60 protein-coding genes (2 of these 60 only partly in view) are annotated in these 53772 nt (G+C 63.7%); 25 read left to right on the top strand and 35 right to left on the bottom strand.

The genetic code is table 11. The annotated features are described in order from the left end of the window. Positions 1–533, top strand: the 3' end of a protein-coding gene (locus tag L6637_RS09740; protein ID WP_237863474.1) for an ABC transporter substrate-binding protein. It extends 676 nt beyond the left edge of the window; only the last 533 of its 1209 coding nucleotides appear in the window; its start codon lies beyond the left edge, outside the window; it ends in the stop codon at positions 531–533. An 86-nt stretch (positions 534–619) separates the two neighbouring features. On the opposite strand, the gene L6637_RS09735 is transcribed toward L6637_RS09740, so the two are convergent. Continuing rightward, a complete protein-coding gene (locus L6637_RS09735) occupies positions 620–1825 on the bottom strand; it encodes a hypothetical protein (RefSeq protein WP_237870322.1) in 1206 nt (401 codons plus the stop codon). Positions 1826–2019: 194 nt separating this feature from the next. On the opposite strand from L6637_RS09735, the gene L6637_RS09730 reads away from it, so the two are divergent. Then, positions 2020–2877 carry a DUF1499 domain-containing protein gene (locus tag L6637_RS09730; protein WP_237863472.1) on the top strand — a complete coding sequence of 286 codons (858 nt, stop codon included), beginning with the start codon at positions 2020–2022 and terminating at the stop codon, positions 2875–2877. 7 nt (positions 2878–2884) lie between these two features. Here the strand turns inward: L6637_RS09730 and L6637_RS09725 are convergent, their stop codons facing one another. The 4 genes from L6637_RS09725 to L6637_RS09710 all read right to left on the bottom strand — a co-directional run bounded on the left by L6637_RS09725 (position 2885) and on the right by L6637_RS09710 (position 8304). Continuing rightward, positions 2885–3808, bottom strand: coding sequence for an MBL fold metallo-hydrolase (locus L6637_RS09725; RefSeq protein ID WP_237870320.1), 924 nt, complete (start codon positions 3806–3808; stop codon positions 2885–2887). 109 nt (positions 3809–3917) lie between these two features. Continuing rightward, on the bottom strand, positions 3918–5132 hold the full coding sequence (locus L6637_RS09720) for an acyl-CoA dehydrogenase (protein WP_237863470.1): 1215 nt from the start codon (positions 5130–5132) through the stop codon (positions 3918–3920). A 160-nt stretch (positions 5133–5292) separates the two neighbouring features. Further along, positions 5293–6369, bottom strand: coding sequence for a 3,4-dihydroxy-2-butanone-4-phosphate synthase (gene ribB, locus L6637_RS09715; protein ID WP_092298266.1), 1077 nt, complete (start codon positions 6367–6369; stop codon positions 5293–5295). A 204-nt stretch (positions 6370–6573) separates the two neighbouring features. After that, positions 6574–8304: a cation:proton antiporter gene (locus L6637_RS09710; RefSeq protein ID WP_237870318.1), complete on the bottom strand. Its 1731-nt coding sequence runs from the start codon at positions 8302–8304 to the stop codon at positions 6574–6576. A gap of 67 nt (positions 8305–8371) precedes the next feature. Here L6637_RS09710 and L6637_RS09705 point away from each other — a divergent pair, with 67 nt between their 5' ends. Both L6637_RS09705 and L6637_RS09700 read left to right on the top strand, forming a co-directional pair. Further along, positions 8372–8899, top strand: a complete 528-nt coding sequence (locus L6637_RS09705; protein WP_338076844.1) for a DUF3124 domain-containing protein — start codon at positions 8372–8374, stop codon at positions 8897–8899. A 256-nt stretch (positions 8900–9155) separates the two neighbouring features. Further along, on the top strand, positions 9156–10388 hold the full coding sequence (locus tag L6637_RS09700; RefSeq protein WP_237870317.1) for an aminotransferase-like domain-containing protein: 1233 nt from the start codon (positions 9156–9158) through the stop codon (positions 10386–10388). Between the two features lie 10 nt (positions 10389–10398). On the opposite strand, the gene hpaD is transcribed toward L6637_RS09700, so the two are convergent. Both hpaD and L6637_RS09690 read right to left on the bottom strand, forming a co-directional pair. After that, positions 10399–11253 carry a 3,4-dihydroxyphenylacetate 2,3-dioxygenase gene (gene hpaD / locus L6637_RS09695; RefSeq protein WP_237870316.1) on the bottom strand — a complete coding sequence of 285 codons (855 nt, stop codon included), beginning with the start codon at positions 11251–11253 and terminating at the stop codon, positions 10399–10401. 18 nt (positions 11254–11271) lie between these two features. After that, a complete protein-coding gene (locus L6637_RS09690; RefSeq protein WP_237863465.1) occupies positions 11272–11544 on the bottom strand; it encodes a helix-turn-helix domain-containing protein in 273 nt (90 codons plus the stop codon). 158 nt (positions 11545–11702) lie between these two features. On the opposite strand from L6637_RS09690, the gene L6637_RS09685 reads away from it, so the two are divergent. From L6637_RS09685 to arsA, 3 genes are all read left to right on the top strand, one after another. Further along, entirely contained in the window at positions 11703–12167 is a 465-nt protein-coding gene (locus L6637_RS09685) for a hypothetical protein (protein WP_237870315.1), read from the top strand. A 93-nt stretch (positions 12168–12260) separates the two neighbouring features. Continuing rightward, positions 12261–12476, top strand: a complete 216-nt coding sequence (locus L6637_RS09680; protein WP_237863463.1) for a hypothetical protein — start codon at positions 12261–12263, stop codon at positions 12474–12476. Positions 12477–12890: 414 nt separating this feature from the next. Beyond that, entirely contained in the window at positions 12891–14648 is a 1758-nt protein-coding gene (gene arsA, locus L6637_RS09675) for an arsenical pump-driving ATPase (RefSeq protein ID WP_237870314.1), read from the top strand. Positions 14649–14763: 115 nt separating this feature from the next. Here the strand turns inward: arsA and L6637_RS09670 are convergent, their stop codons facing one another. The 5 genes from L6637_RS09670 to L6637_RS09650 form a co-directional block, all read right to left on the bottom strand. Then, complete coding sequence (locus L6637_RS09670; RefSeq protein WP_237870313.1) at positions 14764–15582, bottom strand: aldo/keto reductase; 819 nt, start codon at positions 15580–15582, stop codon at positions 14764–14766. A 148-nt stretch (positions 15583–15730) separates the two neighbouring features. Continuing rightward, positions 15731–17296, bottom strand: a complete 1566-nt coding sequence (locus L6637_RS09665) for an alkaline phosphatase D family protein (protein ID WP_237870312.1) — start codon at positions 17294–17296, stop codon at positions 15731–15733. A 294-nt stretch (positions 17297–17590) separates the two neighbouring features. After that, on the bottom strand, positions 17591–18010 hold the full coding sequence (locus tag L6637_RS09660; RefSeq protein ID WP_237870310.1) for a hypothetical protein: 420 nt from the start codon (positions 18008–18010) through the stop codon (positions 17591–17593). 106 nt (positions 18011–18116) lie between these two features. Continuing rightward, a complete protein-coding gene (locus tag L6637_RS09655) occupies positions 18117–19118 on the bottom strand; it encodes an NAD(P)H-dependent flavin oxidoreductase (RefSeq protein WP_237870308.1) in 1002 nt (333 codons plus the stop codon). Positions 19119–19182: 64 nt separating this feature from the next. After that, positions 19183–19920: an SDR family oxidoreductase gene (locus L6637_RS09650; RefSeq protein WP_237870306.1), complete on the bottom strand. Its 738-nt coding sequence runs from the start codon at positions 19918–19920 to the stop codon at positions 19183–19185. 160 nt (positions 19921–20080) lie between these two features. Between L6637_RS09650 and L6637_RS09645 the strand changes: the two genes are divergently transcribed. After that, positions 20081–20548, top strand: coding sequence for a winged helix-turn-helix transcriptional regulator (locus L6637_RS09645; RefSeq protein ID WP_237870304.1), 468 nt, complete (start codon positions 20081–20083; stop codon positions 20546–20548). Here the strand turns inward: L6637_RS09645 and L6637_RS09640 are convergent. From L6637_RS09640 to L6637_RS09625, 4 genes are all read right to left on the bottom strand, one after another. Then, positions 20545–22164 (bottom strand): DHA2 family efflux MFS transporter permease subunit, encoded by a 1620-nt coding sequence (locus tag L6637_RS09640; protein WP_237870302.1) that lies wholly within the window; start codon positions 22162–22164, stop codon positions 20545–20547. The two genes, L6637_RS09645 and L6637_RS09640, sit on opposite strands and share 4 nt — an antisense overlap. Continuing rightward, on the bottom strand, positions 22161–23318 hold the full coding sequence (locus L6637_RS09635) for an HlyD family secretion protein (protein WP_237870300.1): 1158 nt from the start codon (positions 23316–23318) through the stop codon (positions 22161–22163). The genes L6637_RS09640 and L6637_RS09635 overlap by 4 nt, the downstream gene beginning before the upstream one ends. A gap of 178 nt (positions 23319–23496) precedes the next feature. After that, on the bottom strand, positions 23497–23655 hold the full coding sequence (locus tag L6637_RS09630) for a hypothetical protein (protein WP_237863453.1): 159 nt from the start codon (positions 23653–23655) through the stop codon (positions 23497–23499). A 25-nt stretch (positions 23656–23680) separates the two neighbouring features. Then, positions 23681–24055, bottom strand: coding sequence for a PRC-barrel domain-containing protein (locus L6637_RS09625; protein ID WP_237863452.1), 375 nt, complete (start codon positions 24053–24055; stop codon positions 23681–23683). Positions 24056–24197: 142 nt separating this feature from the next. On the opposite strand from L6637_RS09625, the gene L6637_RS09620 reads away from it, so the two are divergent. The 7 genes from L6637_RS09620 (at position 24198) to L6637_RS09590 (ending at position 29416) form a co-directional block, all read left to right on the top strand. Next, on the top strand, positions 24198–25997 hold the full coding sequence (locus tag L6637_RS09620; RefSeq protein WP_237863451.1) for a thiamine pyrophosphate-requiring protein: 1800 nt from the start codon (positions 24198–24200) through the stop codon (positions 25995–25997). 8 nt (positions 25998–26005) lie between these two features. Next, the gene (locus L6637_RS09615; protein ID WP_128953211.1) at positions 26006–26233 is read left to right on the top strand and encodes a hypothetical protein; all 228 of its coding nucleotides are present in this window, start codon (positions 26006–26008) and stop codon (positions 26231–26233) included. Positions 26234–26314: 81 nt separating this feature from the next. Next, positions 26315–26866 carry a DUF4142 domain-containing protein gene (locus tag L6637_RS09610; protein ID WP_237870298.1) on the top strand — a complete coding sequence of 184 codons (552 nt, stop codon included), beginning with the start codon at positions 26315–26317 and terminating at the stop codon, positions 26864–26866. A 201-nt stretch (positions 26867–27067) separates the two neighbouring features. Next, on the top strand, positions 27068–27958 hold the full coding sequence (locus tag L6637_RS09605) for an SDR family oxidoreductase (protein ID WP_237870297.1): 891 nt from the start codon (positions 27068–27070) through the stop codon (positions 27956–27958). Between the two features lie 81 nt (positions 27959–28039). Continuing rightward, positions 28040–28627, top strand: a complete 588-nt coding sequence (locus tag L6637_RS09600; protein ID WP_237870295.1) for a phosphatase PAP2 family protein — start codon at positions 28040–28042, stop codon at positions 28625–28627. After that, complete coding sequence (locus tag L6637_RS09595) at positions 28620–28967, top strand: DUF3147 family protein (RefSeq protein ID WP_237863448.1); 348 nt, start codon at positions 28620–28622, stop codon at positions 28965–28967. The genes L6637_RS09600 and L6637_RS09595 overlap by 8 nt, the downstream gene beginning before the upstream one ends. Then, on the top strand, positions 28967–29416 hold the full coding sequence (locus L6637_RS09590) for a DUF3147 family protein (RefSeq protein WP_237870698.1): 450 nt from the start codon (positions 28967–28969) through the stop codon (positions 29414–29416). The genes L6637_RS09595 and L6637_RS09590 overlap by 1 nt, the downstream gene beginning before the upstream one ends. 184 nt (positions 29417–29600) lie before the next feature. On the opposite strand, the gene L6637_RS09585 is transcribed toward L6637_RS09590, so the two are convergent. Continuing rightward, the gene (locus L6637_RS09585; RefSeq protein WP_237863446.1) at positions 29601–29759 is read right to left on the bottom strand and encodes a hypothetical protein; all 159 of its coding nucleotides are present in this window, start codon (positions 29757–29759) and stop codon (positions 29601–29603) included. A gap of 173 nt (positions 29760–29932) precedes the next feature. On the opposite strand from L6637_RS09585, the gene L6637_RS09580 reads away from it, so the two are divergent. Beyond that, complete coding sequence (locus L6637_RS09580; RefSeq protein WP_237863445.1) at positions 29933–30193, top strand: hypothetical protein; 261 nt, start codon at positions 29933–29935, stop codon at positions 30191–30193. A 140-nt stretch (positions 30194–30333) separates the two neighbouring features. Here L6637_RS09580 and L6637_RS09575 read toward each other — a convergent pair whose 3' ends face one another. The 3 genes from L6637_RS09575 to L6637_RS09570 form a co-directional block, all read right to left on the bottom strand. Next, positions 30334–30549 carry a hypothetical protein gene (locus L6637_RS09575; RefSeq protein WP_237870293.1) on the bottom strand — a complete coding sequence of 72 codons (216 nt, stop codon included), beginning with the start codon at positions 30547–30549 and terminating at the stop codon, positions 30334–30336. Between the two features lie 85 nt (positions 30550–30634). Beyond that, a complete protein-coding gene (locus L6637_RS42390; protein ID WP_271606962.1) occupies positions 30635–30766 on the bottom strand; it encodes a hypothetical protein in 132 nt (43 codons plus the stop codon). A gap of 119 nt (positions 30767–30885) precedes the next feature. After that, on the bottom strand, positions 30886–31080 hold the full coding sequence (locus L6637_RS09570; protein WP_237863443.1) for a hypothetical protein: 195 nt from the start codon (positions 31078–31080) through the stop codon (positions 30886–30888). 96 nt (positions 31081–31176) lie between these two features. On the opposite strand from L6637_RS09570, the gene L6637_RS09565 reads away from it, so the two are divergent. Next, the gene (locus L6637_RS09565) at positions 31177–31689 is read left to right on the top strand and encodes a DUF4142 domain-containing protein (protein WP_237870291.1); all 513 of its coding nucleotides are present in this window, start codon (positions 31177–31179) and stop codon (positions 31687–31689) included. Positions 31690–31694: 5 nt separating this feature from the next. Here the strand turns inward: L6637_RS09565 and L6637_RS09560 are convergent, their stop codons facing one another. After that, positions 31695–31991, bottom strand: coding sequence for a hypothetical protein (locus L6637_RS09560; protein ID WP_237870289.1), 297 nt, complete (start codon positions 31989–31991; stop codon positions 31695–31697). Positions 31992–32285: 294 nt separating this feature from the next. Here L6637_RS09560 and L6637_RS09555 point away from each other — a divergent pair, with 294 nt between their 5' ends. Next, entirely contained in the window at positions 32286–38579 is a 6294-nt protein-coding gene (locus L6637_RS09555; protein ID WP_237870287.1) for a HAMP domain-containing protein, read from the top strand. Positions 38580–38593: 14 nt separating this feature from the next. Continuing rightward, entirely contained in the window at positions 38594–40087 is a 1494-nt protein-coding gene (locus L6637_RS09550) for an HWE histidine kinase domain-containing protein (protein WP_237870285.1), read from the top strand. Here the strand turns inward: L6637_RS09550 and L6637_RS09545 are convergent. Further along, entirely contained in the window at positions 40084–40335 is a 252-nt protein-coding gene (locus L6637_RS09545) for a hypothetical protein (protein WP_237870283.1), read from the bottom strand. The genes L6637_RS09550 and L6637_RS09545 overlap by 4 nt on opposite strands. A gap of 190 nt (positions 40336–40525) precedes the next feature. On the opposite strand from L6637_RS09545, the gene L6637_RS09540 reads away from it, so the two are divergent. Further along, positions 40526–40729, top strand: a complete 204-nt coding sequence (locus L6637_RS09540; RefSeq protein ID WP_237870281.1) for a hypothetical protein — start codon at positions 40526–40528, stop codon at positions 40727–40729. 95 nt (positions 40730–40824) lie between these two features. Continuing rightward, positions 40825–41055, top strand: coding sequence for a hypothetical protein (locus tag L6637_RS09535; protein WP_237863436.1), 231 nt, complete (start codon positions 40825–40827; stop codon positions 41053–41055). 71 nt (positions 41056–41126) lie between these two features. On the opposite strand, the gene L6637_RS09530 is transcribed toward L6637_RS09535, so the two are convergent. The 3 genes from L6637_RS09530 to L6637_RS09520 are packed head-to-tail and all read right to left on the bottom strand — an operon-like array spanning position 41127 to position 41807. After that, complete coding sequence (locus L6637_RS09530) at positions 41127–41327, bottom strand: hypothetical protein (RefSeq protein WP_237870279.1); 201 nt, start codon at positions 41325–41327, stop codon at positions 41127–41129. A gap of 60 nt (positions 41328–41387) precedes the next feature. Beyond that, on the bottom strand, positions 41388–41573 hold the full coding sequence (locus L6637_RS09525; protein ID WP_237870277.1) for a hypothetical protein: 186 nt from the start codon (positions 41571–41573) through the stop codon (positions 41388–41390). A 24-nt stretch (positions 41574–41597) separates the two neighbouring features. Continuing rightward, a complete protein-coding gene (locus L6637_RS09520; RefSeq protein WP_237863874.1) occupies positions 41598–41807 on the bottom strand; it encodes a hypothetical protein in 210 nt (69 codons plus the stop codon). A 115-nt stretch (positions 41808–41922) separates the two neighbouring features. Here L6637_RS09520 and L6637_RS09515 point away from each other — a divergent pair, with 115 nt between their 5' ends. Together L6637_RS09515 and L6637_RS09510 are read left to right on the top strand one after the other, a co-directional pair. Beyond that, a complete protein-coding gene (locus tag L6637_RS09515; protein ID WP_237870275.1) occupies positions 41923–42153 on the top strand; it encodes a DUF3072 domain-containing protein in 231 nt (76 codons plus the stop codon). Between the two features lie 76 nt (positions 42154–42229). Further along, entirely contained in the window at positions 42230–42496 is a 267-nt protein-coding gene (locus L6637_RS09510; protein ID WP_220000580.1) for a DUF6496 domain-containing protein, read from the top strand. Between the two features lie 12 nt (positions 42497–42508). Here the strand turns inward: L6637_RS09510 and L6637_RS09505 are convergent, their stop codons facing one another. Then, on the bottom strand, positions 42509–42871 hold the full coding sequence (locus L6637_RS09505; protein ID WP_237863432.1) for a hypothetical protein: 363 nt from the start codon (positions 42869–42871) through the stop codon (positions 42509–42511). Here L6637_RS09505 and L6637_RS09500 point away from each other — a divergent pair. Next, positions 42870–43109 (top strand): hypothetical protein, encoded by a 240-nt coding sequence (locus L6637_RS09500; protein ID WP_237863431.1) that lies wholly within the window; start codon positions 42870–42872, stop codon positions 43107–43109. The two genes, L6637_RS09505 and L6637_RS09500, sit on opposite strands and share 2 nt — an antisense overlap. 20 nt (positions 43110–43129) lie before the next feature. Here the strand turns inward: L6637_RS09500 and L6637_RS09495 are convergent, their stop codons facing one another. Then, positions 43130–44668 carry a Do family serine endopeptidase gene (locus L6637_RS09495; RefSeq protein WP_237870273.1) on the bottom strand — a complete coding sequence of 513 codons (1539 nt, stop codon included), beginning with the start codon at positions 44666–44668 and terminating at the stop codon, positions 43130–43132. Positions 44669–44880: 212 nt separating this feature from the next. Between L6637_RS09495 and L6637_RS09490 the strand changes: the two genes are divergently transcribed. Continuing rightward, entirely contained in the window at positions 44881–45714 is an 834-nt protein-coding gene (locus L6637_RS09490) for a universal stress protein (RefSeq protein WP_237870271.1), read from the top strand. Positions 45715–45735: 21 nt separating this feature from the next. Here the strand turns inward: L6637_RS09490 and L6637_RS09485 are convergent, their stop codons facing one another. From L6637_RS09485 to fba, 8 genes are all read right to left on the bottom strand, one after another. Further along, on the bottom strand, positions 45736–45948 hold the full coding sequence (locus L6637_RS09485) for a hypothetical protein (protein ID WP_237863428.1): 213 nt from the start codon (positions 45946–45948) through the stop codon (positions 45736–45738). Positions 45949–46126: 178 nt separating this feature from the next. Next, positions 46127–47998, bottom strand: a complete 1872-nt coding sequence (locus L6637_RS09480; RefSeq protein ID WP_237870696.1) for a putative bifunctional diguanylate cyclase/phosphodiesterase — start codon at positions 47996–47998, stop codon at positions 46127–46129. Between the two features lie 2 nt (positions 47999–48000). Beyond that, positions 48001–49152, bottom strand: a complete 1152-nt coding sequence (locus L6637_RS09475) for an FIST signal transduction protein (protein ID WP_237870269.1) — start codon at positions 49150–49152, stop codon at positions 48001–48003. Positions 49153–49330: 178 nt separating this feature from the next. Next, positions 49331–50059: a ribulose-phosphate 3-epimerase gene (gene rpe / locus L6637_RS09470; RefSeq protein WP_237870267.1), complete on the bottom strand. Its 729-nt coding sequence runs from the start codon at positions 50057–50059 to the stop codon at positions 49331–49333. Next, positions 50056–50988, bottom strand: a complete 933-nt coding sequence (cbbX, locus tag L6637_RS09465) for a CbbX protein (protein ID WP_237870265.1) — start codon at positions 50986–50988, stop codon at positions 50056–50058. Before cbbX ends, rpe begins: the two co-directional genes overlap by 4 nt. A 99-nt stretch (positions 50989–51087) precedes the next feature. Next, on the bottom strand, positions 51088–51495 hold the full coding sequence (locus tag L6637_RS09460; RefSeq protein ID WP_237863424.1) for a ribulose bisphosphate carboxylase small subunit: 408 nt from the start codon (positions 51493–51495) through the stop codon (positions 51088–51090). Positions 51496–51506: 11 nt separating this feature from the next. After that, positions 51507–52967: a form I ribulose bisphosphate carboxylase large subunit gene (locus tag L6637_RS09455; protein WP_237863423.1), complete on the bottom strand. Its 1461-nt coding sequence runs from the start codon at positions 52965–52967 to the stop codon at positions 51507–51509. A gap of 31 nt (positions 52968–52998) precedes the next feature. Then, positions 52999–53772, bottom strand: the 3' portion of a protein-coding gene (gene fba, locus L6637_RS09450; protein WP_237870263.1) for a class II fructose-bisphosphate aldolase. Its footprint extends 312 nt past the window's final position; 774 of the gene's 1086 nt are visible here — the last part of the coding sequence; its start codon lies off the right edge, out of view — the gene reads right to left on this strand; it ends in the stop codon at positions 52999–53001.

Genomic DNA, 53772 nt, shown 5'->3' with positions numbered 1-53772 from the left:
TCGCCAACGCCGGCAACGATTTCACCAACTCGATCAAGGCCGCCGACGAATTCGGCATCGCCAAGACGATGAAGCCGGCCGCGCTGCTCGCCTTCATCAGCGACATCCACAGCCTCGGGCTGAAGACCGCGCAGGGGCTCTATCTCACGACCGGCTGGTATTGGGATCTCAACGACAAGACCCGCGCCTTCGCCAAGCGTTACTTTGAGAAGACCAAGCGCGAGCCGACCATGAACCAGGCGGGCTACTATTCGGCCACCATGACCTACCTCAACGCGGTCAAGGCTGCGGGAACGACCGACTCCGACAAGGTGATGGCCGAGCTCAAGAAGATGAAGATCGACGACATGTTCACCAGCAACGGCAAGATCCGCGCCGACGGCCTGATGGAGCATGAGATGTACATCATGCAGGTGAAGAAGCCCGACGAATCCAAGCAGCCCTGGGACTACTACAAGCTGGTGCAGACCATGACAGGCGAGGAGGCATTCGGAAAGCTGTCGGACTCGGCCTGCCCGCTGGTCACGCACTGACCCCTGATCCAAAACCAGGTGTCACAAGAGGCGCACCCCAGGGTGCGCCTCTTCCTGTTGGCGGGCAGACCGGCCCCTTGGACCGCTCACAATTGCGAGCAGCGAAAGCCGATCTCCGGACGACTGAAAAACAGACGCTGCTCCTTCACCACGAGCACGAGCTGGCTGCGGTCGCTCAAGGCATGGCACAGATCGCCGGCAATGGTCTTGAAAACGCGCGTTTCCGCATAGGGCGTCACGTTGAGATCCTCGATCGCCCAACGCTGGAGATTCAGCACGTTGGTGTTCTCCGAGGTGTGCACCAGATACGGGCGGACGTGGCCCGGTGTCGAGGCCGCACCGAGATCGCTGAGATAGATCTGCGCTTCGGTGAGGTTGCCGGAATAGAGCGCCGAGGACAGGTAGGAATCCCAGAGATTGAAGAAGCTCAGCGCCGGCAGCACCACGAACAGCACCACTGCCGCGCCATGGCGAAAATCGCGCACGTTCCAGACGATATCGCGCCAGGTGAAGTCATCGTTGCCAGAAAACAGCAGCACGTCGAACACCGCCATGGCCGCGGTCCATGGCCAGACGATGTCGTTCCAATTCAACCCCAGGGGACCGAACATCGCCAGAATGAAGACGTGCATGCCGACTGCGGCGGCGAGCGAGGCGCGACGGAAACGCCGGGTCAACAGACCGACGCCGAACGTCACCTGTATGAAAGGGACCAGGAAGCCGAGAGCATCGAGAGGGGTCGTCGTCGCCGGAAGCAGGCTGGTGATCGGTGTGATGATCCAGGAAAACTCGTGCTCCATGAAGTTGAGGTTGATCTTCTGGAGCCCGGAGAAGACGTAGGTGAAGACGATGACCAGCCGGGCCAGGTTCAGCGTCTGGAGATCGCCGGCCGGCGCCGCGCTGCCACCGCGCCCGAGCCCGACGACCATGAGCAGGAAGCTGTACTGAAACACCCAGGGCTGCCACCGCGTCTGGTCGGCAAGACAAAACGCGATCATGATGACGAGGAAGCCTGCGATCGGCCAGCGCGGGCGAGGGATTATCACGGCGAGCCCCGCCAGCACGAACAGCGCGCCATAAAGCGCCAAAGCCACGGCGCCCTCGATCGGCGGCAGCAGCGACCAGACCGGCACCTGTGGATAGGACCGCGGCCCTACCCACAACCCCGGAGACATCACCAAGCCGATACAGAACGCGACAAGGATCGTCAGCCGCAGCAGGAACAGGCGCTGCCGCAGAGGCGCGGCGTCATCCTCCGCATTGCCTCGCTTCCATCGCCCCTGCCTTCCCACGGCCCCTCCCGCGAACCACCATACACAGGTATGTGGCTCGTCAGGGCGCGTTGGTTCGACGGCCATGGCCTTGGTCTTTCACCGGTCCAGAACGGGGGATAAACCGCTTCACAGCCAAGCGGAAAATGCGCTAGGTCAGCCTACTCCCGTCGCCTGTGCCCTCAACCGGCGACCCAGATCGGTGATGGAACGACATGGCCCGCAGGTTTTCCGCTCCCTATCAGACGGAGCCCGTGTCCAGCCTCGCCACCTGGGCGCGCAATCTGGCCGTATTCGCGGTGGTGGCTGTGGTGGTGTCGATCATCATCGTCCGCTTCGACTTCCTGGAGATGAAGCCGGCGCTGGCCACTTTCTTCGGCGGGCTCGCGATCGCAGGATTATCCATCCTGTTCGGCCTCGCCGGCTTTGCCGCGATCTGGCAAAACGGCTCGCGCGGCATGGCGCGCATCCTGCTCGCCTTCCTGATCGATGGCGCGATCCTCGCCTATCCCGCTTATCAGGCCCTGCTGTACCGCAAGCTGCCTCACATCTACGACATCACCACCGACCCGATCGATCCGCCGCGTTTCGATGCGCTGTCGCGCCTGCGCACCGGGGACGGCACCAACACCGCCGTCTATGCCGGTCTCTATTCGGCCGAGCAGCAACGTCAGTTCTATCCTGACATCGAACCGATCGAGCTTGAGATCCCCGTCGACCGCGCCTATGCGATCGCGCGGCAGCTTGTCATCAAGCGCAAATGGACCGTCATCGACGAACGCGAGCCGCAGCCCCCGCGCCGCATGGGCCGCATCGAGGCGGTGGCGCGCACGCCGATCATGGGCTTTCGCGAGGATATCTCGATCAGGGTCGTGCCTGACGGTGACGATTCCCGCGTCGATATCCGCTCCGCCTCACGCTATTTCGACAGCGACCTCGGCAGCAACGCCGCGCGCGTGACGAAGTTCATCGACGATCTCAACACCGCAGCCGACGCCGATGCGCTGAAGCCGGCGAAGAAGACCCCGGTGGCACCGCCACCCAAGGCTCCCGCGAAGACAGTGAAGAAGTGACGGACCGCTAGGCGTTCGCCATCCGGTATGTCCCGCCAATCACGGGATCGCCATCCGTCGCGACGACGCCGCGCGCGACGAGGTCTTCCAGATGCGCCAGCACGGAATAGCCGGCGGCCGTCGTCAGGCGCGGGTCGATGCCGATATAGATCGCGCGCACCATGGTCGGGATATCGGTCTCGCCCTTGGCGAGGCGGTGCAGGATCGAGGCCTCACGCGCCTTGCGGTGACGGATCAGGAAGCGCACGAAGCGCTGGCCCTCCGGGATCTCCGGGCCGTGGCCGGAGAAATACAGATCCTCCTCGCGCGCAGCGAGCCGGTCGAGCGAGTCCATGTAGTCGATCATCGAGCCGTCGGGCGGCGCCACGATCGAGGTCGACCAGCCCATCACGTGATCGCCGACGAAGTTGAACTTTCGCTCGGGCCAGGCAAAGGCGAGATGGTTGGCAGTGTGGCCGGGCGTCGCGACGGCCTCGAGCCGCCAGCCGGCGCCCTCGACGACATCACCATCGGCGATCCTGATATCGGGCACGAAGTCGCGGTCGGATCCGGATTCCGGATTGTGCTTCTCGCTCCCGAAGCGCGGGCGCGAGGCGCGATGCGGGCCCTCGGCATAAACTGGCGCGCCGGTCGCCTGCTTGATCCGGCCCGTGTTGGGCGAGTGGTCGCGATGGGTGTGGGTGACGAAGATGTGGCTCACCGTCTCGCCGCGCACGGCGTCGAGCAACGCGGCCGCATGGGCCTCGTTATCAGGACCGGGATCGATGATCGCGACGTTGCCGGTGCCGACGATGTAGCTGACGGTGCCGGTGAAGGTGAAGGGACTCGGATTGTGACAGAGCACCCGCCGCACGCCGGGGCGGACTTCCTCGACGGCGCCGGCCTTCAGCGGAAAGTTGCGGTTGAACGGGACATCGTCGTTGTCGGACATGGCTTCTTCTTTGTTCTTTGACGTCATTCCGGTGCGCCCTTGCGCACCTGGGAATCTCGAGATTCCGGGGTCGATGCTTCGCATCGCCCCGGAATGACGAAGAACGTCTTCAGAAGAACGCCTGAATGCCCGTGATCGCGCGGCCCAGGATCAGGGCGTGAACGTCGTGGGTACCCTCGTAGGTGTTGACCGTCTCGAGGTTATGGACGTGGCGCATCACGTGGAATTCGGCCGAGATGCCGTTGCCGCCGTGCATGTCGCGGGCGACGCGGGCGATGTCGAGGGCCTTGCCGCAATTATTGCGCTTCATGATCGAGATCATCTCGGGCGCGAACTTGCCCTCGTCCATCAGGCGGCCGACGCGCAAGCTACCCTGCAGGCCCAGCGCGATCTCGGTCTCCATGTCGGCGAGCTTCTTCTGCACCAGCTGGGTCGCGGCCAGCGGCTTGCCGAACTGCTTGCGATCGAGCGTGTACTGGCGGGCGCGATGCATGCAGTCCTCGGCGGCGCCGAGCGCGCCCCAGGAAATGCCGTACCGGGCGCGGTTGAGACAACCGAACGGGCCCTTGAGGCCGGAGACGTTGGGCAGCAGCGCGCTTTCCGGGACCACGACACCGTCCATCACGACCTCGCCGGTGATGGAGGCGCGCAAGCTAAGCTTGCTGCCGATCTTCGGCGCGGAGAGGCCCTTCATGCCCTTCTCCAGCACGAAGCCGCGGATCTGGTTGTCGTGTTCGGCCGACTTGGCCCAGATCACGAACACGTCGGCGATTGGCGCATTCGAGATCCACATCTTGCTGCCGGTCAGGCGATAGCCGTCCGAGACTTTCTCAGCGCGGGTCTTCATGCCGGCCGGGTCGGAGCCGGCGTCGGGCTCGGTCAGGCCGAAGCAGCCGACCCACTCGCCGCTGGCGAGCTTCGGCAGATACTTCTTGCGCTGGTTATCGTCGCCATAGGCGTAGATCGGGTACATCACCAGCGAGGACTGCACCGAGTTCATCGAGCGATAGCCGGAGTCCACCCGCTCGATCTCGCGCGCGACGAGGCCGTAGGCCACGTAGCTCGCATTGGCGCAACCAAACTCCTCCGGCAATGTGATGCCGATCAGGCCGAGCTCGCCCATCTCGTTGAAGATCTCGCGATCAGTCTTCTCTTCCAGATAGGCCTTGGTGACGCGCGGCAGCAGCTTGTCCTGGGCGTAGGCTCGCGCCGTGTCGCGCACCATGCGCTCGTCTTCGGTGAGCTGCTCGTCGAGCAGGAACGGATCGTCCCACTGGAAGGAAGCCGCAGCCGGCTTGTCCTTGGTCTGAGGGCGTACGCTCATGAAACGTCCTTTCGGTCTGGTTCCGTCGGAAAATTGCCGGACAAACTAGAGCGCCGCGGCAACAAGTGCAATTGCGTTGCAGATGTGCGGCCTTGCGTGAATCCCGGGGATGCGGTTCACGCACCCCGGGGCACGCGAAGCGCACCCCGGAATGACAGCGCTAGCTTTCAAGCTGCTCGTTGGCGACGATCTCGATGCCGAAGCCGGAAAGGCCCTTGTAGTCGTGCACCGACGAGGTGAGATGTCGGATCGAGGTGACGCCGAGATCGCGCAGGATCTGCGCGCCGACGCCGACCTCGCGCCACTGGCGGTTGCGGTCGGCCTCCGTTGCCGTCTCATCCGGCAGTGGCGACACCGGAACGCCGGCAGCGCCATCGCGCAAGTACACCAGCACGCCGCGGCCGGACTTCTTGAAGTGCTCAAGCACGGTCGCCATGCGCTTGTGGCCGGTAAAGGTATCCTTGACGATATTCGGCTTGTGGAAGCGCGTCAGCACGTTCTTGCCGTCGCCGACACCATTATAGACGAAGGCGACGTGGGCAATGGAATCGAACGGCGAGCGGTAGGCATAGCCCTGAAGCGGCCCGATCGGGCTGTCGGTCGTGAAGGTCGAGACCCGCTCGATCAGCTTTTCGCGCGCCTGCCGGTAGGCGATCATGTCGGCGATGGTGACGTGCTTCAGCTTGTGCCTGGCGGCGAATTGGGCGACCTGCTCGCCCTTCATCACGCTGCCGTCGTCGTTCATCAGTTCGCTGATGACGCCGACCGGCGGAAGTCCTGAGAGCTTACACAGATCGACCGCGGCCTCGGTATGGCCAGAGCGCAGCAGCACGCCGCCGTCCTTGGCGATCAGCGGGAAGATATGGCCGGGGCGGGCGAAGTCGTTGGCGCCGGCATTGGGATTGGACAGCGCGCGGCAGCAGGAGGCGCGCTCCTCGGCCGAGATGCCGGTGCCGCCGTCCGGCTTGTAGTCGATCGAGACCGTGAACGCGGTGGTGTGCGCGGAATCGTTGTGGGCGACCATCGGATCGAGCCGCAGCCGGCGCGCATCCTCGGTGGTGATGGGCGCGCAGACGATGCCGGAGGTGTGCCGGATAATGAAGGCCATCTTTTCCGCCGTGCAGAATGAGGCGGCAACGATCAGATCGCCCTCGCCTTCGCGATCCTCGTCGTCGGTCACGACGACGAGCTCGCCCCTGGCAAAGGCCTGCAAAACTTCCTGGACGGTATCGGGCATGTCCCAATCTCTATTGGTTACGGGCCGGCGGCTTCACGGACGCCCTAGCCGGGATCGCCTTAGCTGGACTTGGAGCCCGACGCTAGTGTCCTGGATGCAACCGCATATGCCCGGAGCCGCCTCCCCCGGCCAGGCTTTCAGGCTTGCACCGAAGATACCAGCGATATAGGCGCACGCCGGCCGGACGGAAGACGGCCCCAGCGATCAGGGCAGCACCTCGCGCCGCTCGCCCAGCCGAGCATCGAGCTCGGCGCGCTTGTCGGCCAGCAGGCCGGCCTGGGCCGCCTCGATCACCGTCAACAATTCATGAGCGTCGCTGAGCCGGGTCACGGTCACGTAGCTGGCGCCGGCCGCATAGAGCTCGCCGACGTCGGAGAGGAGATCGGCCGTGGCGACGATCGAGGCATTCGGATTGAGGGAGCGGACATGGCGGACCAGCTTCTCGTTGCTGGCGCCCTTGAGCAGCGCGTCCGGTACGCTGAGGATGATCATCTCGGATTTGCCGATCCCGGCATGGAGCAGCGTATCGACGTTGCTGATATCGCCATAGATCACGTGCAGGCCGCGCGAAAGCAGGGTCTGGTACACATTGGGGTTGAAGTCGACCACCGTGATCTGTTCCAGCAGCACCGGCGCCTGCCGCTCGATCTCGGCGAGCAGCGCGCTCGCCGCGCGGAAAAAGCCGAGGATGACGATGCGGCGCGCTTCGCCGTGGCCGCCCTCGTGGCCCTCTTCGGCATGGCCGTTGCCGTGATCGAGATCGCGGAGGCCAATCCGCTTGAGCGGGCCGATGGCCCAGCGGGTGATCTCGTCGCTGCGCGTCATGACGAAGGTCGAAAGCACGGCCAGCACCACGAAGGCGAAGGAAGCCGCATTCGCCGTTTCGGCTGCGATGTGGTTGTCGGCGACGCCGGTCTGGATCACCACCAGCGAGAACTCGGAGATCTGCGCCAGATTGATCGCGGGCAGCAGGCTCGCGCGCAGGCCCTGCTTCATCAGATAAAGCGGCGTGAAGGTGGTGACGACACGGCTCACCGCCGTGAACGCAGCGATCATCAGCGCCAGCCCGATCACCGAAAGGCCGGGCACCGGAATGGTCATGCCCAGCGCCACGAAGAACAGCGTGATGAAGAAGTCGCGCAGCGTCGTGACCTTGGCGGTAACGTCGAGCGCGTAAGGAAAGGTCGACAGCGAGACACCGGCGATCAGGGCGCCCATCTCGCGCGACAGCGAGAGCTGCTCGGCGGTCTCGGCGACGAGAAAGCACCAGGCGAGCGCCCCGAGCAGGATCAGCTCGGGCCGGCGGGCGATCTGGTGGAACAGCCGCGGCAGCACGTAGCGGCTGACCAGCAGCGCGGCGGCGACCAGCACCGCGACGCGGCCGATCGAAAGCAGGATCACACTAATCTGCAAATTGGCCAGGCTAGGCTGCACCGCCAGGAACAGAATTGCAAAAATGTCCTGGAGGACCAGCACGCCGAGCGTGATGCGGCCGGGCAAGGTGTCGAGCTCGCGCTTCTCGTACAGCACCTTGACGATGATGACGGTCGAGGACAGCGCGCAGGCAATGCAGAGATAGAGCGCATCGAAATGGCCGCCGCCGAGCGAAAGCCCAAGACCTGCAAAGAACAGGATGCCGAGCAGGCAGCCGCCGAGCAGCTGGCCGCCGGCCGCGAACAGGATCACCTTGCCCGCCCGCACGATCTTCTTGAGGTCGATCTCGAGGCCGATCATGAACAGCATGAAGATCAGGCCGAGCTCGGAGATGACGCTGATCGATTCCTGCGACTTGACCCAGCCGGCGCCGAATGGACCTATGCAGAAGCCGGCGATAAGGTAGGCCAGGATCAGCGGTTGCCGGGAGAAATGAGCGAGCAGGCCCAGCATCCAGGCAAACAGAATACAGAGAGTGATGTCGCGAATGAGCTCGTGCATGCCAGACCGGTCCGTTTTGCCGCACCCTAGAGACCGCGTGCAGCGCGGCAAACGAGCAATTCGTCACATGCGGGCGAGCCTCGCCGCTGCAATGCTGCTATGCCCCCTCGCCTGCGCTGGCCCGGCGGGCGCGCAGCCCAAGATGAACCTCGAACAGACTTTTGCCGATTCGCTCGCGGCCGTGCCGAAGGAGGAACTCGCTGTCTCCGGCGGCTTCTACGTGCCCGCCTATTCGAGCGTGGCGATGAGCCAGGGCAAGCTGCGGGTCGATTTCTCGGTGACGCTGAGCGTCCACAACGCCTCGGAGACGCAAGCCCTGGTGGTCCGGCGCATCGCCTATTTCGACACCGCGGGCAAGCAGGTCGAGAGCTATCTGAAGGCACCAGTCGCGGTGAAGCCGCTCGCCACCATCTCGGTCGTCATTCCAACCGATGACGTGCGCGGCGGGACCGGCGCCAATTTCATCGTCGACTGGGCCGCCACGGGCGAGATCGCCGAGCCTGTGGTCGAGGCCCTGATGGTCGGCGGCGTCGCCAATGCGCATTACGCTTTCATCAGCCAGGGTCGTCCGACCAGGACGGTAGGCAAGAAGTAAAGCGGCCACTGCTTCGAGCCAGTGGCGTCGCGCCATCGAATCGAAAACCCGAAAACAACCCCATGCACAGTAGCCGCCTCAGTGAAATCAACGCCTTGTTCGCATGCGCGACGGAGATGCGGATTTTACGAATTTTGTTTGACGCGTCGGGCAAAACACTGGCATGATGTCATCATCGAAATCGCCCTGCCCGGTCGGCACCAAGCCGGCGGCCCAATAAAAACAACGCTCAATAAAAGCAACGAGGAACACTCCCATGACGTCCAGCTTCGATTTCGCACCCCTGTTTCCCGCAGGGCTGCCGGCCCCTTCTGCGCGCTGGACAGGCCTTGCCAAATACAGCTTTGTCGGCGGCAATAACGATTCCGAACAGGTGCCGCTCGACGAGCTGATCGAAGCGGCCAATCAAGCCTTGCGACGCGAGGGCCGCTCGCTTGCGACCTATGGCCTGGCGCATGGCCCGCAGGGTTACATCCCCTTGCGCGAATTCCTGGTGACAAAGCTGAAGCGCGATGCCGGAATCAGCTGCACGATCGACGATCTCATGATCGTTTCGGGCTCGCTGCAGGCGCTCGACCTCGTCAACAATACGCTGCTTTCGCGCGGCGACACCGTGATTGTCGAGCAGGAAACGTATCAGGGAGCGCTGCAGCGGCTGACGCGGCTGGGCGTCAACACCGTCGGCGTTCCCCTCGACGACGACGGCATGCGGATGGACGCGCTGGCTTCCACGCTCGCCGACCTCAAGAGCCGCGGTATCCGGCCCAAATACATCTACACCATCCCGACCGTGCAGAACCCGACCGGCAGCATCATGCCGGAGGGCCGCCGCGCCGAACTGCTGCGCCTGGCGGCCGAATATGGCGTGCCCGTCTTCGAGGACGATTGCTATGCCGATCTGGTCTGGTCCCGACAACGGCCGCCAGCGCTCTACGCGATGAGCCAGAATGGCGGGGTGATCCATGTCGGCTCGTTCTCGAAGTCGATCGCGCCGGCGCTGCGCGTCGGCTTCATCGTGGCGCCCTGGGATGTGATGTCGCGAATGCTGGCGCTGAAGACGGATGCCGGCTCCGGCGCGCTGGAGCAGATGGTGCTCGCCACCTATTGCAAGCCGCACTTCGCAAGCCATGTGCCGGCGCTGTCCAAGGCGCTGCGCACCAAGCTCGACACGCTGATGGAAGCCCTCAACGAGCAGTTTGGAACCGCGGCCGAATTTAGGGAACCCAAGGGCGGCATCTTCCTATGGGTGAAGCTGCCCGACCAGGTCGATACGCTCAAACTTTATCAGGCTGCGCTTGCCGCCGGCGTCTCGATCAATCCGGGGCCGGAATGGTCGACCAACAAAGGCTATTCAAGCTCACGCCTGCGGCTGTGCTTTGCGAGCCCTTCGCATCAGCAGATCCGCGACGGCGTCGCCGTGCTGGCCGACGTCTGCCGCAAGGAGTTCGGCGTGCCCTCGCGCAGCGCCAATGTGGAGAAACGGGCCTGACGCCAGCGTGTCAGGTGTCGACGTGGAATTCCACGGTAACCTGGCCGCTTCCGGACGAGGGGAAATAGTCACACAATTGTTCTGCCGTCCCGCGATAATCGTACCACCCGAGCGCGGCGAACAGCATGATCGTATCAGCCATGCCGCCCTCGCCATTGCATTTGGTGGCGTAGTCCGGGAGCATATCCAGGAACTCGCGATAGCGGCGGGCCTGCCATAGCTCGAGCACGCGCAAATCGACCTGACGATTGAATTCGCTGGCAACCGACGTCCATGCCTCGGGCCCCAGCTTCTTGTTCGGCCAGAGCCGATGCGAGAGCGATCCGCTGGCGAGAATTGCGACCCGTTCACCGGATTGGTCGATAGCCCGCCGCGTGGCTTCGCCGAGCAGCCGGCTCTCCTCGAATGACGTGAACAGCGGCGAGGCGACGGAGACCACCTTCGCGAAGCCGTCCGGGTTCATGTAGTGCATTGGCACGATGGTGCCGTATTCCAGCCCGAGGCTTGCGACCTGGTGTGCGGTCACGTTGAGATCTGCGTCGAATGCCCTGTCCGCGATCGCCTTGGCGAGGTCGGTATCACCGGGCAGATCGTAGCGCAGATCCTGGATCATCTGCGGCGCCTCGTGGCTGGTGAACGCGCCGCGATGCCGCTCATTGGCGTTGATGTGGTAGCCGAAATTGGAGAGCCAATGGGTGTCGAACACCACGAAGCAGGTGACGCCGCGCTCTCTCGCCCGTCGCCCGAGCTCGCGCAGGGACGCGACCGCCGGCTCGCGCGCCGCGCGCAACGGGCTGCCTGATATCTCCGACAGCATCAGGGAAGGAACATGGGTGACCTTGGCCGCGAGGACGAGCTGGCCCATAGCGGTCACCTCGAGGTGTCAGGCTGCCTGAGGCTGGCTGCCGTGGATTGCCGAGGCAAGCCGAAGCAACAGGACGATCGAGACATTGCCCTTGCCGGCCTCGATCTGGGCGATATAGCGCTCCGAAATGCCGGAGCGTCGGGCCAGCTCCCGGCGCGACAGCTCGCAACGGGCGCGCGACGACTTCAGGCGCTCGCCCAGCTCGGCCAGAAACGCGGTCTCGGAATAAGGCGGCGCGGCACGGCTCCCCGGCAGCACCTCACCCGCGAAATCCATGACTTGATTCAGCATCGCTCTCACCACGTTCGCCTTCGGGAAGCGTTATCCTACCCTCCGCACGCACGGCCTCATTGACGCGGATCAAATTCGCGCGCGATTGGGGCCGGCCGTGGACGATCGCAAAGGGAATGCTAGACTTTGGAATTGTTCGAGGCGGGGCCTTTCGGGACATGATGCGTTATTTGAGCCGCTGGACCACGGCGGCGGTGCTTTGGATTGCATTCACTTCGCTGGCGGGTGCCGAAACGCTCGCGGCGACGGTCGAGCAATGGGGCCTGCTCGGCTCCTGGGCGGTCGATTGCGCTGTCCGACCCGACCGCGACAAGGGCGCGGTGCTCACTTACGAAATCCGCGGGGATGGCCGGGTGATGTATCGGCGCGATTTCGGCGACGCCAAGGACGAGAACGAGGTCGTGTCCGCCACCGTCAATGCCGAAGGCCTGCTCAACCTGATGGTCTACTTCCCCACGCTGCATCAGACCCGCCAATTCGGATTGCTGCTTGCGAAGGACGGCAGCCTGCGCGCGATCTACAATCGCAGCGAGCGCGGCGAGTACACGATCAGGGACGGCAAATACGTCAAGACAGGCGCGCCGACGCTTCCGCAGCAACGCTGCAGTCAGCAATCGTCCTGATCCTGAACATCCATTCAGAATTCTCTTCCCGTTCCTTCGGAACGTTCAAACGTATGCGCCGTTCTCAATTGCATTACGTTGGAGGAGGACATCATGAAGAAGCTTGGTTATGTCGTTGCCGCTTTGGGTGCGCTTGCGGTTGCGGCGCCGACGCTGGCGAGTGCCGAGACCATCGTGGTCGGGCACGAGCATCACGGCTACGGCGCCCGCGCCGAAATGCGCGAGCATCGCGACAATGGCTGGCATCGTGGCTGGCATCATCACGACCGTGTCGTGGTGATCAGGCACGGCCATCACCACATGTACTAATGCGCAACGCAAATGGAAATGGCCCCTCGCGGGGCCATTTCTTTGCGTTGAAAGCATGCCGCAAGTTTTTGAGTTAGATCAATCCGCTGGTTTGTGTCGGACCTATTAATTGGCGGCCCCTAGCAAAAAGGGGAGGGCATCGACCATGAAATCGAATCCACTGAGGCCGCACACCCCTGACGATGATCCAGAACCCGGAACGCCAGGTACCGCCGAAGACCTCTGTCCCGAATGCGCGGGAACCGGAAAAGTGGCAGACAAGGTGACTGGCAAAGAGAGTGCTTGCGAACGCTGCGACGGTACCGGCATCATCATCCAGGGCGTCGGGTAGTGCTCGACGCGATGCAATTCCCGGGTCGCCACTTCCACAAGGGGCATCCCGCATAACCGCATGCGACCCAGGTACGAGTTTTGATGCTTCACTTTCGCGCGCTAGACGCTCCGACATTCTTTCTCTTCTTTACTGGCAAGGGCGGCGTCGGCAAGACCTCGCTGGCCTGTGCTACCGCCATCGGTCTGGCCGACCGTGGATCGCGTGTCCTCCTCGTCAGCACCGATCCTGCATCGAACCTCGACGAGATGCTGGAAGTCAGGCTAACAGATAGTCCCGCGCCGGTGCCGAACGCGGCCGGGCTCTTCGCGATGAATATCGACCCGGAGACCGCAGCCGAAAACTATCGAACCCGCGTGCTCGAACAGCTAGGGCCCTCGGTTACTGCTGAGGAGAAATCGACCGTACGCGAGCAACTTTCCGGCGCTTGCACGACCGAAATAGCCGCCTTCGACGAGTTCGTCGGCCTGCTGGATGGCGATATGGGGGGTTTCGACCATATCATTTTCGATACGGCCCCGACCGGCCACACGTTGCGGCTTCTTAGCTTGCCCAAGGCATGGACCGGCTTTCTGAAGGACAACGACCGTGGGGCATCCTGTCTCGGCCCACATTCAGGTTTGAAGATGCAGGAGGATCGATTTCGACAGGCGCTTCAAGCGTTGGGCGATCCCAAGCGGACCACCGTTGTCTTGGTCACCCGCGCCGATCGGAGCGCGATCCGCGAGGCGGCTCGAACTTCGGGCGAACTCGATGCGCTCAATCTCTCGAACCAGACTCTCGCTGTGAACGGACGCTTTCACGCCACGGACCCTACTGATGTTGTGGCAGTCGCCCTTGAGAAGGAGCAGGACGAGGCTCTCGCCTCGATGCCAGCGTCGCTGACGAAACTGCCGCGAGACGAAATCCCATTGTTCGGTTTTGACATCGTGGGCCTCACGGCCCTCAGGCGGGTGTTGGCGCCATCCAATCCACCGCCTCCGAATGAGGCCGCCGAACAAGATGCCAAGCCGATCGACTTGCCGGGCCTCGACCGGTTGGTCGATGACATCGCCCAAGGAAAGCATGGCCTCATCATGGTCATGGGCAAGGGCGGCGTCGGTAAGACGACGATTGCCGCTGCCATCGCTGTGGGACTTGCCAAGCGCGGACACGCCGTTCACCTCAGCACGACAGACCCGGCCGCCCATATCAATTTCGTGGTTGATGGCGTGATGCCGGGCCTGACGGTGGATCGGATCGATCCCCGGGTTGAGACGGAACGCTATGTCGCAAAAATACTGGCGAGCCGTGGCCGCGACCTAGACGAGCAGGGCAAGGCGCTTCTGCTTGAGGACCTGGCTTCGCCATGCACTGAGGAAGTCGCTGTGTTTCATGCCTTCTCGCACGTTGTTGCGGAGGCGCGAAGCGCCTTTGTGGTCCTCGATACGGCTCCAACAGGCCACACCCTACTGCTGCTCGATGCGACTGGCGCTTATCATCGCCAGATGACAAGCCAACTAGAACCGAGCGGACCGGGGCGTATTGTTACCCCGCTGATGAGGCTGCAGGACCCCACCCACACCCGGGTGGTCCTGGTAACTCTGCCAGAGACAACTCCAGTTTCAGAGGCGGCTGCTCTTCAGCAAGACCTGCGGCGTGCCGGTATCGAGCCATTTGGTTGGGTCATCAACAAGTGCCTCGTCGCTTCGGGACCTCACGATCCCTTGCTGCGGTCGCGGCTGGCGAGAGAGCGGACGCAGATCGCTCGCGTTCGGGACGGTCTGGCAGAACGGTCATACATGGTTGGCTGGCAAAGCAAGCCTCCTGTCGGCGTTGAGGAGCTTGAGGCGCTGTCATAATTGACCCGCTCCCTGATGATGTCCACTCAGGGGCGCAAGCAGGAGTGCTCTGATGAAGCATAGGATTTCTGCTTGCTCCCGAAAGCCGACATCGGCGCCTTTATCGGTACACGCCCTAATCCCACTCCGGCCCAAAACCCGGATTGACGCAGCGCCTGTCCTTCGGCAGCGCGGCGATCTTCTTGCGATCGGCATCATCCAGCGTGATCTTCAGCGCGTCGAGATTGGCCTGCTGGCTCTCGCGGCGTGAGGCCTTCGGGATCGCGGCGACGCCGTCCTGGTCGAGCAGCCATTTCAAGGCGACCTGTGCCGCGCTCGCGTTGTGCTTGGCGCCGATCTCGGCGAGCACCGGGTCGGTGGCAAAACGCCCCTGCGCCAACGGGCAATAGGCAACCAGCGGGATCGACTTCGCCCTGAGATAGGCCAGCACCTTCGATTGATCCAGCATCGCGTGATATTCGACCTGGTTGCAGGCGATCGGCGCCTTGATGTCCTCGACCGCGATCTTGAGCAGCGCCGTGGTGAAATTGGCAACGCCGATCGCCCGCGTCCGCCCCTCCTCCTTCAGCTTCATCAAGGTCTCGAACACCGCGCCCCAGTTCGCCGATCTCGACGGCCAGTGCACGAGATAGAGGTCGACATGGTCGAGCCCGAGCTTCTTCAGGCTGGCGTCGAAGGCGCGGCGGATCGCATCCGGGCTGAGATTCTCGTGCCAGACCTTGGTCGTGATGTGCAACTCGCCGCGCGGCACGGAGCTAGCGGCGAGCGCGGCGCCGATCGCCTCCTCGTTGGCATACATTTCTGCGGTGTCGATGTGGCGGTAGCCGATCGACAGTGCGCTCTCGACCGCTTCGCGGCAGACATCGCCCTGCATGCGGAAGGTCCCGAGGCCGAGCTTGGGCATGCTGATGCCCTGTGTTTTCAGATTGTCCATTGAACAGGCTCCCTGAGGCATTTCAGCCCGCCGGATGCGCGCGGCGATGCCGCGTGAGCAGACTCTTCGGTGAGGGAAAAGAGGTGGCGGGAACGGGCACTATAGCGCCGCTGGGGCGGGGCGGCCAATCAAGATCGGGTTAGCGCCCCTACGAATGCTGCGCCACCACGGCGGGACGCGCCTGCGGTTGAGGCATGATGTCGACCGACCACAGATCACGGTTGTCGACGTCCTTCAAGGTCACCGTCATCACGCCGCTCACGCCATCGATGTCGACCCGGCCGAAGAATTGCAGGCCAAAACACGGCGCCAGATTCTCGCCCTGGGCTTCGCTACAGCCATTCCGGTACATCGCCACGGGGCCGAACGTGTTGTCGAGCTCGCCGGGGCCCCAGGTGCCGGCATGGAGCGGACCGGAAACGAACTCCCAGAACGGCTCGAAATCCTGGAATTGCGCCTTGTTCGGATCGTAGTAATGCGCGGCGGTGTAGTGCATGTCGGCGGTGAGCCAGACGATGTTGCGGACACCGGCGCGCTTGATCGAGCCGAGCAGATCGGCGATCTCGTGCTCGCGCCGGTCAGGCGGCCCATCGCCGAGCGCGACGGCATCGAGACTGATCAGGCCGATCGGCAAATCGGCTGCAATCACCTTCCAGGTCGCCTGCGAGGCGGCGAGCTCGCGCTTCAGCCAGGCAAGCTGCTGGGCGCCGAGAATCCAGCCGCGATGATCGCCGCCCTTGTTCCAGGTGTCGTCGCGATAGCTGCGCATGTCGATCATGAAGACGTCGAGCAGCGGCCCGTAGGCGATCTTGCGATACACCCGCCCCTGCCGCGGGCCGAGATCCCTGATCGGCATGAAGTCGAAGAAGGCACGGCGGGCGCGCGCGACCAGGCGCGGCGTGCCGTCGTCCTCAAAGCCCGCCTCGTCATAGCTACCCTTGGGCGACCAGTCGTTGGTGACCTCGTGATCGTCCCATTGCGCGAACATCGGCACCTCGGCGTGGAAGGCGCGAAAATGCGCGTCGAGATGATTGTATTTGTAGTTGCCGCGGAACTGCGCCAGCGTGTGCGCGACCTCCGATTTCTCCTCGGTCACGACGTTGCGCCAGATCTCGCCGTTCGGCAGCTTCTGCTCCGAGGGAATCGTGCAGTCCGCATAGATGTGATCGCCGGAGTGAATGAAGAAATCCGGTCTGTTGTCGAGCATGGTGCGATAGCTGCGATAGCCGCCGCGCGAGATGTCGATACCCCAGCCCTGCCCCGCGACGTCGCCCGACCACAGGAACGAAATCGACTGGCCGGCGGCCGGCGCGGTGCGGAAATGGCCGATGCGGCTTTCGCCGGCGATGCCGGTCGCGATGTCGTCGAAGCGCACGCGATAGAAGATGTCCTGCCCGGGCGGCAGGTCGTCGAGCAAGAGCTTTGCGGTGAAGTCTGTATCCGGCAGAGCGTCGCGTGACACTGAGGCGATGATGGTCTTGAAGCTCTCGACGGTCGAACACTCCACCTGCATCCGCGCGGGCCGGTCGGCGCGCGCCCAGATCACGGCCGAGCCGTCCGAGATATCGCCGGACTGGATGCCGCCCGCGATCTGCGGCCGATCGGCGGCGCGGCTGATGCCGGGTTTTGCGAGCGAGGCGATGGCGAGAGAGGATGTGGAGCGAACCAGGAACTGTCGCCGGGTCCATGCGCGCGAAGCGCGGTGCGTTGCCATCAAGGAAACCTTCGTCGAATCGCGACGGAAGGTGCCTGCGTCGTTTGACGACGAGCTTACGGTTTCCTGACTCCGGGCCTACGGTTTTGCGACGGAGAGGTGACGGGCGGGATGCAGCCGCGAGCCGCCGTGTGCTCCCTCGCCCCGTTCTTACGGGGAGAGGGTTGGGGTGAGGGGCTCTATCCGCGATCACGCTGGGAGTTGGACTCGCGGAGAGTCCCCCTCACCCGGAATCCGCGCTGCGCACGCATTCCGGCCTCTCCCCGCACGCGGGGAGAGGCGAAGAGAAGCGCGTCAGTGTTTCCAGTTGCAGATGCCGCCGGAACGGCAGGGCCAGGTCTGGATGCGCGTGTCCATCGCCTGCGCGTCCAGCGGATTGCCGTGACGATGCGCGAGCCTGGTGCGGGCGGCGCCGCGCGGCTGTGTGCTCTTGGTGCGAGCGATCTTCGGCTCTGAGACGTGCACGCGTTCGGCCGCGACTTTCTTCGGCACGTCGACCGGCTCGACACGAGCTTGCGCCTCGTTTCCGCCCTTCGCTTCCATCGCAACAGGCGCAAATTGCGTTTCGGGCCCGAGCCGCTTCGGCGACAGCACGGCCTTGGAGAGATCGAGACCGAGATATTCGTCAGGCTTGTAGTCGTCAGCGCGCGCGATTCCGCCCATTGCGACCACGAGGGCAATGGCAACCGCAAAGGGAACGCTTTTCAGGACCACGGACGCCTCCTGAAATGATTGTTAAGGAGTAATTTACTCCTATTTAGGAGGCGCCGCGTGCATTTCCAGCGGCCAGATGCGGCCGTGGTTAAGAAGTTTGGCGGTGTCAGGCGACCTTTTGCGTCGCACCCGTCCCATCCAGGAACCCGATCAGCCTGTTACGGATGATTTGTTCCGCCTCCGCCATGATGCGATCGACCAGTTCCTTGCAGCTGGGGATGTCGTGGATGAGACCTGCGACCATGCCGCAGCTCCAGGCGCCGGCATCCATCTGCCCATCCAGCATGATCTTGGGATAGACACCTGCGACCTGGTCGTGGATGTCGTCGATCGTGAGCTTGTCGCCCTTCGTGCGCTCGATCTCGAGCAAGCGATCGACATTGGCGTTCTTCAGCACCCGCTCGGTGTTGCGCAGGGCGCGCATGATCAGGCGGGTGTCGAGCTCGGTCGCCGCGACCAGCGCGTTCTTCACGTTCTGATGGACCGGCGCTTCCTTGGTGGCGATGAAACGCGTGCCCATGTTCATGCCGGCCGCGCCGAGCGACAGGGCTGCGACGAGGCTGCGCCCGTCGGCCATGCCGCCGGAGGCCACGAACGGGATCTTCAATTCCTCCGCCGCGCGCGGCAGCAGGATCATATTGGGAATGTCGTCCTCGCCGGGATGGCCGCCGCACTCGAAGCCGTCGACGCTGACGGCGTCGCAGCCGATCCGCTCGGCCTTCAGCGAATGCCGCACCGAGGTGCATTTGTGGATCACCTTGATGCCGGCCGCTTTCAGCGCCGGCATGTATTGCTCCGGGCTGCGGCCTGCGGTCTCCACCGCCTTGATGCCACCCTCGACGATGGCCGCGATATATTCCGGATAGGGCGGCGCCGCGAAAGTCGGCAGGAAGGTGAGGTTCACGCCGAACGGCTTGTCCGTCATGTCGCGGCAGCGCGCGATCTCCTTGGCCAGCAGCTCCGGCGTCTTCTGTGTGAGACCGGTGATGATGCCGAGCCCGCCGGCATTGGAGACGGCCGCAGCCAGCTCGGCAAAGCCGACGAAATGCATGCCGCCCTGGATGATGGGATGCTCGATGCCGAACAGTTCGGTGATCGCGGTCTTCACGTAGGTCGCCTCCCGGATTTCGGTTTGTATTGCGGATCAGTCTAGCCGCAGTCTTGCGCCGCGGTCACCATTTCTCGCCGAAGGGGCGGATCTCCATTTCGAAGGTCCAGGCACTCTTCGGCTGCTGATAGAGCTGCCAATAGGAATCGGCGACGGCCGACGGCGGCATCAGCAGATCAGGATTGTCGAGCGCGTTGGGGCCGAGCGCCTCGAGACGGCGCTGCCGCACCCATTCGGTATCGACCCCGGAATCGATGATGAGATGGGCGACGTGGATATTCTTCGGCCCGAGCTCGCGCGCCATCGCCTGCGCCACGGCGCGCAAGCCAAACTTGGCGCTGGCAAAGGCGGCAAAGCCGCTGCCGCCGCGCAAGCTCGCCGTCGCGCCGGTGAAGAAGATGTTGCCGGCACCGCGCGGCAGCATCAGCCGCGCCGCTTCGCGCCCCGCGAGGAAGCCGGAATAGCAGGCCATCTCCCACACTTTCCGAAACACGCGCTCGGTGGTGTCGAGAACAGGGAAATTGACGTTGGCGCCGACATTGAAGATGCAGACTTCCAGCGGCGCATGCTTGTCGGCATCGGTGAGGAAGGAGATGACCTCCTCCTCTTTCCGCGCGTCCAGCGAGCGCGCGTGGATCTCGCCGCTGGCGGCTTCGATGTCCTTCACCAGCGGCGCGAGCTTGTCGCCGTTGCGGCGACCGGCAAAGACAGTGAAGCCCTCGGCAGCAAATTTCTTGGCAATCTCGGAGCCGATGAAATCGCCGGCGCCGATCACGGCCGCGGTCGCGTTTCGCTTGGGCAAGGTCGCCTCCTCCGGTGAGCGTATGATTGAGCTGGAGGCTATAGTTCTAAAATAGAACTGTCAAACTTCCCTGCCGAATGTTAGCCTATGGCGCAAATTGCGCTGATCATTCAAGTCAGTTCCTTTTTCTGACTGACCAAGCCGTGGCGGAGACAGGATCATGAAATGGGATACGCTGGAGGAGGAGCCCTGCTCGCTCTCCCGCACCGTCGCCGTGGTCGGCGACCGCTGGACGCTCTTGATCCTGCGCGAATGTTTTCTGCGCGTGCGCCGCTTCGAGGCGTTTCAGTCCTCGCTCCAGATCACGCGGCATCTGCTATCCGAACGGCTGAAGAAGCTGGTCCGCTTCGGCATCCTGCGCCGCGTCCCCTATTCCGAGGCGCCGAAGCGCTACGAATACATCCTGACGCAGAAGGGCCTCGACCTCTATCCTGTTATCATGGCGATGGTGCATTGGGGCGACACCCACATGGGCGACGAGCGCGGCCGCCCGCTGCTGCACGAGCACAAGAGTTGCGGCAAGCAGTTCGATCCCGTGATGGTGTGCTCGGAATGCGGCGAGCCGCTGCATGCCAAGCAGGTGCATGTGCATGCTGGGCCGGGGCGACGAGGCGCTGACGCAGCCTAGTGTCCCCGCGCCGGCGCGCCGAGATCGATCGGGCGCAGCACGGCTGCGGTCGGAATCATCAGCACGGCGACGATCGCGAGCGTCCAGAACACGTCGATATAAGCGAGGAAGTCGACCTGCTGCTGGAGGGTTTTGCCGACCCACGCGACAGCCTGCGAGGCGGCATCGCTCGCGTTCGAGCCCTGGGCCTGGAAGTAGCGCGTCATCGCGTCGATGGTCTGCTGGTAGCCGAGGTCGGAGGGCGCGGCGTGTTCGATCAGGCGGCTCTGATGGAATTGCTGGCGCTGCGCAAGGATCGTCTGCGCCAGCGCGACACCCATGGAGCCACCGATGTTGCGGGCGACGTTGATCAGCGCGGAGGCCTGGTTAGTCTTGTCAGGCGGCACGCCGTCATAGGATGCCGTCGTTACCGGCAGGAACAGGAAGGGAAGACCGATGGCGAGGAAGATGCGGGCCAGCGCCGCGTAGCCGTAGGTGATGTCGCCATTGAGCCCGGTCAGATGCCACATCGAGAACGCCACGACCGCGGCGCCGAACATGATGAGATATTTGGGCTGCACCGTGCCGACCAGGCGGCCAACGACCGGCATCAGCATGAGCGTTGCGACGCCGCCGGGCGACAGGGCAAGACCGGCCAGCAGCGCCGTGTAATTCAGCTCGGTCTGAAGCAGTTGCGGCAAGATCTGCGTGGTCGAGATCAGCACCGCGCCGGTGCCGAGCATGACCAGGAAGCAGGCGGCGAACTGCCGCCGGCCGAGCAGCCGGAGATCGATGATCGGCTCTTCGCGCGTCAGCTCCCACGGGATCAGTGCGAGCAGCGACACCGCCGACAGCACCGCGAAGAAGACGATCAGGTTGGAGCCGAACCAGTCGTTGCGCTGGCCTTCGTCGAGCACGTATTCGAGCGAGCCGAGCCCGATGGCGACCAGCGCGAAGCCGATATAGTCGACCCGCAGGCCCTTGCTCAGCAGCTTCTCCCGCTCCTCCTCCGCACCCGATGGTTCCTTGACCAGCGTACCGACCAGGAACAGCGAGAGCATGCCCATCGGCACGTTGATCAGGAACACCCAATGCCAGCTGTAGGTATCGGTGATCCATCCGCCGAGCGTCGGACCGATCACCGGTGCGACGACCACGGCGACGCCGTAGATGGCAAAGGCCTGGCCCCGCTTCGCCGGCGGGAAGGAGTCGGCGAGGATCGCCTGCTCGCTGGTCGCCATGCCGCCGCCACCGAGGCCTTGCAGGATGCGGAACAGCACCAGCGCCTCGAGATTCCAGGCGAAGCCGCACAACAACGACGCCACAGAGAAGGTCGCCACGCAGATCATGTAAAAGCGCTTGCGGCCGATCACTGTCGACAGCCAGCCCGAGATCGACAGCACGATGGCGTTGGCGACGAGATAGCTGGTGATGACGTAGGTGCTCTCGTCGATGCCTACGGCGAGACCGCCGGCAATGTGGCGCAACGCGACGTTGGCGATGGTGGTGTCGAGCACCTCCATGAAGGTCGCGATCGAGACCACGAAAGCGATGAGATAAGGATTGTGCCCACCGGCCGCCGAGCGCTCCGGCGACCAGGCACCAGTGGACGCGCCGTTTTGCGAGGCGTCGGTCATCGCACCTTGGTCCAGGGCACGACCGACATGCCAGGGCCAACGGGCAGATCCGCCGGCCAGGTGTCGACCAGGATCTTCACCGGCACGCGCTGCACCACCTTGACGTAATTGCCGGTGGCATTCTCCGCCGGGAGCAGGCTGAACGCGGTGCCGGAGCCCGGCTGCACGGAATCGACATGGCCGGTCAGCTTGCGCCCGGGATAGGCGTCGATGCGGATCTCGACCGGCTGGCCTGGCCGCATGTCGGCGAGTTGCGTCTCCTTGTAATTGGCGACGATCCAGACATCGTCGGGGACGAACATCATCAGGCTCTGCCCCGCCGTGACGAACGTGCCCTTGGCGCCCGAGAGCTTGACGACGCGGCCGGACTGGGCCGCGACGACGCCGGTATATTGCAGGTTGAGCCTGGCCTGATCGAGCTGCGCCTGCGACTGCTCGAGTTGCGCCTTGGCGCCTTCCAGCTGCGCCTGAAGCGTCTTGATGCCGACCTGGGCAACCGCCACCGCGGTCTTGCTACGCTCGGTGTTGGCTTGTTGCGACTGAAGATCGGAGCGGGTCTGCTGCTGACGCTGCACGGTGCCGGCGCCCTTCTCGACCAAATCTTGTGCGCGGTTGAACTCCTCCTGCGAGAACTGCAGCTGCGCTTGCGCCTGCTCGAGCTGCGCCTGGGCCTGCTTGATCTGCTCCGCTTGCGAATCGATTTGCGCCTCGACATTGGCGATGTTGGCCTTGGAGACCTCGACCTGCGCTAGAGCCTGATCGACGGCGATGCGATAATCGCGCTCGTCGATCCTGGCGAGAATATCGCCGGCATTGACGTGCTGATTGTCCGTCACCGGGATGTCAGTCACGTAGCCGCCGACCTTCGAGGTCACGGAGAAGCTGCGGGCGGCGACGAAGGCGTCGTCGGTGGATTCGTAGTGCCGGACCTGGAGCCAATAGAGCAGCCCGCCGACCAGAGCCGCGATCAGCACGATGGCGCCCACGGTTGCGAGCAGCCAATGCTCGGCAATCCGCTCGCGCAGCGTCGGAGCCTTGTCCGGCTTCGCCGGCTGCTCCTTGGTCTCGTGCTTGGCATCAGGCGAAGTCTTTGGAGCTTCCACCTTCTGCGGCTGCTCCGCGGACGGCCCACGCTCCCGGGTTTGAGCATCCACTGCGAATACCTCGATCGGGATTTTTGACTGGCGTGGTGCGCACACGCCGGCAGCCTAACCGCAGCCTCAAGGCATGGTTCCGGCCCGCGGGAGCACCGCTGTCATTCGTGAATGCATCGCACGGAAAAGAAGCGCGGCACTGTTCCCGCCGCGCTTCACCGATGGCATTCGCACTGGGTCAGTGCGTCTTGGTCTCGTGCCATTTCTCCAGGTCCGGCTTCTTGTCGCCGGACTTCTGCTCCTTCTCCGGATTGCCCTGCCAGGGCCTGTCCGTCTGGGCGTGCGATCCCCAGTCGTTCTGAGTCCGGGGATCGTCGGTGGGCTTTTCCTTGCTCATCGGGTCTCCCTCTCTCTGTCGCGGATCAAGCGAAGGGAACGCCGTAATAGGCATTGATGCCGCGCGTGGCGGCGTCATCGCTCCAGTTCCAGTCGCTGCGCTCGCCAAATTTCGGCGCGTCTTCGAGCGCCTTGGCGGTGATTCCGGTGACATAGCCACCGAGGTCGGTGTCGTATTTCAGCGACTGCCAGGGCAACGGATAGTGATCGTTGCCGAGCCCTAAAAATCCGCCGAAGCCGAGCACGGCATAGGACACCCTGCCGCTGACCTTGTCGATCATTACGCGCTCGATCGAGCCAATACGGTTGCGATCGGCACCATAGACCGATGTTCCCTCGACCTTGTCGCTGCCGATCAGACGGCCCATCTCGCTGCGGTCCATCTCGCCTTGATTCAACATGTCTGTTCTCCACTCAGCCGATGTGGGGATCAACTTGCGCGACAGGGCGATCGTTCCCGAAAGCAACTGCGACCAAACAGGAACATCGCCGGGAACGCGCTGTTCTTGGTTTTCCATCCAAGGAAACCGGGAGCCGTCCACGATGTCCGAGACCGTCTCCGACTTCATCGTCCAGCGTCTGCATCAATGGGGCGTACGTCACATCTTCGGTTACCCCGGCGATGGCATCAATGGCGTGTTCGGCGCGCTGAACCGGGCTGAAGCCAGGGACGAGACCAAAATCGGCTTCGTGCAGGCCCGCCACGAGGAGATGGCGGCGTTCATGGCGTCAGCCTATGCGAAATTCTCCGGCGAGCTTGGCGTCTGCATCGCGACCTCTGGCCCCGGCGCCTCGCATCTCATCACCGGGCTCTACGACGCACTGCTCGATCACCAGCCGGTGCTGGCGATCGTCGGTCAGCAGGCGCGAAACGCGCTGGGCGGGAGCTATCAGCAGGAACTCGATCTCGTCTCGATGTTCAAGGACGTTGCCGGCGCCTATGTCGCACAGGCCTCCTCATCCGCCCAAGTGCGGCATCTGATCGACCGCGCGGTGCGGATCGCGCTCGCACGCCGGGCCCCCACGGCGATCATCCTGCCGAGCGACCTCCAGGAAGAACCCTATGACGGGCCTCCGCGCGCGCACGGCACCTTGCATTCCGGTGTCGGCTACAGCGCACCCCGAATGCTGCCGCGCGACGTCGAGCTCGATCGTGCCGCGGAGGTGCTCAATGCCGGCAAGAAGGTCGCGATGCTGATCGGTGCCGGCGCACTGCACGCCACTGACGAAGTGATTGCGGTCGCCGATCGCCTGTCCGCCGGCTGCGCCAAGGCTCTCCTCGGCAAGGCGGCGCTGCCGGACGACCTGCCCTGGGTGACTGGCTCGATCGGCTTGCTCGGCACTGAGCCCAGCTACACCATGATGATGGAATGCGACACGCTGCTGATGGTCGGCTCCGCTTTCCCTTACGCAGAATTCCTTCCCAAGGAAGGTGCCGCGCGCGGCGTTCAGATCGACATCGACGCCGGCATGACGTCGATCCGCTTCCCCATGGAGGTCAGCCTGGTCGGCGATGCCGCGGAGACTTTGCGGAGCCTGCTGCCGCGGCTCGCACCCAAGAGCGACGGCGCCTGGCGCAAGGGCATCGCGGATGACGTCGCCAAATGGTGGACAACGCTGGACGGCCGCGCGCATCAGCCTGCCGCACCGATCAATCCGCAGCTCGTCGCCTGGGAACTGTCGCCGCGCCTGCCCGAGAACGCCATCATCACCAGCGATTCCGGCTCCTGCGCCAACTGGTTTGCGCGCGATCTCAAGATCCGGCGCGGCATGACGGCCTCGCTCTCCGGCGGCCTCGCCTCGATGGGTGCCGCCGTGCCTTACGCGCTGGCCGCGAAATATGCCCATCCTGACCGCCCCGTGATCGCACTGGTCGGCGACGGCGCCATGCAGATGAACAACATGGCCGAGCTGATCACGGCCGCCAAATACTGGCGATCCTGGCGCGATCCGCGCTTCGTCGTCTGCGTCTTCAACAATGAAGATCTCAACCAGGTCACCTGGGAGCAGCGCATCATCAATGGCGATCCCAAATTCGAGGCCTCCCAGCGCATCCCCGACGTGCCCTATTCGCGCTTCGCGGAGATGATCGGCCTCACCGGCATCTTCGTCGACAGCCCGCAACTGCTCGGCTCGGCCTGGGACCAGGCGCTGGCAAGCGAGAAACCGGTCGTGTTGGAGGTGAAGACCGATCCCGAGGTGCCCCCGCTGCCGCCGCACATCACCTTGCAGCAGGCGAAGAACTTCTCGCTCGCCTTGATGAAGGGCGATCCCAACGAGAGCGGCGTGATCAAGGGCGCAGCACGGCAGGTGCTGGAAAAGATCCTGCCCGGAAAGGAATGAGGTGAACCATGAGCGACTTTCGCGACATTCAACACGGCGTCAACGACCCCGTCGACGGCGTCGACGTGAAGCGTCAGATCAACACCAACCAAACGCCGCACGAGCGGGCGCAGCGTCATGCCGACGTGCGAGCCGAACCGTCGGCCTCGCCGTCCGAGCCGTTCCTCCCCGAGCGACTGCGGCGAAAGCCGACCGATCCGATCAATCCCCGCACCGGCCGACATCCGACGGATTAGGAACCTCGGTCCCGAACCTGTGTTGGTCGCCACAAAGACCGGCGCGGCAGGTGCCGCGTGGTTAATCAGAGGGACCGGATCATGAAACGTACCGTCATCACCTTTGCCTGCATGCTTCTTGCAGGCCCAGCTCTTGCCCAGTCGCTCGGCGAGAAGACCGGCGTCAATTCGGCGCTCGGCGTCGCGCCTGCGACCGCAGATTTCGTCAAGGAGGTCGCCGTCAGCGACATGTTCGAGATCGAGTCGAGCAAGCTCGCCGAGCAGAAGGGCAATGCGCCGGAGAAGCGCTTTGCGCAGCAAATGGTCACCGATCACACCAAGACCAGCGGCGAGCTCAAGGCGCTCGTCAGCGACGGCAAGGTGCAGGCGACCTTGCCGACGGCGCTCGATAGCTCGCACCAGAGCAAGCTCGACAAGCTCAAGGGCGCCTCCGGCAAGGACTTCAGCTCGGACTACAACTCCTACCAGGTGAGCGCGCATGAGGATGCGATCTCGCTGTTCGACCGCTACGCGAAGGGCGGCGACAATGCCGCGCTGAAGGATTGGGCCGGCAAGACGCTGCCGGCGCTCAGGCATCATCTCGATATGGCCAAGGAGCTTGGCGGGGCGCCGAGCGTCGGGCAGTCGAAGTAAGACCTTTTACGGGGACATCGGCTCAGCCGGCGTCCCTTGATAGCAACGATGCGTCTCTCCGCGGGTTTGGACTGCAAACTCGCGGAGACCCTCATGGCACATCAAAACAAGACTGCAATATCCCGCCGGCAAATCGTCCGCGCGGCGAGCGCCACGCTTGCTGCGGCTTCGCTGGCACCTTCGACAGCGAAAGGAAGCACTATGGCCGAGCAGGACCTGATCGATCCCGTCACCCGCTATCCGAAGCCGCCATTCAAGAAGCAATCGCAGCCCTGGCCCGGCCTCGCCGGCAAGATGGAGCCGCAGCCGGATCACGGCGAGAGCAGTTACAAAGGTTCCGGCCGGCTCAAAGGCCGCAAGGCGCTGATCACCGGCGGCGATTCCGGCATGGGCCGGGCGGCCGCGATCGCCTATGCGCGCGAAGGCGCCGACGTCGCCATCAACTATCTGCCGGCGGAGGAGCCCGACGCGCAGGAGGTGATCGCATTGATCAAGAAGGAAGGTCGCACCGCCCTTGCGATCCCCGGCGACCTCAAGGACGAAACGTTCTGCAAGAAGCTGGCCGAACAGACGGTGCAGGGCCTCGGCGGTCTCGACATCATCGTCAACAACGCGGCACGCCAGCAGACGCGCGCCTCCATCCTCGACGTCTCGTCGGAGGATTTCGACGCAACCATGAAGACCAACATCTACGCGCCATTCTGGATTATCAAGGCGGCGCTGCCGCATCTCAAACCCGGGTCCTGTATCATCGGCACGACATCCGAGCAGGCTTACGATCCCTCACCGGATCTCTACGACTACGCACAGACCAAGGCGGCGACGATGAACTACGTGAAGTCGCTGGCAAAGCAGCTCGCCTCGAAAGGCATTCGTGTCAACGGCGTTGCGCCAGGACCGATCTGGACGCCGCTCCAGGTCTCCGGCGGCGCCACGATGGAGAAGCTAGAAAAGTTCGGCGGGATGACGCCGCTTGGTCGCCCTGGTCAACCCGCAGAACTGGCCTCGATCTACGTGCAGCTTGCCGCGGCCGATGCGAGTTATGCGACCGGCCAGGTCTATGGCTCTGCGGGCGGATCGGGCCAACCGTAACGCCTCAGCTTGGGGAACGATCATCGATCGTTCGGCTTTACAAAACTGTCATGGAGAACCTTTCGCCAAGACCTTGGATCAATGGCGCCAGTAACAGTCAAACCCACGCGGACCGATATCGCGATCGCGAATGAGATCGCCGAGCATACCAACCCGGAGCTCGAGCAGACTGCCAAAGCGTTGACCTGGGGCGCGGACGAGCATGTGCTGCTCGCCCTCGCCGCTGCCGGATGGCTGTACGCGAGAATGCGACCTGCCGAAGAGCGCCGTGCGGCCAACCATATCCTCGCGGTGTCGCTGGTAACGGCGATCCTTCCTCACGTCCTGAAATCCGCGTTCAATCAGGTCAGGCCTGATCGGCTGACGATGCAAGGCCATCGCCGCGGCGTCCCGTTCTCGGGACAGGCGCGCGATGCCTTTCCGTCAGGCCATGCCGTGCATATGGGCGCGCTGGCATCCGCTGCGGGCCTGCTGCCGCCGCCTCGGCGACGTCTCGTGCGCGGCATCGCCGTAGGACTCTCGCTGACCCGCATCGCTCTGCTGGCGCATTGGGCCAGCGATGTGGTGGCAGGCTTCACGCTGGGCATCGCCATCGAGCGGATGCTGCGACCGTTGACGCTGGCAAGGTGGAACACCGATCCTGGAAAATGCGAGCGCGGTCATGACTGAGTATGTCGTCCGCTTCATCGCCGGCGGCGTGATCGTGACCGCATTTGCAATTCTTGCTGACATGCTGCGGCCCAAGAGCTTTGCTGGCCTGTTCGGCGCGGCGCCGTCGGTGGCGCTGGCGACGCTGAGCATCGCCGTCGTTCAACACGGCCCCCAATATGCCGCGGCGGAAAGCCGAACCATGATCTATGGCGCCGCAGCCCTCGCCTGCTACAGCATCGCGGTCTGCCACCTCCTGATGAGATTTCGCTTCACGGCGCTGCCTGCCACGATCATCGCTTCCGTCATTTGGCTTGCGGTCGCCTTCGGCCTGCTCGCTGGTCTCGGAGGGGCGGCGTGATGCTGGTCAAATTGTCATCATCGGCTCTGAGGCAAACGCGCTGGTACGAGTACGGCATTCGTTTCCTGCTCGGCGGATTGGCGACAGTTTTCACCGGCCTCGTCAGCACGCGCTTTGGCGTGGCCATCGGCGGGCTCTTCCTCGCCCTCCCCGCCATCTTCTGCGCCAGCGCGACGCTGATCGAGAGTCACGAGCGCCGAGCCAAAAAGAAGGTTGGTCTTGGCGGGCGGCGACGCGGGCAGCAGGCTGCGGCTCTCGATGCTGCGGGGGCTGGCCTCGGAAGCATTGGTCTCGCCACGTTTGCCGCGACCTTCTACGCGCTGGTTGCGGCAAGCGTGATCGGGGCGTTCGCGGGCGCCATCCTGGTATGGGCTGTCGTCTCGATGGCTGCGTGGTGGCTGAGGCGAAAGCTTCGCATCACCTCTCACATCACGCAGGCAAAACGCTGAGGGCGTTCAGCGAGAAGCGACCGCCGCTTCCCGCACCATCAGGAAATCGTGCATCTCCGCTGCGCTTTGCAACTGTTCGAGGCGGGCCACGAGGGCGTCGCGCTGCCCACCGTCCGGCAGTCGCGACAGCTCGCCTTCAAGCCGTAGCCTCTGCGCCTCGAGACGTTGTTCGAATGTGTGGGGTTCAGAACGTCTTCGCATCATCTGTCCTTGGTGGCTGCAGGCCCGGGCTGTTGGCCCAGCGTTCGACCTGCTCCATGACCTTCTGGTGGCTGGGGCGCACCGGCTTTGGTCCTTCGCGCTCCTCGGAAAGCTTGCGGGGTAACCTGACTTCATCCGTCATGGCCAATCTCCCTTTCCAAGAGAATGCACCAGATCGCGAGTCGTTTCAATATTAACTTATTGATTTTGCATGGTATTTTTACTCAACTGGCGATTTTTTGGACTCTTGGGGAACTCGCGCCAACGCCGTCCGTTGAGTAAACTACTCAACTTACTCACTTCGCGTGATGGACCATGAATGACCTTCGCGCCGATCGCCTTCAGGTCATGCTTTCTCCGGAAGAGCTGGCCGCAGTTGACGATTTCCGGTTCAAGCACCGCATGCCGACGCGCGCCGCCGCGGTCCGCGAACTGCTAAAGTTCGGGCTCGCGGCCGCGGGCATCGAGACGAGCGTAGGCGCGTCAGCAGGCATCAAATCAAGCGAATTTGGTGTGTTCGGCCGCGGTCCCGACGGACACACGCCGACGAAGCCCGAGGGCGAAGCCGAGGATTGATTCCCGGACCACTCATAAACAAAACGACCCCGGCACGGGGGTGCCAGGGCCGTCCTTGGAGATTGCTTCCGGAGCACCGGGGGCATGTCACCGGAAGCAATGAGTCGACTCTTCGTGGGAGGATTCGTTCCTGGTGAATTCTAGCCGCTCGGAGCAGCGCCGGAATCATCCGGCGTCATGCCCGAGCCCGGCGTCTTGCTGTTGTCGTTGAGCTCGGGATCGCGCGTCGCTTCTCGCGACGGCGAACCGTTCTGACCGTTCTGATCCGTCTTGTGCACGGTCTGCGCACGCTGCTTGTCGCGCGGCTGATCCTCAGCGCGCTTGTCCTTGACGATGCCGTGGTCGGAATGTGCCATGATGTCCTCTCGCTTCTTCCGATGCCTCGAAGCGCTTACGCTTCCATGCATCGAATGTTCCCACGAGAGCGAGAGGCCCGCGGCGCTAGCTGTGCGCCGCGTGCACCGCCACGGATGCGTTTTCCTGATGCACCTGCCGGACCGTCGTCACCGTCGCAAACGCGACCGAAACGCCAAAGGCGAGGATGAGTGAGAGAAGTGCCAGACGTGGAGCCATCGCAAAACCTCCTTCTGGAATTGAAAAATCAATGCGACCGACTATTCCCGGATGATCGTTGATTGTTGCAGCTCATTCCGTGAGCGGTGTCACACGCAGACGCACGAAAACGAGAGCGATCAGGCGCCCTGGCTTTGCAAGACGCTGACCTTGACGGGCGGGACTTCGCCATCGAGCCAGTCCTGCTCTTTCGCCAAAGCCGTCCAGGCATCCGCCATGCGCGAGTATCTGTTGTAGGCCGGCTGCCCTTCCGATCGCTCGGCGAGTTGCAGGCAGTTCTCAGCGTTATCCCTGAAGATGTCTGACTGTTTCATGAACAAGAATTGGGTACGGAACCCCGCACCCGCAACCGCCCTTACGGGATCGTAACCTCCGCCGGAACTTTGCACGCTACTGGTCATTACATCACCATGCGGATATTTGTCGCGATCATCCTGGCCTTCATCAGCACCGCGGCGCTTGCCGACAGCACCGGCGAGCAAATGCGCGGAGATCGCGTTCCCAATGCCACCGACGTCATCAGCGGCCTCTACGCCTTCGGCCGCTTCCAGCAAGGCTTGTTGGAGAGTACCGACCTGAAAGGCAATGCGGAAGTCAAGAACCTCGCTGCGCTTCGCGCCGAAGAGGCGGCCAAGCGCGACAAGGCATTGAAGGAGATCCAGGATGCGATCGGCGCCGAGCCGCGTCTGAGCAAGGCGACGTCAGCCGGCATCGACCTCGCAAAACCCGATGATGCCGAGGGGCCGGCCTATGTGAGAACCTTCTATGCCGCCCAGATCCCTGAATACGAGTCCGCGATCAACCTGCTCGAGCGCTATCTGAGGACGCCTGACAATCCCGCGCTCGCGGCCTTCGCCCGCGAGCATCTTCCGGTGCTGCGCGCGCAGTTGAAGGACGCCGAGCGCACCATGGCCGACAAATAGCAGCCCTACTTGTCCTCCGGATGATGCTGCTGATCCATGGGGCGCACCGTGCGATTGCTGCCCGGCATGTTGTCCCGGCCAGCATCGCCATTGGCGTCCTTGCCGCCCGAGGACGAGGTGCCGCTGCCACTGGGGTTCGACTTGGTGGCGGCCCCAGTGGTCTGCGAACCCGCATGCGGCGTGGCGGAGCTGGCAGCCGGATCTCCGGTCGCGGCGCCGCGCCCGCTGGGTGCGCCGGCCTGCGCCAGCGCAGATCCCGTTGCGAATAACGCGGCGATGAGGACGCCCAATCCAGCTTTCATATGCGCTCTCCCTGTGTTTGCAGGGCTAACCTCAGGACCTCTCCCGGCGTTCCTAGTGGATGGCGGGAGTTTCGAAATTGGAACAGCGCGAGCCCCACCCTAAGGGCTGAGAAATTTTAGGTAATCTGATGGAACTCTCGATAACCTTCCCGGTTAGTTTGACCGGGCTGAGCACGGCAGGTTCCAATTCCCAGCGTCGCAACCTTGGCGCTTGATTTCGAATTTGGCTGACGCTCTAGTTTGATCAGGCGCGTCACGCCATAGGATTCGGCCGACGCTTGCGGGGGAATCAGTATGAGCGACCTCGATCCCGGAACTGCATCACGGTCCGGTCGTCGCGTTCCAAAACCCAAACCCAACGGCACCTCAGAGCCGGATTCCCGGCAGGAACTGCTGCTCGCGCTCCAAGCCATGCGCAGCGGCGATTTCTCCGTTCGCATGAGCGGCGACTATCTCGGCATCGACGGCAAGATCGCCGACACGTTTAACGAAATCATCGCAGCCAACCAGCGCATGGCCCAGCAGCTCGAGCTGGTCGGCCAGGTGGTGGGACGCGAAGGCAAGACGCGTCAACGCGTCAAGTTCGGCCTCGCCTCCGGCTCCTGGGCCGACATGGAAGGCTCCGTCAACACGCTGATCGACGATCTGCTCTGGCCGACGCGCGAGGTGACGCGCGCCGTGGCGGCCGTGGCGCAGGGCGACCTGCTTCAGACCGTCAAGCTCGACGTCGACGGCCGCCCGCTGCGCGGCGAATTCCTGCAATCGGCGACCATCGTCAACACGATGATCAAGCAGCTCGGCGTGTTCACCTCCGAAGTGACGCGTGTCGCGCGCGAGGTCGGCACCGAGGGCAAGCTCGGCGGCCAGGCCCAGGTGCCTGAAGTGACCGGCGTCTGGAAAGACCTGACCGAGAGCGTCAACTCGATGGCGAACAACCTGACCAACCAGGTTCGCAACATCGCCGAGGTGACGATCGCGGTCGCCAACGGCGACCTGTCGAAGAAGATCACGGTGGACGTGCGCGGCGAGATCCTACAGCTCAAGGAAGCCATCAACACGATGGTGGATCAGCTGCGCTCCTTCGCCTCGGAAGTGACGCGCGTGGCGCGCGAAGTCGGCACCGACGGCAAGCTCGGCGGCCAGGCCATCGTGCCCGGCGTTGCCGGCACGTGGAAGGACCTGACCGACTCCGTCAACGCGATGTGCGGCAACCTCACCGCACAGGTCCGCAACATCGCCAACGTGACCACCGCCGTGGCGCGCGGCGACCTCTCCCGCAAGATCACCGTGGACGTGCGCGGCGAGATCCTGGAGCTGAAGGACACCATCAACACCATGGTGGACCAGCTCAACTCCTTCGCCTCGGAAGTGACGCGCGTGGCGCGCGAGGTCGGCACCGAAGGCAAGCTCGGCGGCCAGGCCCAGGTGCCCGGTGTGGCCGGCACCTGGAAGGACTTGACCGACAACGTCAACTTCATGGCGTCGAACCTGACCGCGCAGGTCCGCAACATCGCCGACGTCGCGACCGCCATCGCCGGCGGCGACCTGTCGAAGAAGATCACGGTGAACGTCTCGGGCGAGATCCTTCAGCTGAAGGAAACGCTCAACACCATGGTCGACCAGCTCAACGCCTTCGCCGGCGAAGTGACGCGCGTCGCCCGCGAGGTCGGCACCGAAGGTCGGCTCGGCGGTCAGGCCAACGTGCTCGGCGTCGCCGGCACCTGGAAGGACCTGACGGAAAGCGTCAACTCGATGGCGTCGAACCTGACGGCGCAGGTCCGCAACATCGCCGAGGTGACGACGGCGGTCGCCGGCGGCGACCTGTCCAAGAAGATCACGGTGGACGTGCGCGGCGAAATTCTGGAGCTGAAGGACACCATCAATACCATGGTGGACCAGCTCAATGCCTTCGCCGGCGAAGTGACGCGCGTGGCGCGCGAGGTGGGCACCGAAGGCAAGCTCGGCGGCCAGGCCCAGGTGCGCGGCGTCGCCGGCACCTGGAAGGATCTGACTGACTCGGTCAACTCGATGGCCTCGAACCTGACCGGCCAGGTCCGCAACATCGCCGAAGTCGCAACCGCCGTCGCCAAGGGCGATTTGTCGAAGAAGATCACCGTGAACGTGTCGGGCGAAATCCTTCAGCTGAAGGAAACGCTCAACACCATGGTCGACCAGCTCAACGCTTTCGCCGGCGAAGTCACCCGCGTCGCGCGCGAGGTCGGCACCGAAGGCAAGCTCGGCGGTCAGGCGCAGGTGCCTGGTGTCGCCGGCACCTGGAAGGACCTCACCGACAACGTCAATTCGATGGCGGGCAACCTCACCGCCCAGGTCCGCAACATCGCCGAGGTCGCGACCGCCATCGCCGGCGGCGACCTCTCGCGCAAGATCACAGTGGACGTGCGCGGCGAAATCCTTCAGCTGAAGGACACCCTCAACACCATGGTCGACCAGCTCAACCGCTTCGCGGGCGAGGTGACGCGCGTGGCGCGCGAGGTCGGCACCGAAGGCCGGCTCGGCGGCCAGGCCAACGTGCCCGGCGTCGCCGGCACGTGGAAGGACCTGACGGACAGCGTGAACTCGATGGCGGGCAACCTCACCGCCCAGGTCCGCAACATCGCCGAAGTCACCACCGCCGTGGCGCGCGGCGACCTCTCCCGCAAGATCACCGTGGACGTGAAGGGCGAAATCCTCGAGCTGAAAAACACCATCAACACCATGGTCGACCAGCTCAACGGTTTCGCCGGCGAAGTGACGCGCGTGGCGCGCGAGGTCGGCACCGAAGGCAAGCTGGGCGGCCAGGCCGAAGTGCCAGGGGTCGCCGGCACCTGGAAGGACCTGACCGATAACGTCAACTTCATGGCCTCGAACCTGACGGCGCAGGTCCGCAACATCGCCGAGGTCGCGACCGCGATCGCCGGCGGCGATTTGTCGAAGAAGATCACGGTGGACGTCCGCGGCGAGATCCTGCTGCTGAAGGACACCCTCAACACCATGGTGGAGCAGCTCCGCTCCTTCGCCGCCGAAGTGACGCGCGTGGCGCGCGAGGTCGGCACCGAAGGCCGGCTCGGCGGTCAGGCGGTCGTGCCCGGCGTCGGCGGCACCTGGAAGGACCTCACCGACAACGTCAACCTGCTCGCTGCGAACCTCACCACGCAGGTCCGCAACATCGCCGAGGTCACCACGGCCGTCGCGCGCGGCGACCTCTCCCGCAAGATCACCGTGGACGTGAAGGGCGAAATCCTCGAGCTGAAAAACACCATCAACACCATGGTGGACCAGCTCAATGCCTTCGCCGGCGAAGTCACGCGCGTCGCCCGCGAAGTCGGCACCGAAGGCGAGCTCGGCGGTCAGGCTCAGGTGCCTGGCGTCGCCGGCACCTGGAAGGACCTCACCGACACCGTCAACTTCATGGCGGCGAACCTCACCGAGCAGGTCCGCGGCATCGTCAAGGTGGTGACCGCGGTCGCCAACGGCGACCTCAAGCAGAACCTCACCGTGAAGTCGAAGGGCGAAGTCGCGGCGCTCGCCGACACCATCAACAACATGACCGAGACGCTCGCGACCTTCGCCGACCAGGTGTCGTCGGTGGCGCGCGAGGTCGGCGTCGAAGGACGGCTGGGCGGCCAGGCCGACGTGCCCGGCGCAGCCGGCACCTGGAAGGACCTCACCGGCAACGTCAACCTGCTGGCGGCCAACCTCACCTCACAGGTGCGCGCGATCGCGGAAGTTGCGACCGCCGTGACCAAGGGCGACCTCACCCCGTCGATCCAGGTCGATGCCCGCGGCGAGCTCGCCGAGCTCAAAGACAACATCAACACGATGATCACGAATCTCCGTCTAACGACGGAGCTGAACACCGAGCAGGACTGGCTGAAGACCAACCTCGCCAAGTTCACCAACATGCTCCAGGGCCAGCGCGATCTCGCCACCGTCGGCCGGTTGCTGCTGACCGAGCTGTCACCGCTGGTGAACGCCCACACCGGCGTGATCTACCAGGTCGAGAACGAAGACAGTCCGCAGTTGCTGCTGCTCGCCTCCTATGCCGGCGACGGCGTCTACCCCTATCAGCGCGTGCTGCAATTCGGCGACGGCCTGATCGGCCAGTGCGCGGTCGACCGACGTCCGCGCGTCGTCGCCGACATCCCCGCCGACGTGGTGCCGATCAACTCGGCGCTGCTGCGCGTCGCGCCGAAGAACCTCGTGGTGCTGCCGGTGCTGTTCGAGGGCCAGGTCAAGGCGGTGATCGAGCTCGCCTCGCTCACCTCGTTCACGACCTCGCAGATGACGTTCCTGGAGCAGCTCACCGACTCCATCGGCATCGTGCTCAACTCGATCGAAGCGACGATGCAGACCGAAGGCCTGCTCAAGCAATCGCAGCAGCTCGCCGGCGAGCTCCAGACCCAGCAGCGCGAATTGCAGCAGACCAACGACCAGCTCGAGCAGAAGGCGCAACAGCTCGCCGAACGCAATGTCGAGGTCGAGCGCAAGAACCAGGAGATCGAGCAGGCCCGCCGCGCGCTCGAGGAAAAGGCGACCGAGCTCGCGCTGACCTCGAAGTACAAGTCGGAATTCCTCGCCAATATGAGCCACGAGCTGCGCACACCGCTGAACTCGATCCTGATTCTCGGACAGCAGCTGACCGACAATCCGGACGGCAACCTCTCGGCCAAGCAGGTCGAGTTCGCCCGCACCATCCACGGCGCCGGCACCGACCTCCTCAATCTCATCAGCGACATTCTCGATCTCTCCAAGATCGAGTCGGGAACGGTGACTGTCGATGCCGAGGAAATCCTCACCGCCAACCTGCTCGAGACGGTCGGACGGCCGTTCCGGCACGAGGCGGAGAACCGCAATCTGTCGTTCAAGATCGACGTCGATCCGAACCTCGCCCGCAGCATCGTCACCGACTCCAAGCGCCTGCAGCAGGTGCTGAAGAACCTGCTCTCCAACGCCTTCAAGTTCACCGGCGAAGGCGAAGTGCGGCTCAAGGTCGCCGGCGCGCTCGGCGGCTGGGGCCCCGATCACCCGGTCCTGAACTCGGCGCCGGCCGTGATCGCGTTCGAGGTCTCCGACACCGGCATCGGCATCCCGCTGGAGAAGCAGAAGCTGATCTTCGAGGCGTTCCAGCAGGCGGACGCCGGCACCAGCCGCAAATATGGCGGCACCGGTCTTGGCCTTGCGATCAGCCGCGAGCTTGCAAGCCTGCTCGGCGGTGAAATCCATCTGCGCAGCGCACCCGGCAAGGGCTCGACCTTCACGCTATACCTGCCGCTGAAATATTCCGGTCCGACGCTGGCACCGCGCGCGCCCGCGGCGCAGCAGTATAATCAGACACCTGCACTGCAGCCGACGACAGCGACACCCGAACGCGTCATCGAGCAGCTGCCCGACGACCGCCTCAATATCGAGCCCGGCGACAGCATCCTCTTGATCGTGGAGGACGACCCGCATTATGCGCGGATTCTGGTCGACCTCGCGCGGGACAAGGGCTTCAAGGTTCTGGTCGCCGCGCGCGGCGCAGAGGCGCTTGAACTGGCGAAACAGTATCAACCGCGCGCCGTTTCGCTCGACGTGTTCCTGCCCGACATGCTCGGATGGACGGTGCTGAGCCAGCTCAAGCACAATCCGCTGACGCGCCACATCCCGGTGCAGATCATCACGCTCGACGAGGACCGCCAGCATGCGCTGGCCCGCGGCGCCTTCTCCTTCGTCAACAAGCCGACGACGACCGAGGGCGTTGCCGCAGCGCTGACGCAGATCAAGGAATATGCGAGGCCGCGCCGCAAACGGCTCCTGATCGTCGAGGACAACGAGGCCGAGCAGCTGTCGATCCGCGAGCTGCTGCACCACGACGACATCGAGATCGTCACCACCGATACCGGCGCGGGCGCACTCTCGACACTTCGCGAGGCGCCGTGCGATTGCGTGGTGCTCGATCTACGCCTGCCCGACATGAGCGGCTTCGAGGTTCTGGAACAGATCCGCCGCGACGAGACGCTGTCTAACATTCCGGTCGTCGTATTCACCGGCCGCGAACTCTCGGCGGAAGAAGATGCCGAGCTCCACACCATGGCGCGCAGCATCGTGGTCAAGGGCGTCGAATCGCCCGAGCGCCTGCTCGACGAGACCGCTTTGTTCCTGCACCGCGTGATCACCGAGCTACCGGTCGAGAAGCAGCGCATGCTGGAGAAGCTCAACAGTTCCGACGAGGACCTGATCGGCAAGACCGCGCTCCTGGTCGACGACGACGCCCGCAACATCTTCGCGCTGTCGAGCGTGCTGGAACGGCGCGGCATGAAGGTGCTGACGGCGACCACCGGCCGCGAGGCGGTGACGCTCGTCGAATCCAACCCGGAAATCGCCATCGTGCTGATGGACATCATGATGCCGCAGATGGATGGCTATCAGACCATCGGCGTGATCCGGGAGAACCCGGCTTTCCTGCGCCTGCCGATCATCGCGCTGACAGCGAAGGCGATGAAGGGCGACCGCGAGAAATGCCTGGAGGCAGGAGCCTCCGATTATCTCGCAAAACCCGTCAACACCGATCAATTGCTGCTTGCAATCCGCATGTGGCTGCACCGTTGAGTTTGGATCCGAGAATGGACCACGAAAAGGTCAACATCCTCCTCGTCGACGACCAGCCCGCCAAGCTGCTCGCCTATGAGGTGATCCTGAAGGAACTCGGTGAGAACCTCGTGATCGCCTCGTCCGGCCGGGAGGCGCTGGAGGTGCTGCTCAAGACCGAGATCGCGGTGATTCTGGTCGACGTCTGCATGCCCGAGCTCGACGGCTTCGAGCTCGCCGCCATGATCCGCGAGCATCCGCGCTTCCAGAAGACCGCGATGATCTTCATTTCGGCCATCCAGGTCAGCGACATCGACCGCCTGCGCGGCTACGAGATGGGCGCGGTCGACTACGTGCCCGTACCTGTCATACCGGAAGTGCTGCGCGCCAAGGTCAAGGTGTTTGCCGAGCTCTATCGCAAGACGCGCGAGCTCGAGCGGCTGAACCAGGATCTCGAGGATCGCGTCCGCGCCCGCACGGCCGAGTTGGAGAATTCCACCGCCAAGCTGCGCGAGAGCGAGGAGCGACGCACCATGGCGATCGCCGCGGGCAAGATGGGCTCGTGGGACTGGGATTGGGTCAATGGCGACTGGATGTGGGACGAAGGCCAGTATCGCATTTTCGGCGTGACGCCAGAAACGTTCAGTGTCACATCGGCGAATGTCCAGGCGCTGCTGCATCCCGATGATGCCGACCAGTTCAGCAAGGCCATTGCCGCGTTCAACACCGGCTCGCATGCCTATGAAGGTGAATTTCGCATCTATCGCCCCGATGGCGAAGTGCGCTGGTGCGTCGGCACGGCTGCGGCAACGGTGGACGAGAATGGTCGCGTGGTGCGGGTGAGCGGCGTCACCGTCGATATCACCGAACGCAAACGCGCCGAGGAACGGCAGAACCTCCTGGCGCGCGAGGTGGATCATCGCGCCAAGAACGCGCTGGCGCTGGCGCAATCGATCGTGCGCCTCACCCGCGCCGACGAGGTCAAGGCCTACGTCAATGCCGTCGAGGGGCGCATCAACGCGCTCGCGCGCGTGCACACCATCCTCTCATTGTCGAGCTGGCAGGGCGCCGAGCTCTCCAAGCTTATCGAGGAAGAACTGGCGCCCTACTCGCTCGGCGGACAGATCAAGCTTGCGGGTCCCGAAGTGCAATTGCTGCCGGCCACGGCGCAGACGCTTGCCCTGGCTCTGCACGAGCTCTTCACCAATTCGGCCAAGTATGGAGCGCTTTCGACGCGGTCGGGACGGCTCGCGATCGGCTGGCAGGCCGAGAACGATCTCCTCACCTTGACGTGGGACGAGACCGGCGGGCCGGCGGTCAGGACACCGAAATCGCGCGGCTTCGGGACAAGAAGCCTGCTCGCCAGCGTCGAATCCCAGCTTGGCGGACAGGCTCAATTCGATTGGCGTTCAGAGGGCCTGATGTGCCGTCTCGAAGTCCCCTTGACGCGGACGAGCGCAGCGACATCGGCGGCGCAGGACAAGTTCGAGACCAGCAGTTCTCCCGAGCTTCAGCGCGCGTCCGGCTAACGCGACGCGGCAACTTTCAATCGCGACACCGCCCTCAGTTCATCGGCGACGCGCCCTTCGAGCCAGGCTTCCGTTTGCGCGAGATCGCGCAGCGCCCTCGCGTAGCGGCGGGCCGCGCTGCGGTCTGCGCCACGCGGCAGCTTGCGCGCCTTGCGCAATATGTCGGCCGCCGCGTTACGGTAGGCCAGCGATCGGTAGAGAAAGACCACCTTACCCATAGTGAATGTTCCCGTGTTGACGGCGTACATCCTCGCAAGGCCGGCATGAACGTCGGATGAAGCGGATGATGACAAATCCTTTAGGCGGAATGGAACCCGCAATAACGGCACGCGTTTTCATGCCAGATCGATCGGCTGTTCCATGCGCGCAAAAAAGTCGCCAAACAGGTCGCCAAACAGTTCGTCAAGTCTGATCTCTCCCACCGGCGTGATCAAGCTGATGACCCATGCCATGATGGGCGCGGCGCTCGGCCTGGTGTTCACGCTCGCACTCATTCTGGCCAATCCCGCGGTTGTAGAATTGCTGAACCATGGCGGCCGTGCGGCGGCCTATGTGTTTGTCGCAACGATGGTGACGACCTTTGCCATCGGTGCCTCGTTGACGGGCGTCTTGTTCATCCTCAACGAGGACAAGGACTCCTAAAGCGAGCGTGAAACTCGCGCGTCGATTTTATTCGGAACTCCTGCGGCAAATGGAGGTTGGCTCCTGCGTCAATTCAACTCAGGGAGTTCCCTTACATGAAGACGATCAAGCTCGCTCTCGCCGTGATGTTGGCAACCGGTCTCGCCGCCGCGCCGTTCGCTGCACAGGCCAAGTCGCATAAGAAGCATCACTCGTCCATGTCGCAGACGACCGGCGCCAACATGAAGTCCAAGGGCAGCGAACCGACCCCACAAGGCGGCACCAACCCGGGTACCGACCAGAGCGGCATGACGAACAACAAGAGCGCTCCGAGCAACACCAAGTAAGGTTGCAAGCGAGTTCCAGCGTTCAGGCCCCGCGAGAGCGGGGCCTTTCGCTTGAACGCTTGAGCATTTTGTCAGGGCCACATGGTCGGCGCGCGGATCAGCGCACCACGACCGGCCTGCTTCAATTCGTCGACCGAGCTGCGCCCCGAACGGGCGACGTCGCGCAGTCTCGCGGCAATTCGCTCGCGCGTCGTCGTATCCCACGCGGGTATGTCCGCACAGACTTCATCGAGCACCGCCTGCAGCAGGGCGGTCATTTCGGCATCCGGCATGGACGAGCTCCGGCATGTCGCGTTGCGCGACCGCTTTAGCTGCGTCGGATGTCAGGGATGTTAAGGGGGGGGGACCGCAGAGCTCGCCTTCATGAGATGATCAAGCTGCGCCCGCTTCCGCGTGATCAGGAGCTGGGCGGTGGCGTCGTCGAGGCCTTCCCGCTGCAATTGCCTGATAGCGGAGCCCAATTCGAGGATCTCAGCGCGCAGTCTCAGAATCCGGTAGGTGTCCGGGTCTTCCTCCACGGCCAGCCTCCCTCCACGAACGCCTCAGCGGCGTACCGGCCTGCTCTCGTTCTTCAGCGGACGGAGACGCACCCGGTTGCGGATGTCAGGCAACACCTCGCCGCCGCCCGCCGCCTTCCATTCGCTGACCAGCAGGTTGATTTTCCGGCGCAGGTCGATCTGCGCCTGGGCTCGTTCGGTGCAATCGCGGTCGCGATTGACAAGATCGCGCACGGACGCTTCGACATCGGCCATCTCCAGCCTCAAGACACTGATTTTACGTCGAATTTCATTAATTCTGTTGTCCATGGCTTGTTAGAACAAAATAAGAACATATAGTCAAGCCAGGAATTCAGGATGGAGAGGTGACATGCAGGTTCAGGGTAAATACGACGCCAAGGCTTTTCTGGACGCCAAGGCTTTTCCAGACGCCAAGGCTTTTCTGATGGAGCAGATGACCCGGGCGCAGGGACTGCGGCTGAAGCGGCTGAGCGAAGAGGCCTACCAGCCCGCGCAATACGATCGCGATCTGTCCTTCGCCGAAGCCGCACGCCGCATCCAAATCCTGGAAGCGGAGATCGAGCTCGCGAACTCGTTCTGAGGAGTTCTGTCGCTGAGCGTTTTTGGAACATTGGGTCAGCACTCCTGTTCTCGTCCAGAGCCATGGGAGAGAGCTGATGGCACGGAAGGCAAAGAAGCGCCGCTATTCACGTAGCTCCGGCAGCGATGTCGAGAGCGAGATGCGGCGTTACAAGAAGGGCACCGCAAAGAGCGGACGCGGCGGTCGCGGCGGACGCGTGAAGAGCCGCAAACAGGCGATTGCAATCGGCCTGTCGAAGGCGCGCAAGAAGGGCAAGAAGGTGCCGAAGAAGGCCTCGAAGCGAAAGACGTCCAAAAAGAAGACGAGCAAGAAGAGCTCGAAGCGCAAATCTTCCAGGCGGTGACGCCGGCCGCCGTCAGATCATGCTGCCGGGCATGAAGCAGCGGATCGAAACGCCGAACACCGTCTTGACCGGCCAGACCATGGTGCGGCCGGCCCGGTTCGGCTCGGTGATCACGGCTTCGTCGGGGACTTCGACCCAAACTCCATCGAGCCGCACCCGGTAATGGCCATTATACGAATCCCAATCGGGATCGGCGACGGCAACACCGTCGGCATCCGAGCAGCACGGACCAATATGGCTGCGCAAACTGTCGAACCAGGGTTTGAGCGGCGAGTCGGTGAAGCGACCGTCGTCGCGGCCCAGGGCGCTTCCGGTCGAAAGCACGAAGGGCGCGACAAGCAGCGCAAGCTTCAGCGAGAGCTTCAATCGATCCATGTCGGCACCGATCAAATGCGAACCACCGGCCGGTTCCACAAATCAGCCGGACGTCCGAAGTTCCACTCGCCTCTGCGGCGTCATTGCCGCCGAAGCACAACATTTCGAAGTCTGCCGGGCGAACGCGGCTTTTTCGGACGAACCCGTCACCATTGCTGCCGTTAACGAGAATGTTATCGATGGGCTGTGGGTATCTCGGGAGGCGCACGAAAAAGGCGGCCCGGAGGCCGCCTTCTGAATTTGCCGTCAAGCTCGAGATCAGGCGAGCGGCACCGCGACGAACCGGGTCGCCTCGGCGTTCTTCACCTGCAACAGCACGCTGTTCTTGCCGGACGATTTGGCCTGCGCCAGCTCGGAGCGGACGTCGCCGACATTGGCGACGGGCTTGCCGCCGACATTGAGGATGACGTCGCCGGTCTGGATGCCACGCTGCGCTGCCGGTCCCTGCGGATCGACTTCGGTGACCACGACGCCGTTCTGTCCGGCCCCCTGGACTTCGCCGGCCGGCGCCAGGCTGAGGCCGAGACGCGGCGTACCGGGGGTCTGCTGCGTCTTGCCGTCGCCGGCGTTGGCCTGCCGCTCGTTCGGCAGCTCGCCGAGGGCGAGCGTCACCGTCTTGCTGTCGCCCTTGTGGACGACGTCGAGCTTCACCGAGGTGCCCGGCGCCAGGGTGGCGATGGTGCGGGCCAGATCGCGGGAGTCCTTGATCGCGGTGCCATTGACCGCGGTGATGACGTCGCCCGCCTCAATGCCGGCCTTCGCTGCCGGGCTGCCATCCTGCGGATTGTCGACGATCGCGCCGCGTGCCGCCTTCAGGCCGAGGCTGTCGGCGATCTCCGCGGTCACCGGCTGCACCTGCACACCAAGCCAGCCGCGGGTGACGGCGCCCTTGTCCTTGAGCTGGGCGACGACGAGCTTTGCGGTCGAGGCGGGAATGTCGAAGCCGATGCCGACCGATCCGCCCGAGGGCGAGTAGATCGCCGTGTTCACGCCAATGACGTTGCCGTTCATGTCGAAGGCCGGACCGCCGGAATTGCCCTTGTTGATCGGCGCATCGATCTGGATGAAGTCGTCATAGGGGCCGTTGCCGATGTCGCGGCCGCTGGCCGAGACAATGCCGGCCGTCACGGTGCCGCCGAGGCCGAACGGATTGCCGACCGCGACCACCCAGTCGCCGATCCGCGGCTTCTGGTCGGAGAATTTCACGAACGGAAAGTCCTTCTTGCCGTCGACCTTGATCAGCGCGAGATCGGTCTTCGGATCGGTGCCGACCACTTTCGCGGTGTAGATCGTGCCGTCGTCCATCGTCACCTGCACCGACTCGGCGTGGTCGACGACATGATTGTTGGTCACGGCATAGCCGTCGGCCGAGATGAAGAAGCCTGAGCCCTCGCCCGTGATCATCTGGTGCCGCTGGCGCGGCATGCCGTTCATGCCACCCGGACCGCGGAAGCCGAACTGCCGCGAGAACTGGTCGAATGGGGAATCTTCGTCCTGATCCATCCGGTTCTGTTGCAGCATGGCGCTCTTGTCGTTGTCCTGGTCGATTTTCACCCGCACCGAAATGACGGCCGGCTTGACCTTGCTGACGAGGTCGCCGAAGCCCGGCGGTGTTGCGGCGCTTTCAGCGGCCTGCGCGGGCGAAATCAGGGAGGACACGCCGAACGGCGTTGAGGCGGGGGAAGCCGCCAGCACGGCCACGCCCAGTGCGGCCACCGTGCCAAGCAGCGCGAGCCGGCGCGGCTTTAGAATTGTAGGGGTCGTCTTGGTGGTGTCGGAATTGACGCGATCGATCATGTCGAAATGTCCATGTTGGGTAAGTCGCCTTGCCCCCAAGATGGACGTCGCCACCTTACCGCGTCCCGTCCACGCGATTAATTCTTGGCAAAGAAAGTGCGGCGGGCGGCCGCAGGGCAAAATCCTGGCCGCACATTTGATACAGCTCAACGCGAGCCCTTCGGGCGGTGAAAAACTGCGGCTATCGGATGATGTCCATCAAAGGGGCCGCCATGTACAAAGACATTCTCGTCCATATCCCGACCGAACGACCGATGCGCGCCGTCATTGATGGCTCGATCTCGCTCGCAGCCGGCCTCAATGCCCATGTCGATGCAGTCGCGGTCGGCTATGTTGCAAGCACTACGGCCTACGTGATGGAAGGCGGTGCTGCCGTGGCGGCCGTGTTCGAGATGGAACGCGAGCGCGCGCTCGAGCGGGCCGAAGCTGCGCTGGCAGTCTTCAGAAGCGAAGCGGGCAACGCCGATATCTCCTGCACCTGCCATCCGATCGGCGCGATTCCGGTGGATGCAGCCGGTTCGCTCGGCGAGATGGCGCGGCTGCACGACCTTAGCGTCGTGCTTCAACCGGATCCCGAGCAGGTGACGTTCGACAACGAGATCCCGCGCGAGATCCTGTTCCAGGCCGGTGGTCCCGTCCTGTTCCTGCCATACACATTCCGCGGAGCCTTCACGGCGAAGCGGATCGGCATCTGCTGGGACGGCAGCCGCGTCGCGGCGCGTGCGCTCCGCGATGCAGCAACATTCCTTGCCCGCGCCGAGGAGATCGCGATCATTGCGATCAACGAAGCCGACACCGCCCCCGATGCCTCCGCAAACAATCTGGCCAAGCATCTCGGACGGCGCGGCCTCTCGCCCCGCACGATCAGCCTGTCGGCCACACGCGCCGATATCCAGCCGACCATCCTGTCACTGGCAGCCGACGAAAACCTGGATCTGCTGGTGATGGGGGGCTACGGCCATTCCCGATTGCAGGAACGCTTTCTCGGCGGCGTCACGCGCGCCATGCTGGAAGCCATGACCATCCCGACGCTGATGTCGCATTAGGGAAGACCCAAACCGCCGCCGTCACGCCGCGGCGGAAGTCTCCCATGCCGCGGCGGCGATGGCGTCGTCTTCACGTTGCGCATTGCACGCTTCGAAATGCGCCTTCAGCGCGACCTCGGCGAGATGTTCGAAATGTTCGGCCTGACCGAGCAGCTGCCAGTTCTGCAGCGGCCGATAGGCAGCCTGCTGGCGACAGAGGGACGCCAGCGCGCGGTAGCGACGTACGTTCTCCATGAGACCCTCCCTCGCATTCACATTGGGGCTTATTGCCCTGATTTGCGTCAGGCCGATGGCAGTTATGCAAAACATTTTCTGCGCGCGCCAGCCCGAACCACCTTGGTTTGCTCGAAAGAAATGTGCAGACGCACATTGGTTCCTATCGGCGAAACCGAGTGTGGAATTGATATTACTTTTAGGCGTAGCGGCGGCGTTCGACGTTGATGCCGATCAAATTGAAATAGTGTTCGATCGGTTCCGGCCGCCCGATGAGATAGCCCTGCATTTCCTCACAGGCCTCGCGTTCCAGGAAGGCGCGCTGGGCGTCCGTCTCCACCCCTTCGGCAACAACAGGGATGTACAGGGCGTGTGCGAGGCTCAGCACCGCCCGGACGATCTCGGCCGATTGCGGCGTTGCCTCGAGGTTGGAAATGAAGCTGCGGTCGATCTTGATCTTGTCGAACGGGAATGACTGCAGATAGGACAGTGATGAATACCCGGTGCCGAAATCGTCCATCGCGATCCGGATGCCGAGCGCTTTCAGCCGCCGCAGCAGGTTGAGCGCGCGGGTGAAATCGCCGATCAGCACACCCTCGGTGATCTCAACCTCGAGCCGCGTCGGCGAAAGTCCCGTCTCCAGCAGGATCTGGTGGATGGACCGTTCGAGATCGCCGGCCTGAAACTGGACCGGCGACAAATTGACCGCGACCTGCAATGGCCGCGGCCAGGAGGCCGCTTCCCGGCACGCCTCCCGCAGCACCCATTCGCCGATCGCGATGATAAGCCCGTTTTCCTCTGCGAGCGGAATGAACTGATCCGGCGGCACGAAGCCGCGCGTCGGATGATTCCAGCGCACCAGTGCCTCGAAGCCGATGATCTCGCCATCCATCCGCGCCTGCGGCTGGAAGTAGACCAGCAACTGGTTCTGCTCTACCGCCTGCCGCAGATCGTGCTGTAACAGCCTACGGTCGCGCAACTCCCGGTCCATCTCGGTTTCAAAGAAACAGACCCTTCCCCGGCCCTCGCGCTTGGCGCGATAGAGGGCGGAATCGGCGTTGGCAAGCAGCGTCGCTGCGTCCACGCCGTCGTCCGGATAGACCGCGATGCCGACGCTGAGGCCGACATGGGACAGAAAATCGTCGACCTCCAGCTCCTTGCCGATCGCCTCGACCATGCGTTCGGCGAGCGAGAGCACATCTTCGCGCCTGATGTCGTCGGGCATCAGGATCGTGAACTCGTCACCGCCGATGCGGGCGACAAAGGCGCCGTCGGCCTCCGCGACCAGACGTTCGGCGGCAGCCCGCATCATCATGTCGCCGACGGGATGGCCAAACACGTCGTTGACATCCTTGAAGCGGTCGAGATCGAGGCTGAGGACTGCAAAGCTCGTTGACGCCTCCTGCGCGCGCGCCAGCCGCTCGGCCAGCGCCGTGTTGAAAGCGCTGCGGTTCGGCAGATCCGTGAGCGCGTCGTGATGGGCCAGATGGCTGATCCGCGCCTCGTTGTTGATCCGTTCGGTGACGTCCTCGATCACGCCGACCAGATATTGCGGCGCGCCGTTCCCGTCGCGGACCAGCAGCTTGCGCGAATTGACCACACGATCGGGACCGTTGACGCCGACCTCGAGCAGATGCCCTTCCAGGAACATCGGCGTGCCGCTATCGACGACACGGCGATCCTGCTCGTTGACGAGGCGGGCGATATCGTCGGGAAAAATCTGCTCCGGAGTCTTGCCCAGCATCTCCTGGCGGGGCATGCCGTAATACTCTTCGCCGGCGCGGTTGAGCAGGATGTAGCGCGAGTCGCGCGCATCCTTGGCGAACACCGCAATCGGGATGTTCTCGATGATGCTGTCGAGAAACTCGCGCGCCCGCAACAGGTCCTGCTCGGCGCGCTTGTGCGTCTGCTCGAGCTCCTCGATCATCAGCTTCATGGCGCGGTCGGTACGGCGGCGATCGCGATCGCTCTCCTCATAGGCCGCGCCGACGAGCTCGCCGAGCCTGGCCAGATCGACCTGCCCGGATTCGTCCGTCGATTGCCTGATCTGCCTTGCCAGCAGGCGATGCATGGTCACGCGGCCGCCTCCGCGATGACAGTGACGGTCATGGTCTGGTTGTGCAGCTCGCAGCGGCGGGTCGCCGCGGGTGGCGCGATCTCGCCATAGGAGTAGAAGCCGATCCGGGTGACGTCCTCGCCGAGCTCGGCGGCAACCGCATCGAGCTCATCCTGCGTGCGCTGCCCCATCACCTTGCGACGGCCGGTGCAGCTCACGAGGATCGCGAGCTTGTCGCCCACGACCTCGTCCGCAAGAGCGTTGCGCGCCTGTCGGCCGGCCTCCCCTGCACCTGCGGCGAGACTATCGAAATTGGCGCGCATCAGCTGAGCGGTGCATCCTTCCGGAATATCGGCCGCAAATGTCAGCGTGCCGGCATTGCGATCCACTGCAAACACGGAGCGCACGATCTGTCGTTCAGGCGCGGCCTCGTCATGGATACGCAATGGAAATGCAAGACCCGAGCCCGGCATCGCGGCGGCCTCTTCCTCCCCGAGATAGCGGGTGTAGAGGTCGAGCGGCCGCTCGCCGTCGAGCTCGACCACGACAGGGCCGTCCGACTTTGTGACCTTGCGCCGCGGGCCGAACACGTCCCAGCCCCCGGCGCAGCCATGGGCGAAGCGGAAGGACGCACCATAGAAACCGATCGCGGCAACTCGGTTCGGCTGCGGCTCGCCATCGGCGCCAACCAAGGTTTGCTCCATCCTGGTGCCATCGCCGGCGAGGCCACCGGTCACCAGCAAGTCGGGCCCAAGCACCTCGGTGATACCAGCAATCAGTTCACTGCCGTTGACGTTCAAGCCTTCGCAGAGGACGAAGACACCGGCGAGATCCGGCGCCGCCAGCTGGCGGGCGAAACGCATGCCGCAAGTCCGCGACGCCTCGCGGGATTCGATTGTCTCGTTCACGACCCGCACTTGTGTCCGAGCGAAATGCAGGGCGACGGCGACGATGACGTCGTCGGCGATGTCGTCGCCATGGATCTGGCCACCCGTGCTGCAACCGACGATGTGGCTGTCGGGATAAAATCCGCGCAGCTCGCGATAGCGCTCGCCGCCCGCCAGTCCCTCTCGGCTGCCGAAATAAAGGACGAGCTGAGGCAGCTCGCGCAGGGCACTCGCTCCGCGCCAGCCATGGGCAGCATTCCAGTGGCGATATTGAATCTGCATCCCACGCTCTCTGCGGTCCTTGAACCACAGATTGTGACCCGGCGCATTGCGTCGCTGTTAATCGAGCGCCTGCTTTACCGCCATTGGTTACCCCGGCATGAAAGCCGTCGCCAATTCGCGATCTATTCCCCGTAGGAGCCCGGAGAATCGCCGCATGCATGCGCGACGCCTCCGTATTCTACCGGACGAGCACGGGCTCTCCGCGCTGCGCGGAACTATCATGCTGCTTCGGAACCCTGCCGGCCTCCGCAGCAACCCTGATGGCCGCGATGTTGGCGGCATAATCGGCGCTGCTCTTGCCGCGGAACACGGCGGAACCCGCCACCAGCGTATCAGCGCCTGCGGCGGCAATCGCAGCAGCATTGTCGCGCGTGACACCGCCGTCAACCTCGAGCCGGATCGGTCGCCCGCCGATCATGTTGCGGATGCGTGCGATCTTCTCGAGCTGGGAACCGATAAATGATTGGCCACCGAAGCCCGGGTTGACCGTCATCACCAGCACCAGATCGAGACGATCGAGCACATATTCGAGCGCGCTCTCGGGCGTCGACGGGCACAGGCTGACGCCGGCTTTCTTGCCGAGGGCGCGGATCGCCTGGAGCGAGCGGTCGAGATGCGGGCCGGCTTCTGCATGAATAGTGATGACGTCGGCGCCCGCCTTCGCGAACGCCTCGAGATAAGCATCGGCAGGCGCGATCATCAGATGCACGTCGAAGATCTTCTTCGTCATCGGCCTGACCGCCTTGATGATGTCAGCGCCGAAACTGATGTTCGGAACGAAGTGCCCATCCATGACGTCGCAATGGATCCAGTCGGCGCCTGCAGCGTCAATTGCCGCGATCTCCTCGCCGAGGCGTGCGAAATCCGCTGCCAGGATCGACGGGGCGATAATGATCTCCTTGCTCATGGCTTCGCACTCCGTGCATCGGCCCCGCCGCTGAAGACGCGGCTCGCCAGGACATCGATGGGATCGATCGTTTCGAGATCGGCAACATCGAGCATGCGGTCGAGATCAGACACAAGGCGATCGGCCTGCCGCAGGCGGATACGATCGACCGCGTTGCGGATCGAGCGTGCGTTGGAGAAGAACGGCTGGGTCCGACGTAGTGCAATGTATCTCTCGAACGCCTCGCGTGCGGCAGCCGAGAAGCGATAGCCGCGCTCCTTCAGCATCAGCTCCGCGATGACCAATAGCTCGGCCTCCGCATAATCAGGAAATTCGATGTGATGGGCAATGCGCGAGCGAAAGCCGGGGTTGGAGGCAAAGAAGCTCGTCATGCGCTCGCCATAACCGGCGAGGATCACGACGAGGTCCTCGCGCTGGTTCTCCATCACCTGGAGCAGGATCTCGATCGCCTCCTGGCCATAGTCGCGTTCGTTGTCGGGGCGGTGCAGGTAATAGGCCTCGTCGATGAACAGCACGCCGCCCATCGCCTTCTTCAGGATCTCCTTGGTCTTCGGCGCGGTATGACCGATATATTGCCCGACCAAATCGTCACGCGTCACCGAGATCACCTGCCCACGCCGCACGAAGCCGAGCCCGTGCAGGATTTTTGCCATGCGCAGCGCCACGGTGGTCTTGCCGGTGCCGGGATTCCCGGTGAACGACATGTGCAGCGTGGGCGGCGCCGATGCGAGCCCCACGCGCTGACGGATGCGTTCGATCAGCAGCAATGATGCGATCTGTCGCACGCGGCTCTTGACCGGCTTCAGGCCGATCAACTCCCGCTCGAGCTGCTGCAGCGTGTCGGTGATCCCGGCCGCCTCGGCCTCCTTGCGGAGATCGAAATGGGTTTCGTTCGGCTCCGATGTCGTGGCGCGGGGAACGTCGAGCATGGCTGGCCTCGAAGAAAAGAGCTTCGCCGCGGGGGGAGCGGCGAAGCAGTGGTCCGCCAAGGAAACGGAGCAGGGAGCGCTCCGCGCGGAAAGGAATGGCTACTGCTCGGCGTGGGCTGCAGGCTTGCGCACCGTGGTGTAGCGGATCGCACGGCCGCCGACCTCCTGCCGCACCAGCTCGAACTCGGCCTCCTTCGGCGGCCGGTTGACGATGAAGGAGATCCGCACCGATTCCCAACCGTGGCTGGAATCGAAACCGCTGATGCGGATGTAACGGTCGCCGTACACCCTGCGACACTCGGCGAGCTCCATCATCACGCCGGCGGCGTCCTGCAGATCGAACATCGGCAGGCCCCACATCTCCCAATAGGTGTTGCGGGGATGCGGATCGTCGGTGAACTCGATATTCACCGCCCAGCCGTTGGCAAGGCAGTATTGCACCTGCTTGTAGATCTGGTCGTCGGTGAGATCAGGTAGGAACGAGAAGCAGCCCTGGGTCAGTTTCATGTCAAAGCTCCTCAGACGGTTTCCAGCGCCGTCGGCACGAAGTCCGGCGTATCGGTGGATTGATAATTGAAGGTGACGTCCTTCCAGACTTCGAGCGCCGACTTCAGCGGCGTGCAGGTTTGGGCTGCCTTGGCCAGGATCTCCGGCCCTTCATGGACGTAGTCGCGGCCCTCGTTACGGGCGAGGATCATGGCTTCCAGCGCCACGCGGTTGGCGATCGCACCGGCCGCGATGCCCATGGGATGGCCGATGGTGCCGCCGCCGAATTGCAGTACGACGTCCTCACCGAGCAGATCGAGCAGTTGATGCATCTGGCCGGCATGGATGCCGCCGGAGGCGACCGGCATCATCTTGTTCAGGCTCGCCCAGGACTGATCGAAGAAGATGCCGTGCTCGAGCCTGGTTGGATTGAACTCCTCGCGACAGACATCGTAATAGCCACGGGTGGTGTTGGGATCGCCTTCGAGCTTGCCGACCACCGTGCCGGCATGGATGTGGTCGACACCCGCGAGCCGCATCCATTTGGCGATGACGCGGAACGATACGCCGTGGCTCTTCTGCCGCGTGTAGGTCGAGTGACCGGCGCGATGCAGATGCAGGATCATGTCGTTGCGGCGTGCCCATTTCGCCATGGACTGGATCGCGGTGTAGCCGATCACGAGATCGATCATGACGATGCACGACCCGAGCTCTTTGGCGAACTCCGCGCGCTCGTACATATCCTCCATCGTAGCAGCGGTGACGTTGAGGTACGTGCCCTTGACCTCGCCGGAGGCCGCCTGCGCGCGGTTCACGGCCTCCATGCAATAGAGGAAGCGGTCACGCCAGTGCATGAAGGGTTGCGAGTTGATGTTCTCGTCGTCCTTGGTGAAGTCGAGCCCGCCCTTCAGCGCCTCATAGACCACGCGGCCATAGTTGCGGCCCGATAGCCCGAGCTTCGGCTTCACGGTTGCGCCCAGCAGCGGACGGCCGAACTTGTCGAGCCGCTCGCGCTCGACCACGATGCCGGTTGCGGGGCCCTGGAACGTCTTCACATAGGCGACCGGGAAGCGCATGTCTTCCAGCCGTAGCGCCTTCAGCGGCTTGAAGCCGAACACGTTGCCGATGATCGATGCCGAGAGGTTCGCGATCGAGCCGGGCTCGAACAAATCGAGGTCATAGGCGATGTAGGCGAAATACGATCCCGGCGTGCCCGGCACCGGGTCGACGCGGTAGCACTTCGCGCGATATTTCTCGGCCGCGGTCAGGCGATCGGTCCACACCACCGTCCAGGTTGCGGTGGAGGACTCGCCGGCCACTGCAGCCGATGCCTCGATCGGGTCCACCCCATCCTGCGGCGTGACGCGGAACAGCGCGATGACGTCCGTGTCCTTCGGCGTGTATTCGGGCTCCCAATAGCCCATGCGCGCGTATTCCATCGTGCCCGAGCGATAGCGCTCTTTGCCGCGGACGGTTCCAGCATGTGCGTTCATGGCTCTCTCCTGCTCTTCTCTCTCTGAATGACTAGGCTGCGACCGGCTCGCGCGTGCCGGTGCGCGGGTCGAGCTCGCCGGTGCGGTAGCGCCGTGCCATCTCGCTCAACGGAACCACCTTGATCTTGCTGGCATGGCCCGCGGTGCCGAACTGCTCGAAACGGTCGCGGCAGAGCTCCCGCATCGCATCCATCGCGGGCTTGAGGAATTTGCGCGGATCGAACTCGGAGCGCGATTGTGCAGCCACTTTCCGGAACACCGCTGTCATGGCCAGGCGGCAATCGGTATCGATATTGACCTTGCGCACGCCGCTCTTGATGCCGCGCACGATCTCCTCGACCGGCACGCCCCAGGTCTGCGGCATCTCGCCGCCGAACTGGTTGAACATGTCCTGAAGCGGCTGCGGCACCGACGAGGAGCCGTGCATCACCAGATGCGTGTTCGGCAGCCGCCGATGGATCTCCTCGACCACCCGCATCGCCAGGATATCGCCGTCAGGCTTGCGGCTGAACTTGTAGGCGCCGTGCGAGGTGCCCATCGCGATGGCGAGCGCATCGACCTTGGTGGCGCGGACGAAATCGACGGCCTGATCAGGGTCGGTCAACAGCTGGTCGTGGCTGACCTTGCCCTCGACGCCGTGGCCATCCTCCTGCTCGCCGACGCCGTGCTCGAGCGAGCCGAGCACGCCAAGCTCGCCTTCGACGGAGGCGCCGACCCAATGGGCGAGATCGACCACACGGCGGGTGATCGCGACGTTGTAGTCGTAGTCGGCGGCGGTCTTGGCATCGGCCTTGAGCGAGCCGTC

This window comes from Bradyrhizobium zhengyangense, from assembly GCF_022012435.1.
Lineage (GTDB): Bacteria > Pseudomonadota > Alphaproteobacteria > Rhizobiales > Xanthobacteraceae > Bradyrhizobium > Bradyrhizobium zhengyangense.
The sequence above is the reverse complement of the archived record's forward strand: the minus strand, read 5'-3'. Positions and strand labels throughout refer to the sequence as shown.

What these genes read in the sequence shown, in the direction of transcription:
- L6637_RS42390 (WP_271606962.1), bottom strand. Translation starts at nt 30,766, where the DNA reads ATGGCTCCACGTCTGGCACTTCTCTCACTCATCCTCGCCTTTGGCGTT.
- L6637_RS09585 (WP_237863446.1), bottom strand. Translation starts at nt 29,759, where the DNA reads ATGACGGATGAAGTCAGGTTACCCCGCAAGCTTTCCGAGGAGCGCGAA.
- L6637_RS09630 (WP_237863453.1), bottom strand. Translation starts at nt 23,655, where the DNA reads ATGAGCAAGGAAAAGCCCACCGACGATCCCCGGACTCAGAACGACTGG.
- L6637_RS09710 (WP_237870318.1), bottom strand. Translation starts at nt 8,304, where the DNA reads ATGCACGAGCTCATTCGCGACATCACTCTCTGTATTCTGTTTGCCTGG.
- L6637_RS09685 (WP_237870315.1), top strand. Translation starts at nt 11,703, where the DNA reads ATGATGCGTTATTTGAGCCGCTGGACCACGGCGGCGGTGCTTTGGATT.
- L6637_RS09575 (WP_237870293.1), bottom strand. Translation starts at nt 30,549, where the DNA reads ATGGCACATTCCGACCACGGCATCGTCAAGGACAAGCGCGCTGAGGAT.
- L6637_RS09490 (WP_237870271.1), top strand. Translation starts at nt 44,881, where the DNA reads ATGTACAAAGACATTCTCGTCCATATCCCGACCGAACGACCGATGCGC.
- L6637_RS09595 (WP_237863448.1), top strand. Translation starts at nt 28,620, where the DNA reads ATGACTGAGTATGTCGTCCGCTTCATCGCCGGCGGCGTGATCGTGACC.
- L6637_RS09705 (WP_338076844.1), top strand. Translation starts at nt 8,372, where the DNA reads ATGCGGGCGAGCCTCGCCGCTGCAATGCTGCTATGCCCCCTCGCCTGC.
- L6637_RS09460 (WP_237863424.1), bottom strand. Translation starts at nt 51,495, where the DNA reads ATGAAACTGACCCAGGGCTGCTTCTCGTTCCTACCTGATCTCACCGAC.
- L6637_RS09520 (WP_237863874.1), bottom strand. Translation starts at nt 41,807, where the DNA reads ATGGCCGATGTCGAAGCGTCCGTGCGCGATCTTGTCAATCGCGACCGC.
- L6637_RS09485 (WP_237863428.1), bottom strand. Translation starts at nt 45,948, where the DNA reads ATGGAGAACGTACGTCGCTACCGCGCGCTGGCGTCCCTCTGTCGCCAG.
- L6637_RS09480 (WP_237870696.1), bottom strand. Translation starts at nt 47,998, where the DNA reads ATGCATCGCCTGCTGGCAAGGCAGATCAGGCAATCGACGGACGAATCC.
- L6637_RS09665 (WP_237870312.1), bottom strand. Translation starts at nt 17,296, where the DNA reads ATGGCAACGCACCGCGCTTCGCGCGCATGGACCCGGCGACAGTTCCTG.
- L6637_RS09500 (WP_237863431.1), top strand. Translation starts at nt 42,870, where the DNA reads ATGTCGGCACCGATCAAATGCGAACCACCGGCCGGTTCCACAAATCAG.
- arsA (WP_237870314.1), top strand. Translation starts at nt 12,891, where the DNA reads ATGCTTCACTTTCGCGCGCTAGACGCTCCGACATTCTTTCTCTTCTTT.
- L6637_RS09600 (WP_237870295.1), top strand. Translation starts at nt 28,040, where the DNA reads ATGGCGCCAGTAACAGTCAAACCCACGCGGACCGATATCGCGATCGCG.
- L6637_RS09690 (WP_237863465.1), bottom strand. Translation starts at nt 11,544, where the DNA reads ATGCTGAATCAAGTCATGGATTTCGCGGGTGAGGTGCTGCCGGGGAGC.
- L6637_RS09605 (WP_237870297.1), top strand. Translation starts at nt 27,068, where the DNA reads ATGGCCGAGCAGGACCTGATCGATCCCGTCACCCGCTATCCGAAGCCG.
- L6637_RS09590 (WP_237870698.1), top strand. Translation starts at nt 28,967, where the DNA reads ATGCTGGTCAAATTGTCATCATCGGCTCTGAGGCAAACGCGCTGGTAC.
- L6637_RS09550 (WP_237870285.1), top strand. Translation starts at nt 38,594, where the DNA reads ATGGACCACGAAAAGGTCAACATCCTCCTCGTCGACGACCAGCCCGCC.
- L6637_RS09620 (WP_237863451.1), top strand. Translation starts at nt 24,198, where the DNA reads ATGTCCGAGACCGTCTCCGACTTCATCGTCCAGCGTCTGCATCAATGG.
- L6637_RS09625 (WP_237863452.1), bottom strand. Translation starts at nt 24,055, where the DNA reads ATGTTGAATCAAGGCGAGATGGACCGCAGCGAGATGGGCCGTCTGATC.
- hpaD (WP_237870316.1), bottom strand. Translation starts at nt 11,253, where the DNA reads ATGGGCCAGCTCGTCCTCGCGGCCAAGGTCACCCATGTTCCTTCCCTG.
- L6637_RS09475 (WP_237870269.1), bottom strand. Translation starts at nt 49,152, where the DNA reads ATGCAGATTCAATATCGCCACTGGAATGCTGCCCATGGCTGGCGCGGA.
- L6637_RS09730 (WP_237863472.1), top strand. Translation starts at nt 2,020, where the DNA reads ATGGCCCGCAGGTTTTCCGCTCCCTATCAGACGGAGCCCGTGTCCAGC.
- L6637_RS09640 (WP_237870302.1), bottom strand. Translation starts at nt 22,164, where the DNA reads ATGACCGACGCCTCGCAAAACGGCGCGTCCACTGGTGCCTGGTCGCCG.
- ribB (WP_092298266.1), bottom strand. Translation starts at nt 6,369, where the DNA reads ATGCCCGATACCGTCCAGGAAGTTTTGCAGGCCTTTGCCAGGGGCGAG.
- L6637_RS09725 (WP_237870320.1), bottom strand. Translation starts at nt 3,808, where the DNA reads ATGTCCGACAACGACGATGTCCCGTTCAACCGCAACTTTCCGCTGAAG.
- L6637_RS09530 (WP_237870279.1), bottom strand. Translation starts at nt 41,327, where the DNA reads ATGCCGGATGCCGAAATGACCGCCCTGCTGCAGGCGGTGCTCGATGAA.
- L6637_RS09720 (WP_237863470.1), bottom strand. Translation starts at nt 5,132, where the DNA reads ATGAGCGTACGCCCTCAGACCAAGGACAAGCCGGCTGCGGCTTCCTTC.
- L6637_RS09535 (WP_237863436.1), top strand. Translation starts at nt 40,825, where the DNA reads ATGAAGACGATCAAGCTCGCTCTCGCCGTGATGTTGGCAACCGGTCTC.
- L6637_RS09645 (WP_237870304.1), top strand. Translation starts at nt 20,081, where the DNA reads ATGAAATGGGATACGCTGGAGGAGGAGCCCTGCTCGCTCTCCCGCACC.
- L6637_RS09495 (WP_237870273.1), bottom strand. Translation starts at nt 44,668, where the DNA reads ATGATCGATCGCGTCAATTCCGACACCACCAAGACGACCCCTACAATT.
- L6637_RS09540 (WP_237870281.1), top strand. Translation starts at nt 40,526, where the DNA reads ATGACCCATGCCATGATGGGCGCGGCGCTCGGCCTGGTGTTCACGCTC.
- rpe (WP_237870267.1), bottom strand. Translation starts at nt 50,059, where the DNA reads ATGAGCAAGGAGATCATTATCGCCCCGTCGATCCTGGCAGCGGATTTC.
- L6637_RS09505 (WP_237863432.1), bottom strand. Translation starts at nt 42,871, where the DNA reads ATGGATCGATTGAAGCTCTCGCTGAAGCTTGCGCTGCTTGTCGCGCCC.
- L6637_RS09615 (WP_128953211.1), top strand. Translation starts at nt 26,006, where the DNA reads ATGAGCGACTTTCGCGACATTCAACACGGCGTCAACGACCCCGTCGAC.
- L6637_RS09455 (WP_237863423.1), bottom strand. Translation starts at nt 52,967, where the DNA reads ATGAACGCACATGCTGGAACCGTCCGCGGCAAAGAGCGCTATCGCTCG.
- L6637_RS09515 (WP_237870275.1), top strand. Translation starts at nt 41,923, where the DNA reads ATGCAGGTTCAGGGTAAATACGACGCCAAGGCTTTTCTGGACGCCAAG.
- L6637_RS09610 (WP_237870298.1), top strand. Translation starts at nt 26,315, where the DNA reads ATGAAACGTACCGTCATCACCTTTGCCTGCATGCTTCTTGCAGGCCCA.
- L6637_RS09510 (WP_220000580.1), top strand. Translation starts at nt 42,230, where the DNA reads ATGGCACGGAAGGCAAAGAAGCGCCGCTATTCACGTAGCTCCGGCAGC.
- L6637_RS09700 (WP_237870317.1), top strand. Translation starts at nt 9,156, where the DNA reads ATGACGTCCAGCTTCGATTTCGCACCCCTGTTTCCCGCAGGGCTGCCG.
- cbbX (WP_237870265.1), bottom strand. Translation starts at nt 50,988, where the DNA reads ATGCTCGACGTTCCCCGCGCCACGACATCGGAGCCGAACGAAACCCAT.
- L6637_RS09560 (WP_237870289.1), bottom strand. Translation starts at nt 31,991, where the DNA reads ATGAAAGCTGGATTGGGCGTCCTCATCGCCGCGTTATTCGCAACGGGA.
- L6637_RS09570 (WP_237863443.1), bottom strand. Translation starts at nt 31,080, where the DNA reads ATGAAACAGTCAGACATCTTCAGGGATAACGCTGAGAACTGCCTGCAA.
- L6637_RS09555 (WP_237870287.1), top strand. Translation starts at nt 32,286, where the DNA reads ATGAGCGACCTCGATCCCGGAACTGCATCACGGTCCGGTCGTCGCGTT.
- L6637_RS09670 (WP_237870313.1), bottom strand. Translation starts at nt 15,582, where the DNA reads ATGGACAATCTGAAAACACAGGGCATCAGCATGCCCAAGCTCGGCCTC.
- L6637_RS09545 (WP_237870283.1), bottom strand. Translation starts at nt 40,335, where the DNA reads ATGTACGCCGTCAACACGGGAACATTCACTATGGGTAAGGTGGTCTTT.
- L6637_RS09680 (WP_237863463.1), top strand. Translation starts at nt 12,261, where the DNA reads ATGAAGAAGCTTGGTTATGTCGTTGCCGCTTTGGGTGCGCTTGCGGTT.
- L6637_RS09565 (WP_237870291.1), top strand. Translation starts at nt 31,177, where the DNA reads ATGCGGATATTTGTCGCGATCATCCTGGCCTTCATCAGCACCGCGGCG.
- L6637_RS09580 (WP_237863445.1), top strand. Translation starts at nt 29,933, where the DNA reads ATGAATGACCTTCGCGCCGATCGCCTTCAGGTCATGCTTTCTCCGGAA.